Source organism: Pseudonocardia sp. ICBG601 (genome assembly GCF_020496245.1).
Map to the genome: position 1 here is coordinate 513642 of NZ_JAHLJA010000152.1, position 54436 is coordinate 568077.

Annotated in this window: 57 protein-coding genes and 1 riboswitch (2 of these 58 only partly in view); of the genes, 27 read left to right on the forward strand and 30 right to left on the reverse strand. The window is 75.5% G+C overall.

Annotated elements, in window-relative coordinates:
* Positions 1 to 90, reverse strand: the 5' portion of a protein-coding gene (locus KPL57_RS52755; RefSeq protein WP_226357929.1) for an IclR family transcriptional regulator. The gene continues 699 nt to the left of window position 1, outside the view; only the first 90 of its 789 coding nucleotides appear in the window; its start codon is at positions 88 to 90; the stop codon falls past the left edge of the window.
* Positions 91 to 248: 158 nt separating this feature from the next.
* Here KPL57_RS52755 and KPL57_RS52760 point away from each other — a divergent pair, with 158 nt between their 5' ends.
* A complete protein-coding gene (locus KPL57_RS52760; protein ID WP_226357930.1) occupies positions 249 to 2549 on the forward strand; it encodes a molybdopterin-dependent oxidoreductase in 2301 nt (766 codons plus the stop codon).
* A gap of 15 nt (positions 2550 to 2564) precedes the next feature.
* Here the strand turns inward: KPL57_RS52760 and KPL57_RS52765 are convergent, their stop codons facing one another.
* From KPL57_RS52765 to KPL57_RS68130, 12 genes are all read right to left on the reverse strand, one after another.
* Positions 2565 to 3653, reverse strand: a complete 1089-nt coding sequence (locus tag KPL57_RS52765) for an LLM class flavin-dependent oxidoreductase (protein WP_226357931.1) — start codon at positions 3651 to 3653, stop codon at positions 2565 to 2567.
* A complete protein-coding gene (locus KPL57_RS52770) occupies positions 3650 to 5311 on the reverse strand; it encodes an ABC transporter ATP-binding protein (protein ID WP_226357932.1) in 1662 nt (553 codons plus the stop codon). Before KPL57_RS52770 ends, KPL57_RS52765 begins: the two co-directional genes overlap by 4 nt.
* Complete coding sequence (locus KPL57_RS52775; protein WP_226357933.1) at positions 5290 to 6147, reverse strand: ABC transporter permease; 858 nt, start codon at positions 6145 to 6147, stop codon at positions 5290 to 5292. The genes KPL57_RS52770 and KPL57_RS52775 overlap by 22 nt, the downstream gene beginning before the upstream one ends.
* Complete coding sequence (locus KPL57_RS52780) at positions 6144 to 7109, reverse strand: ABC transporter permease (protein WP_226357934.1); 966 nt, start codon at positions 7107 to 7109, stop codon at positions 6144 to 6146. The genes KPL57_RS52775 and KPL57_RS52780 overlap by 4 nt, the downstream gene beginning before the upstream one ends.
* Before the next feature lie 7 nt (positions 7110 to 7116).
* A complete protein-coding gene (locus tag KPL57_RS52785) occupies positions 7117 to 8760 on the reverse strand; it encodes an ABC transporter substrate-binding protein (protein WP_226357935.1) in 1644 nt (547 codons plus the stop codon).
* Positions 8757 to 9959, reverse strand: a complete 1203-nt coding sequence (locus tag KPL57_RS52790; RefSeq protein WP_226357936.1) for an acyl-CoA dehydrogenase family protein — start codon at positions 9957 to 9959, stop codon at positions 8757 to 8759. Before KPL57_RS52790 ends, KPL57_RS52785 begins: the two co-directional genes overlap by 4 nt.
* Positions 9956 to 11185: an LLM class flavin-dependent oxidoreductase gene (locus tag KPL57_RS52795; protein WP_226357937.1), complete on the reverse strand. Its 1230-nt coding sequence runs from the start codon at positions 11183 to 11185 to the stop codon at positions 9956 to 9958. Before KPL57_RS52795 ends, KPL57_RS52790 begins: the two co-directional genes overlap by 4 nt.
* 135 nt (positions 11186 to 11320) lie before the next feature.
* Positions 11321 to 12688: an FAD-binding oxidoreductase gene (locus KPL57_RS52800; protein WP_226357938.1), complete on the reverse strand. Its 1368-nt coding sequence runs from the start codon at positions 12686 to 12688 to the stop codon at positions 11321 to 11323.
* 149 nt (positions 12689 to 12837) lie between these two features.
* Entirely contained in the window at positions 12838 to 12981 is a 144-nt protein-coding gene (locus tag KPL57_RS52805; RefSeq protein ID WP_226357939.1) for a hypothetical protein, read from the reverse strand.
* Positions 12982 to 13106: 125 nt separating this feature from the next.
* Positions 13107 to 14927 carry a rhodanese-like domain-containing protein gene (locus tag KPL57_RS70910; RefSeq protein WP_308016765.1) on the reverse strand — a complete coding sequence of 607 codons (1821 nt, stop codon included), beginning with the start codon at positions 14925 to 14927 and terminating at the stop codon, positions 13107 to 13109.
* Positions 14924 to 15688 carry an alpha/beta hydrolase gene (locus KPL57_RS52820; RefSeq protein ID WP_226357940.1) on the reverse strand — a complete coding sequence of 255 codons (765 nt, stop codon included), beginning with the start codon at positions 15686 to 15688 and terminating at the stop codon, positions 14924 to 14926. Before KPL57_RS52820 ends, KPL57_RS70910 begins: the two co-directional genes overlap by 4 nt.
* A 107-nt stretch (positions 15689 to 15795) precedes the next feature.
* Positions 15796 to 15927 (reverse strand): hypothetical protein, encoded by a 132-nt coding sequence (locus KPL57_RS68130; protein WP_255655962.1) that lies wholly within the window; start codon positions 15925 to 15927, stop codon positions 15796 to 15798.
* A gap of 96 nt (positions 15928 to 16023) precedes the next feature.
* Here KPL57_RS68130 and KPL57_RS52825 point away from each other — a divergent pair, with 96 nt between their 5' ends.
* Entirely contained in the window at positions 16024 to 16899 is an 876-nt protein-coding gene (locus KPL57_RS52825) for a LysR substrate-binding domain-containing protein (RefSeq protein ID WP_226357941.1), read from the forward strand.
* Between the two features lie 11 nt (positions 16900 to 16910).
* Here the strand turns inward: KPL57_RS52825 and KPL57_RS52830 are convergent, their stop codons facing one another.
* The 4 genes from KPL57_RS52830 to KPL57_RS52845 form a co-directional block, all read right to left on the reverse strand.
* Positions 16911 to 17384, reverse strand: a complete 474-nt coding sequence (locus KPL57_RS52830; RefSeq protein WP_226357942.1) for a GNAT family N-acetyltransferase — start codon at positions 17382 to 17384, stop codon at positions 16911 to 16913.
* A 211-nt stretch (positions 17385 to 17595) separates the two neighbouring features.
* A riboswitch (SAM riboswitch) is annotated at positions 17596 to 17703 on the reverse strand.
* Positions 17704 to 17814: 111 nt separating this feature from the next.
* Entirely contained in the window at positions 17815 to 18636 is an 822-nt protein-coding gene (locus KPL57_RS52835; protein WP_226357943.1) for an ABC transporter ATP-binding protein, read from the reverse strand.
* A complete protein-coding gene (locus tag KPL57_RS52840; protein ID WP_226357944.1) occupies positions 18617 to 19657 on the reverse strand; it encodes an ABC transporter substrate-binding protein in 1041 nt (346 codons plus the stop codon). Before KPL57_RS52840 ends, KPL57_RS52835 begins: the two co-directional genes overlap by 20 nt.
* Positions 19654 to 20505: an ABC transporter permease gene (locus KPL57_RS52845; protein ID WP_226357945.1), complete on the reverse strand. Its 852-nt coding sequence runs from the start codon at positions 20503 to 20505 to the stop codon at positions 19654 to 19656. Before KPL57_RS52845 ends, KPL57_RS52840 begins: the two co-directional genes overlap by 4 nt.
* 705 nt (positions 20506 to 21210) lie before the next feature.
* Between KPL57_RS52845 and KPL57_RS52850 the strand changes: the two genes are divergently transcribed.
* A complete protein-coding gene (locus KPL57_RS52850; protein WP_226357946.1) occupies positions 21211 to 21696 on the forward strand; it encodes an OsmC family protein in 486 nt (161 codons plus the stop codon).
* A gap of 56 nt (positions 21697 to 21752) precedes the next feature.
* Here KPL57_RS52850 and KPL57_RS52855 read toward each other — a convergent pair whose 3' ends face one another.
* Positions 21753 to 22853 carry an LLM class flavin-dependent oxidoreductase gene (locus tag KPL57_RS52855; RefSeq protein ID WP_226357947.1) on the reverse strand — a complete coding sequence of 367 codons (1101 nt, stop codon included), beginning with the start codon at positions 22851 to 22853 and terminating at the stop codon, positions 21753 to 21755.
* 382 nt (positions 22854 to 23235) lie between these two features.
* Between KPL57_RS52855 and KPL57_RS52860 the strand changes: the two genes are divergently transcribed.
* The 10 genes from KPL57_RS52860 (at position 23236) to KPL57_RS52900 (ending at position 32767) form a co-directional block, all read left to right on the forward strand.
* Positions 23236 to 24333: an LLM class flavin-dependent oxidoreductase gene (locus KPL57_RS52860; protein ID WP_226357948.1), complete on the forward strand. Its 1098-nt coding sequence runs from the start codon at positions 23236 to 23238 to the stop codon at positions 24331 to 24333.
* A 100-nt stretch (positions 24334 to 24433) separates the two neighbouring features.
* Entirely contained in the window at positions 24434 to 24547 is a 114-nt protein-coding gene (locus KPL57_RS73015) for a putative leader peptide (protein WP_368858475.1), read from the forward strand.
* 102 nt (positions 24548 to 24649) lie between these two features.
* A complete protein-coding gene (locus KPL57_RS52865) occupies positions 24650 to 25513 on the forward strand; it encodes an ABC transporter permease (RefSeq protein ID WP_374203912.1) in 864 nt (287 codons plus the stop codon).
* A complete protein-coding gene (locus KPL57_RS52870) occupies positions 25510 to 26223 on the forward strand; it encodes an ABC transporter ATP-binding protein (RefSeq protein ID WP_226357949.1) in 714 nt (237 codons plus the stop codon). Before KPL57_RS52865 ends, KPL57_RS52870 begins: the two co-directional genes overlap by 4 nt.
* Complete coding sequence (locus tag KPL57_RS52875; protein ID WP_226357950.1) at positions 26213 to 27340, forward strand: ABC transporter substrate-binding protein; 1128 nt, start codon at positions 26213 to 26215, stop codon at positions 27338 to 27340. The genes KPL57_RS52870 and KPL57_RS52875 overlap by 11 nt, the downstream gene beginning before the upstream one ends.
* The gene (locus KPL57_RS52880) at positions 27337 to 28440 is read left to right on the forward strand and encodes an LLM class flavin-dependent oxidoreductase (RefSeq protein ID WP_226357951.1); all 1104 of its coding nucleotides are present in this window, start codon (positions 27337 to 27339) and stop codon (positions 28438 to 28440) included. Before KPL57_RS52875 ends, KPL57_RS52880 begins: the two co-directional genes overlap by 4 nt.
* A gap of 365 nt (positions 28441 to 28805) precedes the next feature.
* The gene (locus tag KPL57_RS52885) at positions 28806 to 29699 is read left to right on the forward strand and encodes a MetQ/NlpA family ABC transporter substrate-binding protein (protein ID WP_226357952.1); all 894 of its coding nucleotides are present in this window, start codon (positions 28806 to 28808) and stop codon (positions 29697 to 29699) included.
* On the forward strand, positions 29699 to 30742 hold the full coding sequence (locus KPL57_RS52890) for a methionine ABC transporter ATP-binding protein (protein WP_226357953.1): 1044 nt from the start codon (positions 29699 to 29701) through the stop codon (positions 30740 to 30742). The genes KPL57_RS52885 and KPL57_RS52890 overlap by 1 nt, the downstream gene beginning before the upstream one ends.
* Positions 30739 to 31401 (forward strand): methionine ABC transporter permease, encoded by a 663-nt coding sequence (locus tag KPL57_RS52895; protein WP_226357954.1) that lies wholly within the window; start codon positions 30739 to 30741, stop codon positions 31399 to 31401. The genes KPL57_RS52890 and KPL57_RS52895 overlap by 4 nt, the downstream gene beginning before the upstream one ends.
* Positions 31402 to 31423: 22 nt before the next feature.
* Positions 31424 to 32767: an NtaA/DmoA family FMN-dependent monooxygenase gene (locus tag KPL57_RS52900; RefSeq protein ID WP_226357955.1), complete on the forward strand. Its 1344-nt coding sequence runs from the start codon at positions 31424 to 31426 to the stop codon at positions 32765 to 32767.
* Between the two features lie 9 nt (positions 32768 to 32776).
* Here KPL57_RS52900 and KPL57_RS52905 read toward each other — a convergent pair whose 3' ends face one another.
* Positions 32777 to 33175, reverse strand: a complete 399-nt coding sequence (locus KPL57_RS52905) for a DUF3040 domain-containing protein (protein WP_226357956.1) — start codon at positions 33173 to 33175, stop codon at positions 32777 to 32779.
* A 141-nt stretch (positions 33176 to 33316) separates the two neighbouring features.
* On the opposite strand from KPL57_RS52905, the gene mgtE reads away from it, so the two are divergent.
* Positions 33317 to 34642, forward strand: coding sequence for a magnesium transporter (gene mgtE / locus KPL57_RS52910; protein WP_226357957.1), 1326 nt, complete (start codon positions 33317 to 33319; stop codon positions 34640 to 34642).
* Here mgtE and KPL57_RS52915 read toward each other — a convergent pair.
* The 3 genes from KPL57_RS52915 to KPL57_RS52925 form a co-directional block, all read right to left on the reverse strand.
* The gene (locus KPL57_RS52915; RefSeq protein WP_226357958.1) at positions 34606 to 35703 is read right to left on the reverse strand and encodes a TerC family protein; all 1098 of its coding nucleotides are present in this window, start codon (positions 35701 to 35703) and stop codon (positions 34606 to 34608) included. The genes mgtE and KPL57_RS52915 overlap by 37 nt on opposite strands.
* A 201-nt stretch (positions 35704 to 35904) precedes the next feature.
* Positions 35905 to 37005 carry a TIGR03617 family F420-dependent LLM class oxidoreductase gene (locus KPL57_RS52920; RefSeq protein WP_226357959.1) on the reverse strand — a complete coding sequence of 367 codons (1101 nt, stop codon included), beginning with the start codon at positions 37003 to 37005 and terminating at the stop codon, positions 35905 to 35907.
* A gap of 49 nt (positions 37006 to 37054) precedes the next feature.
* Positions 37055 to 38188 (reverse strand): SDR family oxidoreductase, encoded by a 1134-nt coding sequence (locus KPL57_RS52925; RefSeq protein WP_226357960.1) that lies wholly within the window; start codon positions 38186 to 38188, stop codon positions 37055 to 37057.
* A gap of 125 nt (positions 38189 to 38313) precedes the next feature.
* Between KPL57_RS52925 and KPL57_RS52930 the strand changes: the two genes are divergently transcribed.
* Positions 38314 to 38715, forward strand: coding sequence for a MerR family transcriptional regulator (locus tag KPL57_RS52930; protein ID WP_062396303.1), 402 nt, complete (start codon positions 38314 to 38316; stop codon positions 38713 to 38715).
* Here KPL57_RS52930 and KPL57_RS52935 read toward each other — a convergent pair.
* The gene (locus tag KPL57_RS52935; protein WP_226357961.1) at positions 38712 to 38984 is read right to left on the reverse strand and encodes a hypothetical protein; all 273 of its coding nucleotides are present in this window, start codon (positions 38982 to 38984) and stop codon (positions 38712 to 38714) included. The two genes, KPL57_RS52930 and KPL57_RS52935, sit on opposite strands and share 4 nt — an antisense overlap.
* A 206-nt stretch (positions 38985 to 39190) precedes the next feature.
* Between KPL57_RS52935 and KPL57_RS70915 the strand changes: the two genes are divergently transcribed.
* From KPL57_RS70915 to KPL57_RS52950, 3 genes are all read left to right on the forward strand, one after another.
* The gene (locus tag KPL57_RS70915; protein ID WP_178374004.1) at positions 39191 to 39373 is read left to right on the forward strand and encodes a DUF1508 domain-containing protein; all 183 of its coding nucleotides are present in this window, start codon (positions 39191 to 39193) and stop codon (positions 39371 to 39373) included.
* A gap of 99 nt (positions 39374 to 39472) precedes the next feature.
* On the forward strand, positions 39473 to 39937 hold the full coding sequence (locus tag KPL57_RS52945; protein WP_226357962.1) for a nuclear transport factor 2 family protein: 465 nt from the start codon (positions 39473 to 39475) through the stop codon (positions 39935 to 39937).
* 178 nt (positions 39938 to 40115) lie between these two features.
* Positions 40116 to 40931, forward strand: a complete 816-nt coding sequence (locus KPL57_RS52950; RefSeq protein ID WP_226357963.1) for a sigma-70 family RNA polymerase sigma factor — start codon at positions 40116 to 40118, stop codon at positions 40929 to 40931.
* A 59-nt stretch (positions 40932 to 40990) separates the two neighbouring features.
* Here KPL57_RS52950 and KPL57_RS52955 read toward each other — a convergent pair whose 3' ends face one another.
* On the reverse strand, positions 40991 to 41788 hold the full coding sequence (locus KPL57_RS52955) for an SDR family oxidoreductase (protein ID WP_226358040.1): 798 nt from the start codon (positions 41786 to 41788) through the stop codon (positions 40991 to 40993).
* A 278-nt stretch (positions 41789 to 42066) separates the two neighbouring features.
* Here KPL57_RS52955 and KPL57_RS52960 point away from each other — a divergent pair, with 278 nt between their 5' ends.
* Positions 42067 to 42426, forward strand: a complete 360-nt coding sequence (locus KPL57_RS52960) for a TraR/DksA C4-type zinc finger protein (protein ID WP_208824327.1) — start codon at positions 42067 to 42069, stop codon at positions 42424 to 42426.
* 63 nt (positions 42427 to 42489) lie between these two features.
* Here the strand turns inward: KPL57_RS52960 and KPL57_RS52965 are convergent, their stop codons facing one another.
* Positions 42490 to 43068, reverse strand: a complete 579-nt coding sequence (locus tag KPL57_RS52965; protein ID WP_226357964.1) for a type 1 glutamine amidotransferase domain-containing protein — start codon at positions 43066 to 43068, stop codon at positions 42490 to 42492.
* A 159-nt stretch (positions 43069 to 43227) separates the two neighbouring features.
* On the opposite strand from KPL57_RS52965, the gene KPL57_RS52970 reads away from it, so the two are divergent.
* Together KPL57_RS52970 and KPL57_RS52975 are read left to right on the forward strand one after the other, a co-directional pair.
* Positions 43228 to 43710 (forward strand): helix-turn-helix domain-containing protein, encoded by a 483-nt coding sequence (locus tag KPL57_RS52970; RefSeq protein ID WP_226357965.1) that lies wholly within the window; start codon positions 43228 to 43230, stop codon positions 43708 to 43710.
* A complete protein-coding gene (locus KPL57_RS52975) occupies positions 43707 to 44234 on the forward strand; it encodes a PaaI family thioesterase (protein WP_226357966.1) in 528 nt (175 codons plus the stop codon). Before KPL57_RS52970 ends, KPL57_RS52975 begins: the two co-directional genes overlap by 4 nt.
* 58 nt (positions 44235 to 44292) lie before the next feature.
* Here the strand turns inward: KPL57_RS52975 and KPL57_RS52980 are convergent, their stop codons facing one another.
* From KPL57_RS52980 to KPL57_RS53000, 5 genes are all read right to left on the reverse strand, one after another.
* Complete coding sequence (locus tag KPL57_RS52980) at positions 44293 to 44853, reverse strand: hypothetical protein (RefSeq protein ID WP_226357967.1); 561 nt, start codon at positions 44851 to 44853, stop codon at positions 44293 to 44295.
* A gap of 184 nt (positions 44854 to 45037) precedes the next feature.
* Positions 45038 to 45391 carry a nitrile hydratase accessory protein gene (locus tag KPL57_RS52985; protein WP_226357968.1) on the reverse strand — a complete coding sequence of 118 codons (354 nt, stop codon included), beginning with the start codon at positions 45389 to 45391 and terminating at the stop codon, positions 45038 to 45040.
* Positions 45388 to 45975: a nitrile hydratase subunit alpha gene (nthA, locus tag KPL57_RS52990; RefSeq protein ID WP_226357969.1), complete on the reverse strand. Its 588-nt coding sequence runs from the start codon at positions 45973 to 45975 to the stop codon at positions 45388 to 45390. The genes KPL57_RS52985 and nthA overlap by 4 nt, the downstream gene beginning before the upstream one ends.
* A complete protein-coding gene (locus KPL57_RS52995) occupies positions 45972 to 46703 on the reverse strand; it encodes an SH3-like domain-containing protein (protein WP_226357970.1) in 732 nt (243 codons plus the stop codon). The genes nthA and KPL57_RS52995 overlap by 4 nt, the downstream gene beginning before the upstream one ends.
* Entirely contained in the window at positions 46704 to 48038 is a 1335-nt protein-coding gene (locus tag KPL57_RS53000; RefSeq protein ID WP_226357971.1) for an MSMEG_0569 family flavin-dependent oxidoreductase, read from the reverse strand.
* A gap of 294 nt (positions 48039 to 48332) precedes the next feature.
* Between KPL57_RS53000 and KPL57_RS53005 the strand changes: the two genes are divergently transcribed.
* From KPL57_RS53005 to KPL57_RS53030, 6 genes are all read left to right on the forward strand, one after another.
* Complete coding sequence (locus KPL57_RS53005) at positions 48333 to 48851, forward strand: MSMEG_0572/Sll0783 family nitrogen starvation response protein (RefSeq protein ID WP_226357972.1); 519 nt, start codon at positions 48333 to 48335, stop codon at positions 48849 to 48851.
* Positions 48852 to 48995: 144 nt separating this feature from the next.
* Positions 48996 to 50150 carry an MSMEG_0568 family radical SAM protein gene (locus tag KPL57_RS53010; protein ID WP_226357973.1) on the forward strand — a complete coding sequence of 385 codons (1155 nt, stop codon included), beginning with the start codon at positions 48996 to 48998 and terminating at the stop codon, positions 50148 to 50150.
* Positions 50151 to 50152: 2 nt separating this feature from the next.
* Positions 50153 to 51679 (forward strand): MSMEG_0567/sll0787 family protein, encoded by a 1527-nt coding sequence (locus KPL57_RS53015; RefSeq protein ID WP_226357974.1) that lies wholly within the window; start codon positions 50153 to 50155, stop codon positions 51677 to 51679.
* The gene (locus tag KPL57_RS53020) at positions 51676 to 52542 is read left to right on the forward strand and encodes a carbon-nitrogen hydrolase family protein (RefSeq protein ID WP_226357975.1); all 867 of its coding nucleotides are present in this window, start codon (positions 51676 to 51678) and stop codon (positions 52540 to 52542) included. The genes KPL57_RS53015 and KPL57_RS53020 overlap by 4 nt, the downstream gene beginning before the upstream one ends.
* A 1-nt stretch (position 52543) precedes the next feature.
* The gene (locus KPL57_RS53025) at positions 52544 to 53386 is read left to right on the forward strand and encodes a carbon-nitrogen hydrolase family protein (protein ID WP_226357976.1); all 843 of its coding nucleotides are present in this window, start codon (positions 52544 to 52546) and stop codon (positions 53384 to 53386) included.
* Between the two features lie 3 nt (positions 53387 to 53389).
* Positions 53390 to 54436: the 5' portion of an MSMEG_0565 family glycosyltransferase gene (locus KPL57_RS53030; RefSeq protein WP_226357977.1), read on the forward strand. It continues 69 nt past the right edge of the window; 1047 of the gene's 1116 nt are visible here — the first part of the coding sequence; its start codon is at positions 53390 to 53392; its stop codon lies beyond the right edge, outside the window.

Below are 54436 nucleotides of genomic sequence, written 5' to 3' on the forward strand. Positions count from 1 at the left end.
GTCGACGACGATGCCGAGCACCGAGGCCGCCCGGGCCACGGACTGGATCTCGCCGCCACGGGAGGCGCCACCGGGTGCACGTCCGGTCATCGGGAGGTCCTCGGGTCCGGTCTCGACACCGGCCCACCCTAGTGCCCCGACGGCGGGCGGCCCCCGCACCGCGACCGGGACCGATCACGGGAGACGATCGACGCCGATGGCGGATCGTCGTTGGACACCGCCGCCCCCGGACGCCTTGACTCGCGAACGTGGCCGCCCCCGCTCCCCCGCCCTCCGCCCGCCACCACAGCTCGCACTGGGGGTCGTTCCGGGCGGTGCCGTCGGGGACGGGGCTCGCCGTGTTCCCCCGGCCCGGCGACCCCGACCCGTCGCCGTTGCTCGGCAACGTCGCCTCCGCCGTCGACCACCCGGCGCGGGTGCGGCGGCCTGCGGTGCGGCTCGGGTGGTGGACCGACGGCCCCGGCCCGGACGCGCGGCGCGGCGCCGACCGCTGGGTCGAGGTCGGCTGGGACGAGGTGCTCGACCGGCTCGCCGCCGAGCTGGTCAGGGTCCGTGACACGCACGGCCCGCAGGCCGTCTACGGCGGCAGCTACGGCTGGGCCAGCGCGGGCCGTTTCCACCACGCGCAGAGCCAGGTGCACCGCTTCCTCGACGTGGCGCTCGGCGGGTACGTGCGCTCGGTCGGCACCTACAGCGCGGCCGCCGCGGAGACGGTGCTGCGCCACGTGCTGGGACCCACCGACGTCGTCTCCAAGGGCCCGGTGACCTGGGACCAGGTGGCCACGCACACCGACACGGTGCTCGCCTTCGGCGGGATGAACCTGAAGAACTCCACGGTCGGGGCGGGCGGGATCAGCGCGCACGTGGAGCGCGACGCGCTGGCCGCGGCGGCCGCGCGCGGCGCGCACCTGGTGAACATCGGGCCGCTGCGCTCGGACCTGCCGCCCGAGGCGCGACCGCGGTGGCTGTCGCTGCCACCGGGCACCGACACCGCGCTGATGCTCGGGCTCCTGCACACCCTGCTCGACGAGGACCGGCACGACCGGGCGTTCCTGGACCGGTACTGCGTCGGCTGGGACCGGGTCGCCGGATACCTGCTCGGCCGCGACGACGGCGTCGTCAAGAGCGCGGTGTGGGCGTCGGGGATCACCGGGGTGGCGGCCGGGGAGATCCGCGACCTCGCGCGGCGCGCGGCGGCCGGACGGACGCTGGTCACCGTCGCGCAGTCGCTGCAGCGCGCCGAGTTCGGCGAGCAGCCGGTGTGGGCGGGCGTCGTGCTCGCCGCGGCACTGGGTCGGATCGGGCTGCCGGGCGCCGGGTTCTGCTACGGGCTGGGCTCGATCGGGCACTACGGCAGGCCGCGGGTCGACGTCGCGGTCGGGGCGCTGCCCCAGGGCGTGAACGGCGTCGACGCGGCGATCCCGGTCGCCCGGGTCGCGGACATGCTGCTGCATCCGGGCGAGCTCTACGACCACGACGGCCGCCGCGCCCGTTACCCGCACGTCCGGCTCGCGTACTGGGCGGGCGGCAACCCGTTCCACCACCACCAGGACCTCGGGCGGCTGCGTCGCGCCCTCGCCCGGCTCGACACCTTCGTCGTGCACGAACCGGCGTGGACCGCGACCGCCCGGCACGCCGACGTCGTGCTCCCCACGACCTGGACGATCGAGCGCGACGACATCGGCGCGAGCCGCCACGACCCGGTGATGACCGCGATGCACCGGCTCGCCGACCCGCCCGGCGAGGCCCGCGACGACCACGCGATCCTCTCGGCGCTCGCGGACCGGCTCGGAGCGGGCGCGGCGTTCACCGGTGGCCGCGACGTCGACGGCTGGCTCGCCCACCTCTACGAGGTGACCCGCGCCGACCTGGCGGCCCGCGGTCTGCCCGCACCGTCCTACGCCGGATTCCGCGCCGCCGGGGAGCTCACGCTGCCGACCCGCCCCGACGACGGCGGCGTGCTCGCCGCGTTCCGCGCCGACCCCGACCGGCATCCGCTGCCGACACCGTCGGGCCGGATCGAGCTGCACTCCGCGACCGTCGCCGCGTTCGGCTACGCCGACGCCCCTGGCCACCCGGTGTGGCGGGCGCCGACCGACGCGCCGACCGCGCGGCACCCGCTGTGGCTGGTGGCGAACCAGCCGGCGACCCGACTGCACTCCCAGCTCGACTTCGGCGCGCACAGCGCCGCCCACAAGGTCGACGGCCGGGAGGTCGCGGCGGTGCACCCGGACGACGCCGCGGCCCGCGGCATCGCCGACGGCGACCTGGTCCGGCTGCACAACGACCGCGGCGCCTGCCTGGCGGCGGCCCGGGTCACCGACGACGTCCGGGCCGGGGTGGTGCAGCTGCCGACCGGGGCCTGGTTCGACCCGCTGGACCCGACGGCGGAGCGGCCGCTCTGCGTGCACGGCAACCCGAACGTGCTGACCCGCGACGTCGGCACCTCACCGCTGGCCCAGGGCTGCACCGGCCAGCACACGGCCGTCGAGCTGACCCGCCACGACGGGCCGGTGCGCCCGGTGGGGGTGCACCGGCCCCCGGTGTGAGCCGGCCGCGCAGGGTCAGGCGGGTGACCAGCCCCAGGCCGGCGCGACGGCGGCGAGGTCGGTGAGCAGCCGGACGTTCGCCTCCGGCCCGAAGCCCGGCGGCAGGAACAGCACGACCTCGTCGGCGGCGGCGATCCCCGGGTCGGCGAGCACCGAGGCGGCGACCTCGTCGGGGGTGCCGTGGTGCACCGGGCTGATCCGCTGCCCGGCCGGGAGCCGCGGGCCGACCACCGGTTCCAGGGCGCCGTGCGGGCGCGAGGCCGCCATCCCCTCGGTGCGGCGCTGGTGGTCGTAGGCGGCGTAGGTCGCGCGCAGCGCCGCGGTGGTGCCGGGCAGGATCGACGCGGCGACGGCCACCGGCGGCGGGGGGCTGCCGTGCACGTCATGCCAGGTGTCGCGGTAGGCCGCGACCACCCGGGCCTGGTACTGCGCGAAGGTCTCCCCGTCGGCGAGCCCGTGCAGCACGGTCCCGGTGATCAGACCGAGCCCGAGGCGGGCGGCCCGCCGTGCGGAGTCGGTGCTCGCCGCGCCGATCCGCAGCCGGGCGCGCAGTCCGAGGCTGTGCGGGGTGACCCGGATCGGGGTACCGACCGGGGCGCCCTGCCCCGGCCCGTCGACGACGTGCAGCGGCTCGCCGGACACCCCGGCGAGGAACCGGTCCAGCCGGCGCAGCGCCTCGGTACGCGGGTCGGTGTCGACGCCGCCGAACACCGCGTCCCACGGCGCCTGCGCCCCGGTCGCGAGCGCCAGCTCCAGGCGGCCGCCGACGAGCAGGTCGGTGGTCGCCGCGGCCTCGGCGAGCAGCACCGGGTCCTGGTAGCGCATCGGGAGCACCGCGGAGCCGAGGCGGATCCGCGCGGTGTGCTGCCCGACGGCGGCGAAGAACGGCAGCGGCGAGGACAGGTAGTGGTCGAAGTGGCGCTGGTAGGCCCATCCGGTGTCGTAGCCGAGGTCCTCGGCGGCCTGGTAGAGGGCGACGCCGTCGGCGAGCCCGGCGGCCGGACCGCGGTCGTCGGACCAGGAGACCCGGGTGTTGAAGCCGAGCGCGGTGACCGGGCGGGGCCCGCCGGCCGGAGCGGTGGACGCCGTGGCCGGGGCGCTCACGCGGCGGCCCTCGTGGAGCCGGGCAGCGAGGCGAGCAGCGTACGGGTGTACTCCTCGCGCGGGCAGTCGAAGATCGACGCGACCGGCCCGGACTCCACGACCCGCCCGGCCCGCAGCACGGACACGGTGTGCGCGAGCTGGCGGACCAGGGAGAGGTCGTGCGAGACGAACACGTAGGTCAGCCCCAGCTCCGCCTGCAGCCGCAGCAGGGTCTCCACGATGCCGGCCTGCACCGTCACGTCGAGCGCCGAGGTCGGCTCGTCGAGCACGATCACGTCCGGTCGCAGCACCAGTGCGCGGGCGAGCGCGACCCGCTGGCGCTGGCCGCCCGACAGCGCCGCCGGGCGTCGGTCGAGGAGCTCCTCGGCCAGCCCGACCGAGGCGACGGCGGCCCGTACCAGTGCGGCCCGCTCGCCGCGGTCGCCGACCCGGAACCGGTCCAGCGGCTCACGGACCAGCCGTCCGACCTTCCAGCGCGGGTCCAGCGAGGTGAACGGGTTCTGGTAGACGAGCTGCAGGTGGCGGCGGATGTCGCGCAGCTCGGCACGCGACCGGCCACGCAGCTCCCGGCCGGCGACGACGATCCGTCCGGCGTCGGGGCGCTCCAGACCGAGCAGCATCCGGACCGCGGTCGTCTTGCCCGACCCGGACTCGCCGACCAGCGCGTGCGTGGTGCCCGACGGCACGCGGAACGACACGTCGTCGGCGGCGACGACACCACCGGAGAAGGTCTTCGCGACGCCGTCGAGCTCGATCCGCGCCTCCGCGCCGGACCGCGCCTGCCCGACGGCGCGCAGCGCGGCCCAGCGGTCCGGGTTCAGCGCGGGCACGTCGGCGTGCAGCCTGCGCGCGTACTCCGACGCCGGGTGCTGCGACACCTGCCGGGTCGGTCCGGTCTCCTGGACGGTGCCGTCCCGGAGCACGAGCAGGTCGTCGGCCCGCTCCGCGGCGACGGCCAGGTCGTGGGTGATCAGCAGCAGCCCGATGCCGAGCTCGGTGCGCAGCCCGGTCAGCAGGTCCAGGATCCGGCGCTGCACGGTCACGTCGAGCGCCGAGGTCGGCTCGTCGGCGACCAGCAGCGACGGCCGTGGCAGCACCGCGAGCCCGATCAGGACGCGTTGCAGCATCCCGCCGGAGAGCTGGTGCGGGTAGGCACCGTAGACCCGGACCGGGTCGGGCAGCCCGACCCGCTCCAGGGTGTCGAGGACCAGGGCGCGCCGGTCCACCGCGTCGACGCCCGCGACGAGCGAGGCCGCCTCCAGCGCCTGCGACCCGATGGTGCGGACCGGGTTCAACGAGCTGGAAGGGTCCTGCGGGACGAACCCGAGGGTGCGTCCGCGCAGCGGCCGGAACGCGCGCTCGGACAGACCCAGCACCTCGCGGCCGTCGACCTCCACCCGGCCCGTGGCCCGCCCACCTCTGGGCAGCAGCCGCAGCAGTGAGCGGGCGATCGTGGACTTGCCCGACCCGGACTCGCCGATCACCGCGAGCGCACCGCCCGCGGCCAGGGACAGGTCCACACCGGACACGACGCGGCGGTGGCCGTAGTGCACGGTCAGGTCCGACACGCGCAGCAGCGGCGCGACGGGCCGGCCCGCGGGCTCCGCGGCGATGGCGGGGTCGAGGACGGTGCCGGTCAGTCGGTCGTGCGGAGCCATCGGCTGATCCTGTTCACGGAGAGGACGGTGACGATCGTGACGAGTGCCGGCGCCCAGACGAGCCAGGGCGCCAGCGGGTAGTCCTTGCCGGTCGCGACGAGCAGCCCCCAGTCCGAGGCGGGCGGCGGGTCGCCGTAGCCGAGGAACGCGAGGCTGGCGATGACCAGCACGGACAGCCCGAACTGCAGGACGGCGAGCTGCAGCACCGAGCGCGAGGCATTGGGCAGGACGTGGCGCAACAGCACGTGCCACCGGGATCCGCCGAGCAGCAGCGCGGCCTCGACGTAGACGGCCGAGCGGGTCTTGAGCACCTCCGAGCGCATCACCCTGGCGAACACCGCGACCGCGGAGATGCCGGTGGCGACGGCGGCGTTGATGGTCTGGAAGCCGAGCGCGCTGACGATCACCACCGCCAGCAGGAAGCCGGGGATGGCGAGCAGGACGTCGACGAGACGGGCGAGCACGACGTCGACGACGCCGCCGAGGAACCCGGCGAGCAGCCCGATCGTGCCGCCCACCAGGACGCCGATCGCGACCGCGACGAGCGCGCTGGTCACCGAGGACGCGGTGCCGTGCACGATCCGGGCGAACACGTCGCGCCCCAGCTGGTCGGTGCCGAGCAGGTGCCCGGCGCCGGGCGGGCGGAACAGCTCCGACGGGATCCCGTCGACCGGGTCCTGGCCGGTGAACAGCCCCGGCGCGACCGCCCAGGCCAGCACCAGCGCGACGACGACGAACGAGACCAGCACCGTCGGCGGCGGCCGGCGGCGGGTTCCTCCGGCGCGGGCGCCCGGGTCGGGCGTCCCGCCGGCGCGGGTGACGGCGGAGACGGTCATGCGGCCACTCCTGTTTCCTGCCGGGTCACCGGACGCACCCGCGGGTCGAGCAGCGGGTACACCAGGTCGGCCACGAGGTTGACGACGACGAACACGACGGCGGCGAGGGTGACCACCGCCTGTAGCACGGGCAGGTCCTGCATCGCGACCGAGCGTTCGACCAGGCTGCCGAGCCCGGTCCGCCCGAAGACCGCCTCGACGATCACGGCGCCGCCGAGGACCTCCCCGACCATCAGCGCGAACACCGTCACCACCGGCAGCGACGAAGGCCGGAGCAGGTGCCGCAGCAGCAGCCGGCCCCGGGTGAGCCCCCGCGAGCGGGCCACCGCGACGTACTCCTGGTCGGCCTCGTGGTCGAGGTTGGCGATGAGCACCTCGGCGATCTGGGCGGACACCCAGATCCCCAGGGTGAGCGCCGCGAAGAAGGTCGCGACGGCGGAGTCGGCGTCGATCGCCCGGAACCAGCCGAGCCGGAAGGAGAACAGCTGGATCAGCAGCAGCCCGGCCAGGAAGGTCGGCGCCGACAGCGACAGCGCGGGCACCGACCGCAGGATCGAGCTGTACGGGGCGGGCAGCCGGTGCACGCCGAACGCGACGCCGAAGGCGATCACGACCGCGATCGTCAGCGCCGACGCGGCGAGCGCGAGGGTGGAGGGCAGCGCCTCGGCCACCATCCCGGACACCGGGAGGTTCGACCGGAGCGACAGGCCGAGGTCGCCGACCACGAACCGGGACGCCGCCTCCCACAGCTGGACGGGGATCGGACGGTCGAGGCCGTAGTAGGCCACGATCCGCGCGATCTCCTCCTCGGTGAACCCGTTCTCGGGGTTGCGCAGCGTCGTCGTGACCGGGTCGCCCGGCAGGACGCTGATCACGACGAAGGTGAACACGTAGGCGAGGGCCACCACGACGAGCGACTGCCCGGCGCGGCGCAGCGCGTAGGTGACGTAGTCCCGGTTCATCGCGCGGTCAGTCCTGCAGCCAGGCGGTGTAGTAGTTGGCGTAGGCGACGCCGTTGTAGGTCACGCCCTGCACCCGCGGGGACTGCGCGTAGATGCGCTGCACGATCTGGGTGACCGGTACGAAGTAGCCCTGGTCGAGGACGTGGGCCTGCAGCTCGTCGAGGAGCTTGTCGCGCGCGGCGGGGTCCTTCGCCCCGGCGATGCCGTCGGCGAGCCGGTCGAGCTCCTGGTCGCTGCGGCCGAGGCCGAACCAGTTCTCGCCCTTGTTCGCGTCGGTGAGCACGCCGGAGACGGTGCCGGCGTCGATGAAGCTGCGGGTGACCTCGTAGGCGGGCACCGTGGGACTCCCGACGACGACCTTCTGGGTGTAGTTGACGACGTCGAGCGCCTGGATCGGTGCCTCGATCCCGACCTTGCGCAGCTGCTGGGCGATCAGCTCGTCGATCGCCCGGGAGGTGGCGAGGTAGGGGTTCGGGTGCAGGGTGACCGAGAGCCGCTTCCCGTCCTTGACGCGGATCCCGTCGGGACCGGCGACCCAGCTGGCCTGGTCGAGCAGCGTGGCGGCCTTCGCCGCGTCGAAGGCGAACGACGACGAGTGGTCGGTGGCGCCGGGGACGTTGCTCTGGATGAACGACTCGGCCTTCTGCCAGTCCGGGGTGTAGACGGTCGCGATGATCTCGTCGCGGTCGATGGCGTGCTGCACGGCCTGCCGGACGCGGACGTCGTCGAACGGGGCCACCGTCGTGTTCAGCGCGAAGCCGTTGACGAAACCGAGGTAGCGCGGGGTGGCGGTGGTCAGTCCCTGCGCCTTGAGGGTCTCCAGCTCCTTGGGCGAGGGGTTGTAGGCGACGTCGGCCTGTCCGGACTGCACCGAGGAGGTGCGGACCTGCTGCTCGGAGACGACCTTGTAGGTCAGCGAGTCGATCCGGGCCGGGCCCTGGTGGTCCAGCGCGGCGGGCGCCCAGTCGTAGTCGGGGCGCTTGCGGAGCACGACGTTGTCGTCGTCCTTCCAGGACTCGACGACGTAGGGGCCGGAGCCGACGTCCCGGGACAGGTCGGCCTGCTGCGCGGCAGGCAGTGCGAGCGTCTTCGGCGAGATCAGGATCGAGCCGTGGTAGCCCAGGGTCGGGATGAAGCCCAGGGTCGGCGAGCGGAAGGTGACCTGCACCGTCGTGGGGTCGACCGCGCGGGCCGCCTGGTAGGTCTTCGGGAACAGCCCGATCGGCTTGATGCCGTCGTCGGGGCGGCCCTTGGCCCAGATGTCGAGGTTCGCGACGACCGCGGCGGCGTCGACCGGGGACCCGTCGGAGAAGGTGACGCCGGGGCGCAGCTTCAGGGTGAACCGGGTGGCGTCGGCGTTCTGCTGCCAGCTCTGCGCGACCCAGGGCGACACGGCGCCCTTCTCGTCGACGTAGACGAGCTTGTCGGTGACATGGCCCCAGACGTGCCCCTGGAAGCTGGAGATCGAGCTGTTGTTCGGGATCCAGGTGTCGCCGAGGGAGTCGATGAGGAAGGTCAGGTCGCCGCCGTCGGTGGGGGCGCCGGCGGCGGTGTTCTGCACCGCTCCGGTGCCGCAGGCCGATGCGAGGACGGCGGCGGCGAGGACACCGGCGGCGGCACGGAGCACGGACCGGCGGGAGGGGGTGGTCATCGGGGGTTCTCTTCCTGCGGGGTGGGGCGGGACAGGAGGCGGCGGCCGGCGTCGAGGAACGCGGCGTCCGCCTGCGGCGGGTGGACCCGCACGCAGAGCACGTCCCGCAGGTGCCGTTCGAACGGCAGGTGTCGGGTGAGCGCGGGGTTGCCCAGCGCGGCGACGGCGGTCTCGACCGCTGTGATCGCCGAGCGGGCGATCTGCACCTTCAGCAGCGACAGCTGCGGCAGGTGAGAGGTGTCTCCGGCATCGACGCGGAGCAGGGCGCCGAACAGCAGCGTCTCGGCCTGCGCGACGTGGGCGTCGATCTCACCGGCGACGGTGCGGATGCGGTCGGTCTCGGCGATCGGGCGCCCGAGTGCCGTGGGGACCCGTTCGCGGGCGTAGCGGACGAACGCGGCCCGGGCGGCGCGGGCGACACCGACGTAGAGCGCGGGATGGCCGAGGCTCGCCGGGCCGGCGACGGCGGCCGGGTCGCGGTACACGCCGTCGTCGCCACGCGGGATCTCGACGAACGCGTCGGGCGGGAGCGCGACGTCGTCGTAGACCACGTCGTGGGTGTTGGAGGCGCGCAGCCCCAGGTGGTCCCAGGTGTCGACCCAGCTGATGCCGGGTGCGTCGGCGGGCACGAGCAGGTGCCCGACGCGGGGCTCCTCGTCGTCGGTGACCGCCCACACCACGTGGTGGGCCAGTGCGGTGCCGCCGGTGGCGTAGGCCTTGCGGCCGGACAGCGACCAGCCGTCGCCGGTGCGGCGGGCGACGGTGGCGGGCAGTCCGCCGCGGGCGGGGGCGCCCAGCTCGGGCTCGGCGCGTACCGCGTTGAGCAGGGTCGGCTCGTGCACCGAGCGGCGCAGGATCCGCGCGTAGGTGGCCTCCGGCCAGGTCGCCGCGGCGGCCTGGCCCTGGTGCACGTTCAGGGTGTTGGCGGTGATCAGGGCGACCGACGGGTCGCCCTCGCCGAGGGCGACGAGGATGCGGGCGGCGTCGAGCAGCGAGGCCCCGGGGCCGCCGTAGCGGGTCGCGACGGTGGCGGTGAGCAGCCCGGCCCGGTGCACGGCGGCGATCCCGGCCTCGGGGACCGCGCCGCTGCGGTCGTAGGTCCCGGCGGTGGCGGCGAGCTCGGCGGTCACCGCGGCGAGCGCGGCGTCGGACAGGTCCGGGACCGGGAGCGCCACGGTCCGCTCGTCGAGCGCGGTCACCGGGCACCGGCCAGCGCGTCGGCGTCGAAGCCGGGGGCGAACGCGCCCGGGTGGTCGGCCTGCAGGGTGCCGCGGCGCCCGGTGGCCTCCCGGTGCGCGAGCTCCTGGCGGACGAGGGGCAGCACCCGGCGGCCGTAGTCGGCGGCGTCGGCGAGGGTGTCGTAGCCGCGGATGGACACCAGGTCGGCGCCCAGGTCGATGTAGTCGACGATCGCCGCGGCGACGGTCTCCGGGGTGCCGACCAGCGCGGTCGAGGCGCCGCCCGCGTTGGTGACGGCGGCGGTGCGCGTCCACAGAGCGCGGTCGTAGACCTCGGCGCGCGCGGCGAACTCCAGTGCCCGCTGCGAGCCGACGTTCTGCGGGGTGCCGGTGGAGCGGTGCTTGGTGGCGCCGCGGCGGAAGCTCGCGCCGATCGTGTCGGCGTAGGTGTAGGCCTTGCGCCAGGCCAGCTCGTCGGTGCGGTCGACGATCGGGCGGAACGTCACCCAGATCCGGGGACGCGGCCTGCCGGCGGCGTCGGCGATGGCGTGCACCCGGGCGATCTGGGCGCGGATGTCGGCGAGCGGCTCGCCCCAGAAGCTGAACACGTCGGCCTGCCGGCCGCCGATCTCGAACGCCTCGTCGGACTGGCCGCCGATGGAGATCGGGATGGTGTCGCCGTGGGGCGCGAAGCCGGGGCCGAAGTCGTCGAAGCGGTAGAACTCGCCGTCGTGGCCGAACGCCCCGGTCTCGGTCCAGGCGCGGCGCAGCAGCGTGATGAACTCGCTGGTGCGGGCGTAGCGGCGGTCCTTGGGCAGGTAGTCGCCCTGGCGGGCCTGCTCGGCGTCGTTGCCGCCGGAGATGAGGTGGACGACGGCGCGGCCCTCGGTCAGCTGGTCGAGCGTCGCGAGTTGCTGGGCCACCACCAGCGGGAACGCGGTGTTCGGCCGGACCGCGACGATGGGGCGCAGCCGCTCGGTGAGCTGCCCGACCGCGGAGGCCACGACGAAGGAGTCCGCGGTGTTCGAGCCGTAGGGCAGCAGCGTGTAGTCGTAGCCGGACTCCTCCAGGGTGCGCACGTAGCGCCGGAAGTAGGGCAGGTCGATGCCGCGGGTGGGCAGCGGGGCCAGCTCGGTGGAGGGGTTCAGGTGCGACAGCGAGATGAACTCGACGCGGCGTGCGGCCGTCACGGGAACGGTGTCGGAGGGGGCGGCATCGGTCGGGGCGGTCGCGGGCGTGTCGGGCACGGGTGTCTCCTCGGTGCGGGTACGGGCGGGCGGCCGGGCGCGGCGGTGCGGCACGTCCGGTACGGGTGGTGCGGTAGGGGCGGCGCAGTGAGGGTGGCGCGGTGGGCCGGCGCGGAGCGCGCGGCGGCCTGCCGGTCAGAGGGCCTTGCCGGGGTTGAGCACACCGCGGGGGTCGAACACCGACCGCAGCTGCTGTTGCAGGTCGAGGAGGTCGTCGCCGAGCTCGTCGCGCAGCCAGCGGCGCTTGAGCAGGCCGACGCCGTGCTCGCCGGTGAGGGTGCCCCCGAGGCGCAGCGCGGTCGTGAACACCTCCCCGGCGACGTCCCACACCTGCTCGTCGAGGCCGCGGCCCGGCTCGAGCACGAGGATCGGGTGCAGGTTGCCGTCGGCGGCGTGCGCCATCGTCGCGATCCGGATCCCGCTGCGGGCCGAGATCGCGGCGACCGCGGTGACCGCCTCGGCGAGCCGGGACCGCGGCACGGCGACGTCCTCGACCAGGACCCGGCCCAGCCGTTCCAGGGCGGGCAGCGCGGCGCGCCGGGTGGCGAGCAGGGTCCGCGCCCCGACGTCGTCGGTGGCGATGTCGACCCGCGACGCGAGCGGCTCGACCACGGCGCGCACCGCGTCGATCTCGACCGAGGCGCCGAACCCGTCGGTCTGGACCAGCAGGAACGCCGTGCCGTGCGACGCGGCACCGCCGGCCGCGGCGACCGCGTCCAGGCAGGCCGTGTCGAGCAGCTCGGCGACGGCGGGCTGCAGCCGGGCCGCGGTGATCGCCGCGGCCGCGGCGGCGGCGCCGGCCACGTCGTCGAACCAGGCGGCCAGGGTCGCGGTCGCGACCGGGACCGGTCGCAGCCGGACGGTCGCGCCGACGACCACCCCGAGGGTTCCCTCGGACCCGACGAACAGCCCGGTCAGGTCGTAGCCGGCGACGCCCTTGACGGTGCGCCGCCCGGTCGCGACCCGGCGGCCGTCGGCGAGGACGACGTCCAGGCCGAGCACGGCCTCGCGGGTGACGCCGTACTTGGCACAGCGCAGCCCGCCCGCGTTGGTGGCGATGTTCCCGCCGATCGTGGAGATCGCCGCGCTCGCCGGGTCCGGGGCGTAGCGCAGGCCGTGCGCGGCGGCCGCGGCGTCCAGGTCGGCGGTGAGCACCCCGGCCTCGACGACGGCGAGCTCGTCGACCGGGGAGATCTCCAGGATGCGGTCGAGCCCGCTCACGTCGAGCACGACACTGCCGGCTCCGGCGACCGCTCCCCCGGACAGTCCCGTCCCGGCCCCGCGGACGACGACCGGGGTGCCGGTGGCGTGGGCGTGGGAGAGCAGCTCGGTGACGTCGTCGACCGAGCGGGCGACGACGACGGCGTCCGGGACCGAGCCGGGGTCGAACCCCGAGCGGTCGAGCCGGGCGGCGGCGCGGACGGCCGGGTCGGTGCTCCAGCCCGGCAGGGCGGACGGGTCGGTACGGGAACGGGTCACGGTGCTGGTCGCACGGCTGGGCACAGGAGGTCTGCTTCCGGTTCGGCACCCCGCCGTCGGGAGGGCGGCACGGCGGGGCGGACCCGCCGTGGGCGGCGGGCCGGGAGGGCTGCGTGCCCGGGGGCACGCGGGGACCGGAGGAGAGACCCGGGGGCGGCGCTGCGGGCCGGGTCTCAGCAGGCCCGACAGCCTGCGGAGAAGACGGTGCCGTGGTCGATCACGCGGCGCCGGGTGAACCCGGTCGGCGCGGGCACCGGGCACGACCGGGCCGGACGGCGGCGCGGCGCCGCGGGTCCGGTCGAGATCGTCGTGTCCACACCGAGGAGTGAATCCCGGACCAGCGGTCCGGGTCCAGCGACGATTCGGGATCGGTTCCGATCACGCAGCGCGATCGGTGAGGGCACGGACCCCCGTCCGGGGTCGGCGGGCGTACCGGTACCGGTCACGGCTCGGCCCCGGTGGCGACCGGGCGCGTCGGGTCGTTCGACCACGCCGACCAGGACCCGGGGTAGAGCGCGGCCGGCACCCCCGCGGCGGCGAGCGCGGCGACCTGGTGGGCCGCGGTCACCCCGGACCCGCAGTAGACACCCACCGGCCGGTCGAGGGCGCCGAGGGCGGCGAAGCGGGCACGCAGGGCCGCGGGGTCGCGGAAGCGGCCGTCGGTGTCGAGGTTGTCCGCGGTGGGGGCGTTCACCGCGCCCGGGACGTGCCCGGCACGAGGGTCGACCGGTTCGGTCTCGCCGCGGTAGCGCTCCCCCGCGCGGGCGTCGAGGAGCAGCCCGTCCCGGGCCAGTGCGGCAGCGGAGTCGGCGTCGAGGACCGGCAGCGCGCCGCCGGTGAGCACGACGTCACCCGGCTCGGGGTCGGGCACCTCGCCGGACTCGACGCGCTGCCCGGCTGCGGTCCAGGCGGCCAGGCCGCCGTCGAGCAGCCGGACGTCGTCGTGCCCGGCCCAGCGCAGCAGCCACCACGCGCGCCCGGCGGCGAGACCGCCGGTGGCGTCGTACACGACGACCGGGCGGTCGGCCCGCACGCCCCAGCGCCGGGCCGCGGCCTGCAGGGAGGCGACGTCGGGCAGCGGGTGGCGCCCGTCGCGCGGATCGTCGGAGTGGGCGGCGAGCTCGGTGTCGAGCGGCACGTGGACCGCGCCGGGCAGGTGTCCCGCACGATGGTGCTCGCGCCCGTGCGGGTCGCCGAGCGCCCAGCGGACGTCCAGCAGCACCGGCGGGGTGTCCCCCGCCAGCTCGGCGGCCAGCGAGCGGGCGTCGACCAGCACCGACACCGCGGGCAGGGTCGCTGTCAGGTCGGCGTCGTCGAGGTCGTGCACCCCGGACCCGTCGGCGACGGCGCGGCGCAGCCGGTCCGCGACCGCCGCGTTGCGCGGCGCCGTGGTCCCGTGCAACCCGGCGAGCAGCACGATCTCACCGTTGAGGAAGTCGGTCTCCGGGCTCGCCCCGCGGCGCAGGCTCTGCCAGGTGGACCGCCCGCCACCGGCGGCGACACCGGGGACGGGGTGCACGGCCGGCGAGCCCAGATCCAGGGTGGACTCGACCCGCGGGTCGGCCGGGTCGACCCCGGCCGCCCGGTACACCTCGTGGGCCTCGGCGCGCAGCGCGGCCGCGGCCCGCTCGCGCAGCGGCGACGGCGGGTACAGCGCGTCGAGGGCGTTGCCCAGCACCACCGGGAGCTTGCCCGCCTTCCAGCGGGGCACGTCGTCGACGACCTGGGTGGGGTGGCGGGCCGCGGTCAGGTCGGCGGCGATCTCCCCGGCGCGCGCGTCGCGGCCCGCGGGGAACCGACCGAGCCACACCAGCCCGGCCGCGGGTGCCCCGGGCGACACGACCTCGCCGGGGGTGACGTAGGTGGTCGGCGACCACACGACGGCGCCGTAGACGGTCGCGAAGCGGCGCAGCGCCGCCCGTTCGGTGTCCAGGCCGTTCTGCAGTACGACGACCGGCAGCGCCGCCGCGGCGGTGCGACCGGCCACCGGGCGCGCGGCCCAGGTGGCCAGAGCCGCGTCGGCATCCTGGGCCTTCGTCGCCAGCAGCAGCACGTCCTCGGGGCGCAGCGCCACCTCGTCCTGCGCGGCGGCAGGCACCGCGACCCGCTGCTCCCCCTCCGGACGCAGGTAGCGCAGGCCACCGCGGAGCGCGTCGAGGTGCGCACCGCGGGCGACGAGCACGACCTCCCGCCCGGCGAGGTGCAACTCGGCGGCGAGCGTGGCGCCGACCGCGCCGGCTCCGACGACGACGTAGCGGGTCACCGCGGCACCGCCGGGACCTCGACGCGGGCCAGCCGCGACCCGGCGCGCAGCCGCTCCAGGAACAGCACCGCGGTGGCGGCGGCGGTGCGGTGGGTGGCGTCGTTGAGGGCGTCGTGCGCCCCGCCGGCGACGCCGACCAGCTCCCCGGCCGGGAGGGCCGCGTAGAAGTCGCGGACCGTGGCGAGCGGGCTGACCGCGTCGTCGGCGCCGTGCAGGCCGAGCACCGGCACCCCGATCGCGGAGGGACGGGCCCGCTCGACCCAGCCGACGGGCAGCGGGCCGGTCAGTGTGCCGCGACGGACGGTGTCGTCGGCATCGAGGCGGCCGCGGTGGGTCGGGCAGGACGTGCGCAGTGCGAGCTCCTCGGCCCAGTCCGGTGCGCCGGGCGCGGCGCGCAGGGGGAGCCCGGCCAGCACCAGTCCGTCGATGCCCGCGCCGCCGTCGGCGACCAGCCCGGCCGCGAACAGCGCACCGGTGTCGGAGCCCACCAGCACTCGCGGTGGCGGCCCGGCCTCGCCCGGCTCCTCGGACGGGGTGCGGTCGAGTAGCGAACGGATCTGCCCGGCGGCGCGGGCGGCGTCGACGGTGGGGTCGCTGACGGCCCACACGCGGTAGCCGTCGGCGGCGATCCGCCTGCCGAACCGCTCGTAGACCGTGGCGTGCTCGCCGCGGCCCGGGACGACGACGACGGTGCCGCGCGGGCGGATGCCCTCGGGCTCGGTCCAGGAGGCGAGGACCGGGGTCGTGCCGACTGCAGTCATGGGGAACTCATCTCTTTCTCGGGGGACGCCGGGATGCGCCGCTCGGCGCGGGAACCGGCGGAGGGCGGACGGAGCCGCACGGGTACGGGCCGCGGTGGACCCGTGGTTCAGCGGGCCGGACAGGCCGCGGAGCAGACCGTGCCGTGGTCGACGACCCGGCGACGCGTGAGCCCGGCCGCCCGGCGCGCGACGGCGGCCGGCACGTGCCGGCCGGGGGTCACGGGGCGCGGGCGGGTCATGCCCACCATCAGAGACGGTCGCGGGCGCCCGGTCCAACGACGAAAGCGCATCACAACCGATCGCGATCCGCGATCGTTCTCGGTAGCCTCGGGCCCGTGCCCGCCGTCCTCGACATCACCGCGCTGCGGAGCATCGTCGCCGTCGCCGACCAGGGCGGGTTCCACCGCGCGGCGCAGGCCCTGATGCTGTCGCAGTCCGCGGTCAGCCAGCACGTGCGGCGCCTGGAGAAGGCCGTCGGCCGCCCGCTGGTCCGCAAGGACGGCCGGGTCAGCCGGTTCACCGCGGAGGGCGAGGCGCTGCTCGGCGAGGCCCGCCGGATCCTGGCCGCCCACGACGACGCGCTGCGCCGCCTCGGTGTCGGCGACACCCGTGAGTCGCTGGTGCTGGGCTCCACCGAGCACGCCGCGGACGAGCTGCTGCCCCGTGTCATGGAGCGGCTGCAGGACGTGTTCCCGGGGACCGCGGTGCGTTTCCGGCTGGACCGCTCCAGCCGGCTCAACGACGCCGTGGACCGCGGGACGCTGGACCTCGCGATGTACATCGGCGACGTGGTCGACGGGCCCGGTGTCGCCGCCGGGGCGATCCCGCTGACCTGGTACGCGGCGCCGGGCTGGCGGCGCCCCGCGGACGGCCCCGTCCCACTGGTCGTGATCGACTCGCCGTGCACCATCCGTCGCCGCGCCCTGCAGACGCTGTCGGCCGCCGGGATGGCCGCGACCGTCGTCGGGGAGGCCGCCTACCTGGCCGGCGTGCTCAACGCGGTGCGCGGCGGGCTCGGCGTCGCGCTCGTCGCCGGGCTCGGCGACGCACCCGAGGGGCTCGAGCCGTGCGCGGATCTGCCGGGAGCCCCGTCCGAGCCGCTGCACCTGCGGGCCCGGGCGGGCGCCGACCCCCGCCTGGTCGAGACCGCCGCGGCCGCGCTGGCCGCGGTGCTCTCGCCGGCCGGGGACCATCCGCCCCCGGCCGGCTGAGGACCGGTCGGTCACGCGAACCGGCCGTGCAGGTACTTCTCGAACGGGCGGCGCCGGACCCGGCCCGCGGGCAGCGCGCGGTCGTAGAGCGCCGTGTACCCGGCGGCCAGGCACAGGTCACCGACCTCGGGCCGGCGCGGCCCGGCCGTCAGGTAGACGCGGCGGTAGCCGCGGGCGGCGACGGCGTCCTCCAGCTCGACCAGCACCCGGCGGCCCAGGCCGCGGCGCCGGTGCGACGCGGCGGTCCAGATCCGGGTCAGCTCGGCGGTGTCGGAGTCCCGCCGGCGGAACGTGCCCCCGGCGACGGGGTCGCCGCCGTCGAGCAGCAGCACCACCGGCCCCGACGGGGCGGCGGGGGCCGCGCCGTCGCCGTCGGGGCGGGTGCCGGGCCCGGTGGGCAGCGGGCGGACGAGCGGGTCGGTGTGCTCGACCCACCGGACCTCCAGTGCGGAGGCGGTGGGCGGGACGAGATGCGGTGCGGTCACGGTCGGGACCTCTCGGGTGCGGGCGCTGCCCTCGGGCAGGCGGGGACCGGCCGTCCACGTCGGGGGGGGCGGTCCGGTGCGGGGCACGGGTGGAGAGGTCAGCGACAGAACGCGGCGCCGGTGCGGCACAGGTCGACGTGGCGGCGCCGGACCCAGCGCAGCCGGATCCGGGCCCGCTGCCCGGAGTCGGGCCGGGGCGTCGCGTGGCGGTGGGCCATCGGGGTCTCCCATCGGACCCGGCGGTAGCACCCTGCCCCGGTGACGGGGCGGGTTGCTGCGGCGTCGACGAGCCGGGACTCTCGACCGCTCTGGATGGACTGCGACAACTGGAACCGATGTACCGATCGGGTGTCAACCCCCACGGGCCGGGACGGGCCGTCCGCTCGTGGGGAGCGCGGGCGGACGGCCCGTCGACGACGTGCGGCCGGGATCAGGCGGCGGCCTCCTTCACCGCGGCCCCGACCCGGGCCCGCAGCTCGGCGAACTCCGGGGAGCCGCGCAGCGCCTCGGCGTCCACACCGGACCGCGGCAGGTCGATCCGCAGGTCCAGCGCGATCCGGCCGGGGCGGGCGGTGAGCACCACGACGCGGGAGCCGAGGAACACCGCCTCGTCGGCGGAGTGGGTGACGAACACGCTCGTCCGGCCGGTCTCGTGGCTGACCCGGCGCACGTCGTCCTGCAGGCGTTCGCGGGTGAGCGCGTCGAGCGCGCCGAACGGCTCGTCGAGCAGCAGCAGGTCCCGGTCGGCGGCGAGCGCCCGAGCGATGGCGACCCGCTGCTGCTGGCCGCCGGAGATCTCCCAGATCCGCCGGTCCGCGACGCCGGTGAGCCCGACCCGCTCCAGCAGCCCGTCGCGGGCGACGGCCCGGTCGGACGGCGCGACGCCGGCGTACTTCAGCGCGAGGTCGACGTTGCCGCCGACGGTGCGCCACGGGAACAGCCGCGGCTGCTGGAACACCACGCCCGCGCCGACGCCCGGCTCGGGCGCCCGCCCGGCGACGGCGAGGGTGCCGTCGGTGGGCCGCTCGAACCCGGCGACCAGCCGCAGCAGCGTCGACTTGCCACAGCCCGACGCCCCGACCAGCACCAGGAACTCGCCGGGCCGCACGGTCAGGTCGAGCGGGCCGAGTGCCTGCACCCGTTCCCGGCGGCCCGGGTAGGAGTGGCCGAGCCCGGCCGCCGCGATCGCGGGTGTCCCGGCGCCGGTCCGCGCACCGGTGTCGGTGTCGGTGTCAGCCTGCGGCGAGGACATTCGGGAGCCCCTTCGTGTAGATCGCCTTCTGGAAGGTCGCGAGGTCCGGCGCGGCGGGGATCTGCTTCTGCCCGGCGAGGAACTGCGCGGCGCTCTGCAGGTTCTGGGCGAGGTTGCCCGGGGCGCCGTCGGTGCCCAGCCACTCGGCAGAGGTCAGCTGCTGCGGGGACAGGAACACGCCCTGCTTCAGCTGGGCCGCGGCCTCCTCGGGGGTGGCGCCGATCTCGGCGGCGACGGCCTGCGCCGCGGCCCGCGGGTCGGTGCGCACGGTCTCCAGGGCGCGGGCCTCCACCTTGCGCCAGGCATCGACGACCTCGGGGTGCTGCTGCGCGAACGGCGTCGACACCACGCCCAGGTCGAGGGTCGGCTTGCCCGCGGTGGCCAGCTCGCGGCTGGTCACCAGCGTCCGACCGGTCTTGCGCAGCTCGTCGAGGGTCGGCAGCCAGGTGTAGACGGCGTCGACGTCGCCCCGCTCCCACGCGGCCAGCGCGGCCTGCGGCTGCAGGTCGACCAGCTGCACGTCGGCGGGCGCGAGGCCGGCCCGCTCCAGGGCGGCGAGCAGGCTGTAGTGCGAGGTCGAGGCGAACGCGGTGGCGATCCGCTTGCCGCGCAGCCCGGCCACGTCGGTCACGCCGGTGGCGTTGCGGGCGACGAGCGCCTCGTTGTCGCCGGCGACGTCGAGCACGAACGCGACCTGGTAGGGGATGTTCAGCGGGGCGGACAGGCCGCGGGCGACCGGGCTCGACCCGATCGCGCCGAAGTCGAGCTCACCGGCGACGAACGCGGTGTTGATGTCGGCGCCGGAGTCGAACTTCGTCCACTGCACGTTCCAGTCCGGCAGCGCGTCCTCCAGCCACCGGTTGTGCTTGGCGACCAGGTCACCGCTGGGGAAGCTCTGGTAGGCGATCCGGATCGTCGGCTTGCCGGAGTCCTGCCCGGCGGGACCGACGGCGCAGCCCGCGAGGACGGTCAGTGCCAGCAGGCCCACGAACAGCGAGGTCAGTCGGGTGCGGATGGTCATGCTCGTCCCCTCCACGGAACGGTGCGGCGCTCGACGGCGCGCAGCAGCGCGTCGATCACCAGGCCGGAGATGCCGATCGCGAAGATGCCCACGAGCACGACCGGGGTGTTGTTGTAGTTGCTGGCGTCCTTGACCATCCCGCCGATGCCGGGGATGCCGTTGAACAGCTCGGCCGCGACGACCGAGGAGTAGGCGATGCCGACGGCCAGCCGGATGCCGGTGAAGGTCTCCGGCAGCGCCGAGGGGACGATCACGTCCCGCACGACCTGGCCGCGGGTGGCGCCGAGCGCGCGGGCGGCCTCGACCAGCCCCAGCGGGGCGGCGGCGACCGCGGCGGTGGTGGCGACGGCGGCGGGCGGGAACGCGGCGAGCGCCAGCAGGGTGACCTTCGGGGCCTCGTCGATGCCCAACCAGATCACCAGCAGGAAGAAGTACGCCAGCGGCGGCAGCGCACGCAGGAACGTCAGCCACGGCTCGAGCACCCGGCGGACCCAGCCGACCGTGCCCATGAGCAGGCCGACCAGCACACCGGCGACCACACCGAGGACGACACCGGCCAGCACCCGGCGCAGGGTCATGTACAGGTGCTCCCACAGCAGGTAACCGCCGTAGCCGCGGGTGCCGTCGTGGGTGGTCGAGACCTCCACGAACGCGCGCCACACCGTCGAGGGGTACGGCACGAAGGTCTCGTTCCAGACCCCGCTCGCCGCGGCGACCTGCCAGACGGCGAGGAACACCAGCACCGACAGGAGTGGCAGAGCCGCCGTGCGGGGGTCGAACCGCAGGCGGCGTGAGGACGGGGGTGCGGCGCGGGCCGCCCCGGACGGGGTGTCGGTGGACGCGGACACGGTGGACCTCTCGGCGGGCACGGGGCGCGGACCGGCACCGGGGTGGTCGGGCCGGTGCGTCCGCGCGCGGACGGCGTGCCGGGCGGGCCGCGGGTGCGGCCGTCGGGCACGGGTGCGCGGACGAGGGCTCCGTCGTCGGAGGGCTCGCCGGTCACGAGTCGGATGCGGGTCGCCCCCGCCCGGGGCCCACGGGAGCGGGGGCCGGGCGTCCGGCACGGCCGGGCGGGGCGGGCACGGTCAGCGGCGGCCGACCGTGCACAGGGGACACCGGCCGGACGTCGTCCGCCCCGTCGCCCCCTGCTGCACGATGCAAGAGGTACCGGACGGACGGTGCCCGGACAAGGACGCACCCGCTGTCACGAACACCACCCACCGGCTCCGTAACACCGGGCGCCCGGACGCGCCCTCCCGACCGGTGGGACGGGGCCGCCGCTGTCCGGACCGTGGCCGGCGTGGGCCCACCAGCTGGACGGCGAGGCGGGCGTTCCTTGCCGCCACCGGCACCGGTCGGACACGATCGATCCCGTGACCGGAACCGCGCGCCTCGTCGCGCGCCTGCACGTGGACCTGGGGCGTACCCGGTCCGCGCTCTGTCGCTGACCCGTTCACCCCCTCGACCCGCGCCCCACCGTGCCCCGTCCCGCGGCGGTGCCGGTCGGCTGCGCGCCCGTTCCCACCGCACCGAACTCGTCCGGGAGGACACCCATGACCGCAGTCCGTCCGAAGCAGACCGTCGTTCCGTTCGTCGTGCACTCCGAGGGCACCGGGGTCTTCCAGACCCTGCGCCCCGAGGGCGACGCCGGGCACGTCTTCACCGCCGACGCCTACCCGGCCTTCGGCGGCGCCGACTCCGCGCCCAGCCCGCTGTTCTTCGCGCTCGGCGCCCTGACTTCGTGCAACCAGGTGACGGCGAGCCTGGTCGCGAAGGACCTGGGCGTCCGGCTGGGCCACTGGACGTTCGAGGTGCGCGGTGACCTCGACACCGCCGTGCTCGTCGGCGGCGCCGAGGGCAACGCGAACTTCGACCGGGTGCAGGTGCGGGCCACCGTCGAGACCGACGCGACGGCCGAGCAGTTCGAGCGGCTCGTCTCGGAGACCGCGCGGCGCTGCCCGGTCACCCAGCTGTTCGAGCGCAGCGGGCTGGAGTTCGTCAACGACTGGACCCCGGCCGCGCTGCCCGACGCCGGCTGAACCGGCGCGGCCCCGGCCCGGCCCCGGCCCGTACGACACCCGGGGCCGGGGCGGGGTCAGGCCGCGACGACGAACCCGGCCGCGCGGCCGGCGTCGGCGGGGCCCCACAGCGTAGTCGACACCTCGCGGCGCACCCGTGGCACCACCTCGGTCGCGAACCGGGTCAGCACCTCGTGCTGGCGCGCGTAGGGCAGCACCGGGTTGACCGACACCGACTGGACGTCGTGGCCGTAGGCGGCGTGGTAGTCCAGGATCTTCGCCGCGACCCGCTCCGGGCTCCCGACCAGCGCCGGGCCGTGCGCCACCGCCTCCTCGACGGTCGCGAACGAGGTGGCCTTGCCGGGGCGGTCGTCGCCGGCGTGCGCGGCGCGCATCTTCGCCGCGAACCCCTCGTAGACCGGGCGGTACTCGGCGATCGCCTCGGCGTCGGTGTCGGCGAGGAACAGCCCGCCCGAGCCGGAGCCGACGTAGCCCGACGCCGGGTCGTGGCCGTGCTCGGCGAGCTTCTCGCGGTAACGGTCGATGAGGACCTTGTAGTTCTCCCGGGGCTGCAGCGCGTTCGCGGAGAAGATCGGGTCGCCCCAGCGGGCGGCGAGGTCGACGGCGGTGGTCGAGGTCGCCGAGCCGTGCCAGATCCGGAACGGGCCCGCGAACGGCCGCGGGAACGTCGTCACCCCGGCCAGGTCGGCGTGGTGGGTGCCCGACCAGTCCACCCCCTCCTCACGCAGCAGGCGGCGCAGCAGCTCGTAGTTCTCGGCGAGGTACTCGTACTGGCGACCCAGCTCGAGCCCGAACATCGGGAAGTGCCGGTCCTCGTTGCCCTTGCCGATCACGATCTCCAGCCGGCCGCCGGAGAGCTGGTCGACCGTCGCGTAGTCCTCGGCGACGCGGACCGGGTCGAGCAGCGACAGCACCGTCACCCCGGTCGAGAGCAGGATCCGGGAGGTGGCCTGGGCGATCGCGCCGAGCAGCACGGTGGGCGACGACGAGACGAACTCGCCGGCGTGCCGCTCGCCGACGGCATAGGAGTCGAACCCCAGCCGCTCGGCGAGCACCGCGGTGTCCACCACCCGGCGCAGCCGCTCGTGGGTGTCGACGATCTCGCCGGTCACCGGGTGCGGGGCGTGCGGAACGATGTCGAGAACCTGGAACCTCATGGGAAGCACCGCCTCACGCGCGGGTGCACCGCACGCGTCGTCGCCGGAGGTGCCGGGTGGGGCCGGGCGCCGGCGGAGCGCGGGTGCGCCGGGGGCGTCGCGGCCGGACCGGGCCGCCGCGCGGGCCCGGTGACGGGCGGCGCGGCGGGGCGGCCGGCACGGGGACCGACGGTAGCAAGCCGTGCCGGGGTTGCGCCCCCGTCGTGGGCGGGGCGACGATCGGGGGGCGACCGGCGTCGCCCGGGCCGGACCTGCCCGCGGCGCACCGCCCGAGCCCGCACCCCGCTCCGCCCCGCGTCCCGCGCCGGGCCCGCCGGGGACGGACACCGTCGCCCGGCCCGGTCGTCGCCACCGCCCCGGGCACGTCCGGAGGTGTGCCGCCGTGCCCGTTCCCCTGTCCGTCCTCGACCTCTCCCCGGTACCGGCCGGCTCGACCGTCACCGACGCCCTGCGCGACACCCTCGACCTGGCCCGCTCCGCCGAACGGGCCGGCTACGCCCGGTTCTGGCTCGCCGAGCACCACCTCAACCCGGGCGTCGCGGGGGCCTCGCCCGCCGTGCTGATGGGCGCCGTCGCCGCCGCGACCTCGACGATCCGGGTCGGCTCCGGAGCCGTGCAGACCGGGCACCGGACCCCGCTGTCGGTGGTGGAGGACTTCGGGACCCTCGACGGTCTGCACCCGGGCCGGATCGACCTCGGCCTGGGCCGCTCCGGCGGGTCCCGGCTCCCGTCCCGCGAACCGGACGGGCGCGGCGACCGGGTCGTCGACGGTGTGCTGATCCCCGCCCCGGTGTCGCTCGCCGCGATCGCGTCCTCCCCCCGGTTCCGCGCCCAGGCGGCGGCGCTGCGCCAGCCCGGGGCCCAGGTGCCCCCGTACGAGGAGTTCCTCGACGCTGTCGACGGGCTGCTCACCGGCACCTGGACACCGGGCGGGGTGGAAGTCCGCGCCGTCCCCGGCGAAGGTGCCGCCCTGCAGACCTGGGTGCTCGGGTCCAGCGGCGGGGAGAGTGCCGTCCTCGCCGGGCGCCGCGGGCTGCCGTTCGCGGCGAACTACCACGTCAGCCCCGCGACCGTGCTCGACGCCGTGGCCGCCTACCGGCACGCGTTCCGGCCGTCGGAGCGGCTGGACCGCCCGCACGTGATGGTGTCGGCCGACGTCGTCGTGGGCCCCGACGACGCGCACGCCGCCAGGATCGCGGCGGGCTTCGGCCCGTGGGTGCACAGCATCCGCACCGGGGCGGGCGCCATCCCCTACCCCCGCCCCGAGGACGCCGACGGGTTCCCCGCCGACCCGGACCTGGTGACCGACCGGATCGCGACACGCCTGGTCGGCGGCCCGGCCACGGTCGCCGACGGCCTGGAGCGGCTGCGCGCCGTCACCGGGGCCGACGAGCTGCTGCTGACCACCATCACCCACCGGCACGCCGACCGGGTCGCGTCCCAGGAACTGCTGGCCGACGAATGGGCCCGCCGCGGCTGAGCTCCCACCCCGCGGGAGCCGGTCCGCACACCCCTGGTCACCCGTCCCGCAGGACGGACGTCGTTTGGTCACGGTACGGACGCCGTGGTCACCTGGACGCATGAGCACCGGTCGGCGCACCCCGTCACGCACGGTCGCCGTCGGTCCGGGCCGCGACCTCACCCGCCGCCGCCACGTGGATCTGCTCCGCCTCGCCGGCTGCACCTGTCGCTGACCGCGGCCGCCGCGCCGCCCCCGCCCGTGCCGCGGGCCGCCCGACCGGGGCCGCCGCGGCGTGCGCCCACCCCTGTCACGACCACGAGTCCCGGGAGCCCCCGTGTCCACGACTTGGACCTCCGCACCGGCCGACGCCGTCACGCCACCCGCCACCCCGTCACCACCCGGGCCCGCGGGCACCGCCCGCAGGCTCCGTCGCCGACCGGACCTGCGCCGCTGGATCTCCCCCGTCGCCCTGATCCTGCTGTGGCAGCTCGCGTCGTCGACCGGGCTGCTCGCCGAGGACGAGCTCGCCTCCCCGCTGCGGGTGGTGACCGCCGCCGTCGACCTCACCCGCAGCGGGGAGCTGCCCGAGGGGCTGTTGGTCTCGCTCGCCCGGGTCGCGACCGGACTGGTACTCGGCCTGGTCGTCGGGGTCGGTCTCGGCGTGGTCTCGGGGCTCTCGAACTGGGGCGGGCTGCTCGTGGACCCGCCGGTGCAGATGCTGCGCACGCTGCCGCACCTCGGCCTGGTGCCGCTGTTCATCCTGTGGTTCGGCATCGGGGAGCTGCCGAAGGTGCTGCTCGTCGCGCTCGGGGTGCTGTTCCCGATGTACCTCAACGTGCACGCCGGGGTCCGGGGCGTCGACCCGAAGCTGATCGAGGCGACCGCGGTGTCGGGGTTCACCCGGGCCGAACGACTGCGCCACGTCGTGCTGCCCGGCGCGATGCCGTCCACCCTCACCGGCCTGCGGCTGGCGCTGGGGATCGCCTGGCTGTCGATCATCGTCGCGGAGACGACCTCGGCCGACGCCGGCCTCGGCTACATGATCATGAATGCCCGGGAGTTCCTCCGTACCGACGTCATCGTCGTCGGGCTGGCGGTGTACGCGCTGCTCGGACTCGGCACCGACGCCCTGGTGCGCCGGCTGGAACGCCGCGTCCTGGCCTGGCGCCCGGCCGGCCCGGCGGGGGCCGACCGGTGAGCGCCCGCGTGCACGACCTGGTCCGCGAGTTCGACGGCCGCCGGGTCCTCGACCGGCTCGACCTCACCATCGGCGACGGCGAGTTCGTCGCCCTGCTCGGCCGCTCCGGGTCCGGCAAGTCGACGCTGCTGCGGCTGCTCGCCGGGCTCGACGACGCCTCCGACACCGGGGTCTCGGGCACGGTCGAGGTCCCCGGCTCGGTCGCGGTCGCGTTCCAGGAGCCGCGGCTGCTGCCCTGGCGCACGGTCCGCGACAACGTCGCGCTCGGCCTGCACCGCGATCTGGGCGGCGACACCCCCGCCGGGGTCGCCGACGCCGCGCTCGCCGAGGTCGGGCTGAGCGCCCGCTCCGACGCGTGGCCGCTGACCCTGTCCGGCGGCGAGGCCCAGCGGGCGTCGCTGGCCCGGGCCCTGGTCCGCGAGCCCGACCTGCTGCTGCTCGACGAGCCGTTCGGCGCGCTGGACGCGCTGACCCGCATCACCATGCACCGGCTCGTCCTCGACCTGTGGCGCCGGCACCGCCCCGGCGTGCTGCTCGTGACCCACGACGTCGACGAGGCGCTGCTGCTCGCCGACCGGGTGCTGGTGCTGGCCGACGGTCGGATCGGCGACGAGCACCGCCCCGGCGAGCGTCCCCGCGACCCGGAGCGGCTCGCGGCGCTGCGCCGCACCGTGCTCGACGAACTGGGGGTGGCATCGGATGCGGCGTGAGCGTCGCCGGCGCACCCCGCCCGCGGTCCCCGCGCCCTCCGCGGCGGGTGCGGCGCCCCCCTCCGGGGTGCGGCGCCGGGCCGCCGCGCTGGTCGTCGCGGTCGCGGCGCTGGTGCTCGCCGGTTGCTCGTCGGTGCCGGTGTCGCGGCCGCCGGTCCAGCCGCCGGTCGACCCGGCCGCGCTGGCCGGGGTGACCCTCGTCGTCGGGGACCAGAAGGGCGGGTCCCGGTCGCTGCTGCGCGCCGCCGAGCTCCTCGACGACGTGCCCTACCGCATCGAGTGGCGCACCTTCACCGCCGGTCCCCCGCTGATCGAGGCGGCCCGGGCCGGGGCGATCGACGTCGGCGGCACGGGCAACACCCCGGCGATCTTCGCGGCCGCCGCTCGGGCCCGGGTGCAGGTCGTGTCGGCCAACCGCGGCAACGTCACCAGCGACGCGATCCTGGTGCGCCGCGACTCCCCCGTCCGCACGGTCGCCGACCTGCGCGGGCTGCGCATCGCCGTCGGCAAGGGAACCTCGGCGCACGGGCAGCTGCTGTCCACGCTGCGCGCCGCCGGGATGTCCCTCGACGACGTCGACCTCACCTTCCTCGCCCCGGCCGATGCCTACGGCGCGTTCCGCCAGGGCGACGTCGATGCCTGGGCCGTCTGGGACCCCTACACCTCCCAGGCCGAGCTCGACGGCGGCGCCCGGATCGTCGCCGACGGCACCGGCACCGCGAACGGCTACGGCTTCCAGGTCGCGTCCAACGCCACCCTGGCCGACCCGGCGCGCAGCGCTGCGCTGGCCGACTTCCTGGCCCGGCTCGCGGCCGCGCAGGTCTACTCCGACATCCACCGCGAACAGCGCGCCCGGGTCTGGAGCGAGGAGACGACCATCCCGCTGCCGATCACCCGACGCGCCGTCGCGCGCGGCCCGGACCTGCCGATCCCGCTCGACGACACCGTCGTCGCCTCCCAGCAGACGCTCGCCGACGCGTTCTCCGAGGCCGGGGTCGTCCCGGGCCGGGCCGACATCGGCGCGTCCGTCGACCGCCGCTACGAGGCGACCACCCTGGCAGCCGCCCGGGACGGCATCCCGGGCACCCCCACCGACCGACGGACGGGAGCACGATGAGCATCGTCCCGCACTGGTTCCTGCCCACCTCCGGCGACGGCCGCACCATCGTCGCCCGCCGGCACGCCGACCGCGGCGAGGCCGGGACGACGGCCCGCGAGGCGGACATCGGCTACCTCGCCCAGATCGCTCGGGCCGCCGAGGCCCAGGGCTTCCACGGCGTCCTCACCCCGACCGGCACGTTCTGCGAGGACGCCTGGCTGACCACGGCCGCGCTGCTGCGCGAGACCCGCACGCTGCGCTACCTCGTCGCGTTCCGGCCGGGCGTGCTCTCCCCGACCCTCGCCGCCCAGATGGCCGCGACCTACCAGCGCGTCTCCGGCGGCCGGCTGATGCTCAACATCGTCACCGGCGGCGACGCCGTCGAGCAGCGCCGCTTCGGCGACCACGCCTCCCACGACGAACGCTACGCCCGCACCGACGAGTTCCTCACCGTGCTGCGCGGCGCCTGGGGCCCCGAACCGTTCGACTTCACCGGCGCCCACTACGACGTCGACGGCGCCACCACCCTCGCCCCGCCTGACCCGCTGCCGCCGGTCTACTTCGGGGGCTCCTCCGACGCCGCGCTACCGGTCGCCGCCCGGCACGCCGACGTCTACCTGACCTGGGGCGAGCCCCCCGCGGCCGTCGCCGAGAAGATCGGGCGGGTCCACAAGCTCGCCGACGATCTCGGCCGCACCCCACGCTTCGGCATCCGGCTGCACGTGATCACCCGCGACACCGCCGACGAGGCGTGGGCCGAGGCCGCCCGGCTGCTCGACGCGCTCGACCCGGCCGAGATCGAGCGGGCCCAGGCGACGCTGCGGTCCAGCCAGTCGGTCGGGCAGCAGCGGATGCTCGCGCTGCACGGGGGCTCAGCCGACGCGCTGACGATCGCGCCGAACCTGTGGGCCGGGGTGGGTCTGGTCCGCGGCGGCGCGGGGACCGCGCTGGTCGGGTCGCACACCGAGGTGGCCGACCGGATCGCCGAGTACCACGAGCTGGGGATCGACGAGTTCGTCCTGTCGGGCTACCCGCACCTGGAGGAGGCCTACCGGGTCGGCGAGGGCGTGCTCCCCGAGCTGCGCCGCCGCGGCCTGCTGGCCGAGCCACCGCGCTGACCTGCCGTACCGGTCCCGTGGCGCCCGGTCCGCCGGCGTCGGGCGCGGCACGCCCCGTCGGTTATTCCTGTTCGTGAGCTTCGTCGCGGATGATCCGTCCGGACGGTTCGTCCCCGGTAGGTTCGTCGGTCGTGCCGACCGCCCCGTCGCGGCCGGTCGCACCCACCCGGTGCGGCCCGGTCCGGCGGCCCGGTCTCCCGCGGCCACGTCCCCGGAGCCCCCGCTCCCGCCCGGCGTCGCCGACGGCGCCGTCCCGCGGCGTCGCCCCGGGGCGCCGTACCCGGTGCCCGGCACGCCCCCGACGCACCGCCGCGCCGGCACCCGGACGCGACCCGTCCCGGGGGTCGGAGCCGAGAGGAACCCCGATGCGCCTGACCCGCGCACTGTCCCTGCTGGTCCCCGCCCTCGCGCTCGCCGTGCTCGCGTCCGGCTGCGCCGCGCCCGGCGAGTCGTCCGGCGGCGGTGAGGGCGGGTCCCGCACCGTCCGCATCGGCGTCTCCGACGGCGCCGAGCCCTACTGGAACGTCTTCCGGGACAAGGCCGCCGCCGAGGGCATCACGGTCGAGCTGGTCAACTTCACCGACTACAACCAGCCCAACCCCGCGCTCGCCCAGGGCCAGCTGGACCTCAACCAGTTCCAGCACCTGCAGTACCTGGCCAACTACAACGTGCAGAACGACGACACGCTGGTCCCGATCGGCGCGACCGCGGTCTACCCGCTGCCGCTGTACTCCACGAAGCACGCCGACCTCGCCCAGATCCCGCAGGGTGGGCAGGTCGTCATCCCGAACGACGCCGTGAACCAGGCCCGCGCGCTGAACGTCCTGCAGTCCGCCGGGCTGCTGCGGCTCACCGACGGCGGAACGACGACCTCCACCCCGGCCGACATCGACGCGGCCGCGTCGAAGGTCCGGGTCACCCCGGTCGACGCGGCGCAGACAGCGGCGAACCTGACGAGCGCCGACGCCGCGATCGTCAACAACAACTACGCGCAGTCGGCGAACCTGACCCAGGACCAGGTCGTCTACTCCGAGGACCCGGACTCGGAGAAGGCCAAGCCCTACATCAACCTGTTCGTCGCCCGGGCCGAGGACAGGGACGACCCGGCCTACGCGACGCTCGTCCGGATCTACCACGACCAGCAGGTCCTCGACGCCGCCCGCCGGGACCTCGGCGACGGCGGCGTGTTCCGGGACAACTCCCCGGCCGACCTGCAGCAGACCCTGGCCGGCATCGAGCAGCAGCTGCGGTCCCGCTGATGGCGGCGCCGGTGATCTCGTTCTCGGGCGCGACCCGCACCTTCGCCGCCCGGCGGGGCCCGGGCGTCACCGCCGTCGACGACGTCGACCTCGACATCGCCGAGGGCGGGATCACCGGGGTCATCGGCTGGTCCGGCGCGGGCAAGTCGACGCTCGTCCGGATGATCAACGCCCTGGAGCTGCCGACCGCGGGCACCGTGACGGTGCGCGGGCGGGTCACCTCGGAGCTGTCCGAGCGCGGCCTGGCCGAGCTGCGCGGCGAGGTCGGCATGATCTTCCAGCAGTTCGCGCTGATGAACTCCCGCACCGTCGCCGGCAACGTCGGCTACCCGCTCGCCGTCGCGGGCCGCTCCCGCGAGCAGCGCCGGGCCCGGGTCGCGGAGCTGCTGGAGTTCGTCGGCCTCTCCGAGCTCGCCGGCCGCTACCCGGCCCGGCTGTCGGGCGGGCAGAAGCAGCGGGTCGGGATCGCCCGGGCGCTCGCGACGTCGCCGTCGATCCTGCTCGCCGACGAGGCGACCAGCGCGCTGGACCCGGAGACGACCAGGGAGGTGCTCGCCCTGCTGCGCCGGGTCAACCGCGAGCTGGGCACCACCGTCGTCGTGATCACCCACGAGATGGAGGTCGTCGCCGAGATCTGCGACCGGGTCGTGGTCATGGAACGGGGGAAGGTGATCGAGGACGGCGACGTGTACGACGTGTTCGCCGCCCCGTCGCACCCGGCGACCCGGCGGTTCGTGCACGGCGTGCTGCAGGACGTCCCGTCCGAGGAGACCCTCGACCGGCTGCGGGCGCGCCACCCCGGCCGGCTGGTGACCGTCGCGGTCGGCGGGCCCGGCTCCGGGGCCGCCGACGCCCAGGACGCGATCGCCCGGGTACCCGCCGCCCACGGGGTCCGCGCCACGGTGGTGCACGGCGGCATCCGGGAGCTCTCCGAGCGCCCGGTCGGCAGCCTGACCCTGGAACTGACCGGTGCCGACGCGGCCGTGCAGGCCTGCGTCGACGAGCTGTCCCGGGCGACCCGGGTGACGGAGCGGACCGCATGACGAACGACTGGGCGACCCTGCAGCCGGTGCTGTGGCTGTCGGTGCTCCAGACCGCCTACATGGTGTTCTGGACGATGCTGCTGGCGGGCGCGCTCGGGCTGCTGCTCGGCCTCGCGCTGCACACCACCCGACCCGGCGGCCTGTACGCGCACCGCGTCGTGTTCGGCGTGCTGAACGTGCTGGTCAACATCGTGCGGCCGATCCCGTTCATCATCTTCATCACCGCGGTCGGCCCGCTGACGCTGATCGTGATGGGCACGACCATCGGCACCCGGTCGGTGCTGTTCCCGATGGTCGCGATGGCGACGTTCTTCATCGGGCGCATCGTCGAGCAGAACCTGGTGTCGGTGGACCCGGCCGTCGTCGAGGCGGCCAGGGCGATGGGCGCGAGCCGGTTCCGGATCGTGTGGAGCGTGCTGGTGCCCGAGGCGCTGGCGCCGCTGGTGCTCGGCTACACCTTCGTCTTCGTCGCGGTGGTCGACATGTCGGCGATGGCCGGCTACGTCGGCGGCGGCGGCCTGGGCGACTTCGCGATCTCCTACGGCTACCAGCAGTTCGACTGGCCGGTGACGCTGCTGACCGTCGCGATCATCGTGGTCGTCGTGCAGTGCGCGCAGCTGCTCGGGAACACCCTGGCCCGGAGGGTGTTGCACCGGTAGGAGCCACGTCGGGAGGACACGCATGCCACGCAAGCAGATCCACCTCGCCGCCCATTTCCCGGGCGTCAACAACACGACGGTGTGGAGTGACCCGGCGTCCGGCAGCCACATCGACTTCTCCTCGTTCGCGCACTTCGCGCGGACCGCGGAGCGGGCGAGGTTCGACTTCCTGTTCCTCGCCGAGGGGCTGCGCCTGCGCGAGCACCGCGGCGAGATCTACGACCTGGACGTGATGGGCCGCCCGGACACCTTCACGGTCCTGAACGCGCTGGCCGCGGTCACCGACCGGCTCGGCCTGGCCGGGACGATCAACTCCACCTTCACCGAGCCCTACGACGTCGCCCGCCAGTTCGCCTCGCTCGACCACCTGTCCGGCGGCCGGGCGGCCTGGAACGTGGTGACCTCGTGGGACGCGTTCACCGGCGAGAACTTCCGCCGCGGTGGCTTCCTCCCGAAGGAGAAGCGCTACTCCCGGGCCAAGGAGCAGCTGGCCGCGACCGCCGCGATCTGGGACTCGCGCACCGGCCCCGACGACCGCGGGGAGTTCGCGTACACCTCCGACCAGTTCGACGTGCACGGCCGGTTCTCGCTGCCGCGCAGCCCGCAGGGCCGCCCGGTGATCCTACAGGCGGGTGACTCCGAGGAGGGGCGCGAGTTCGCCGCCGCGTCGGCCGACGCGATCTTCTCCCGGCACGCCGAACCGGAGGCCGGACGCGCGTTCCTCGCCGACGTGAAGGGCCGCCTCGCCCGCTACGGCCGGGCGTGGGACGACCTGAAGATCCTGCCCGCCGCGACGTACGTGCTGGGCGACACCGACGCCGAGGCCGCCGAGCTCGCCGAGGTGATCCGCTCCCAGCAGGTCAGCCCGCAGACCGCGATCGTGTTCGCCGAGCAGCTGTGGAACACCGACCTGTCCGGGCGCGACCCGGACGGCCCGCTGCCGGAGTTCGACCCCGTCGAGGGCGAGCTCGTGTCGAAGGGCCGCGCCAGCGTGCGCCAGTACCGGGACCCGAAGGCCGTCGCCGACCAGTGGCGCGCCCTCGCCGCGGAGAAGAACCTGTCGCTGCGCGAGACGGTGATCGAGGTGACCGGGCGGCACACCTTCGTCGGGAGCCCGCGGACGGTCGCCGACGCGATCGACGACGCCGTGCAGTCCGACGCCGCGGACGGCTACGTGCTGGTCCCGCACGTCACCCCGGGCGGGCTCGACGAGTTCGCCGACCGGGTCGTGCCGCTGCTGCAGGAGCGCGGGTCGTTCCGCACCGAGTACGCCGGGACGACGCTGCGCGAGCACCTCGGGCTCCCGGCCGTCCGCTCGACGACCGACCCGACCGAGGCGGCGACGGCGGCACCGTCCGCGACCTGACCGCGCGGGTCAGGCGCGCTCGTCGTCGCGGCCCTCGGCCTGCTCCCGGGCGGCGTTCTCCCGGTGCGCACGGACGGCGATCCAGGCCATCGCGGCCGGGATGCCGAGCAGCAGCCCGAACGACAGCAGCCCGGCGACCCAGTCGCCCGGCACGATCACCAGCACGATCACGGTGATCGCGACGGCCTGCAGGATCCGGTCCGCGCGACCGCCCGCGGCGCGCGTGGGCCGGTGCGGTGCGGTCAGCTCGGTGTCCAGCTCCGGGTCGGAGCGGCGCAGCTCCTGTTCGAGACCGGAGAGCCGGAGCTCCTCGTCGCGGTCCAGGGGGCGCGCCACCGGGCGTGGGTCGGGGTCGCCGGTCCCGCCGCCGGGCGACGGCGGCGGCAGGGGCGGGGGTGTGACGGACATCGTGACCTCCTCGGTGCCACCGACCGGGTTCCCGCTCCCGGGGGCAGTCATCCGGGATGTGCGGTAGACGTCACCGATCCTACCGAAACGGACATACTCCCGCCGCTGCACGCGGTAGGCCCCGGCGGCAGGATCACCCGCATGGAACGCTGGACCGATCTCGTCGAACGCCACGACCCCGCCGGAGTCCTCGACCGGCTCGACGGACGGCCCGCCCACGAGATCGCCGACGCGCTGGCCCGGATGGAACCGGTCGACGCGGGCTGGGTGTTCCGGCTGCTCGGCAAGGACCGCGCGCTCGACGTGTTCGAGGAGCTCGACCCGGTCGACCAGCAGGAGCTGCTGGCGGGGCTGCGCGACGACGCGGTGACCGCCCTGGTCGAGGACATGGACCCCGACGACCGCGCCCGGATGCTCGGCGAGGCGCCGGCCAAGGTCGCGAACCGGGTGCTGGCCGGGCTGTCGGCCGGGGAACGGTCGATGACCGCGGCACTGCTCGGCTACCCCGACGGCTCGGTCGGGCGGGTGATGACGCCCGAGACCGTTGCCGTGCCGCTGCACAGCACCGTGACCGAGGCGCTGGCCGTCGTGCGGCGCAAGGGCGCGCAGGCCGAGACCGTGTACACCCTCGCCGTCACCGACGCCGGACGCCGGGTGACCGGCACCGTCTCGCTGCGCGACCTGGTGCTGGCCCGGCCGGACGTCGCCGTCGCCGAGCTCGTCGACGACGGGGCCCCGCGGGTGCGGGCCACCGACGCCGCCGAGGACGCCGCCCGCCTGATGGGCGAGGCGAACCTGCTCGACCTGCTGGTCGTCGACTCCGAGGACCGGCTGCTGGGCCTGCTCACCATCGACGACGCCGTCGAGATCCTGGAACGCGCCGACACCGAGGACGCCGCCCGCCAGTCCGGTGCGGCGCCGTGGTCGGGCCACTACATGTACGTGCGGGTCACGAAGCTGGCGCGCACCCGCGCGGTGTGGCTGGCGGTGCTGCTGCTCGCCGCGGTGCTGACGGTCAACGTGCTGCAGATCTTCGAGGACGCACTCGAGCAGGTCACCGCGCTGGCGCTGTTCATCCCGCTGCTCGTGGGCACCGGCGGCAACGCGGGTGCCCAGTCCGCGTCGGCGGCGGTCCGGGCGATCGCCGTCGGGGAGGTGCGCCTGGCCGACCTGCCCGCCGTGGTGTGGCGGGAGCTGCGGGTCGGGCTGCTGCTGGGCACCCTGCTCGGTGCGCTCGGACTGGCCGTCGCGTCGCTGCTGGTCGGGGTCCAGGTCGCCGTCGTGGTGGCGGTGACGCTGGTGGCGATCTGCGGCTGGGCGGCGACGGTCGGCGCGACGATGCCGTTGCTGGCCCGCCGGGTCGGGATCGACCCGGCGGTGGTGTCCGCTCCCCTGGTCACGACGCTCGTCGACGCGACCGGGCTGCTGATCTACTTCTCGGTCGCCCGGGTGGTGCTGGGGATCTGACCCGCGTCCACGGTCGCGTCGTCCGCGCCGTCGGTGTCGGGTCCGGCGACCTCCGGGGAGTCCGCACCGTCCCCGGCGGCCGCGGCGCGGCGCCGGGAGACGACCAGGCTCGCGACGGCGGCGACGGCGATCGTCCCGGTGATGACCAGCAGCGACAGCCAGATCGGCACCTCGGGCACCGGCACCGGCTGCCCGTCGTTGATGAACGGCACGTTGTTCTCGTGCAGCGCGTGCAGGGTCAGCTTCACGCCGATGAACGCCAGGATCACCGCGAGGCCGTGCGCCAGGTAGATCAGGCGCTCCAGCAGGCCGCCGATGAGGAAGTACAGCTGGCGCAGGCCGAGCAGGGCGAAGGCGTTCGCGGTGAACACCAGGAACGGCTCCTGGGTGAGGCCGAAGATCGCCGGGATCGAGTCGAACGCGAACAGCAGGTCGGTCAGCCCGATCGCGACGATGACCAGCGCCATCGGGGTGAGGAGCCGCTTGCCGTCGACGCGGGTGACGAGCTTCGCGCCGTCGTACTCGGTGGAGGTCGGCAGCACCTTGCGGACCAGGCGGATCAGCTTCGAGTCACCGGCGTCGGCCTGCTCGTGGTCGTCCGACGACATCGCCTCGCGGATCTGGGACCAGGCGAGCCAGAACAGGATGACCGCGAACAGGTAGAAGACCGCGACGAACTGCTCGATGATCACGGCGCCGACCGCGATGAACGCACCGCGCATGACGATCGCGATCGCGATGCCGATCAGCAGCACCTTCTGCTGGTGCACCTTCGGCACCGCGAAGCTGGTCATGATCAGCAGGAAGACGAACAGGTTGTCGACCGACAGGGCCTTCTCGGTCAGCCAGCCGGCCATGTACTCGCCGCCGTACTGCCAGCCCGAGAAGACACCGACGCCGACGCCGAACAGCAGGGCGATCGCGATGTAGCCGGCCGACCAGATCGCCGACTCGCGCAGCGTGGGCTCGTGCGGGTCGCGGGCGTGCCCGACGAAGTCGAACACGAGCATGACGACGACGACGGCGAGCGTCGCCAGCCACACCCAGAGGGGAACGTTCATGGCGGGGTCCTCCAGCGCAGGTAGGGGCGCTGAAGGTCTCCTCCGCCCGCCGCGGTGACCGCGGTGGACCGGCGCAACCGGGACCGGCTCGGGCCGGTGCCGTGATGACGGCGACGCCGTGTTCGGGAGTACTCCCCTTCGACTGTGCAGAACGCTAGGGCATGACCCCGGGTTCCGACAGTGGGGGGTACGCGAGCCTCGTCACATCTGTCCGTTTCCGCCGATGATCTCCCGGCGGGCGGCGCCGTCGCCGTGGGCCCGCAGGGTGGCCGCGAGACCGGCGAGCGTGGCGCGGTCGGTGTCGTCGTGCACGGCGATCGAGAACTCGCAGTCGGTGACCAGGTCGCCGAAGCGGTCGAGCAGCCGCGCGCCGATCTCGTCGTGGGTGCCGATGACGGCGAAGCGGTCCAGCACGTCGTCGTCGACCAGGGCGGGCAGCTCCTCCCAGCGCTGCTGCTTCGACAGCTGCTGGGCGTGCGCGGCGAGGTCGTCGAGGCCGAGGTGGGAGAACGCCCGGACGTAGCCGGGGGTGGAGGCGTAGAAGGCGATCCGGGCCCGGGCGTCACGGATCCGGGTCTCCAGCTCCGCGTCGGTACGGGCGGTCGCGACCAAGGGTTTCATCGCGACCCGGAAGTCGGCCAGCGACCGGTCCCCCGCGCCGCGGCGGACCGCGGGGAGCATGACCTCGCGGATGTAGGACGGCGTGCACACCGGGTGCGGCCGGACGCCGTCGGCGACCTCGCCCGCGACCCGGCACAGGTAGGGGTTGACCGCGGCCAGGTGCACCGGGATCGCGGGGTGCGCGATGGGACCGGGGTCGAACAGCGGCACCATCAGCGACAGGTCGTAGTGCTCGCCGTGGAACTCCAGCGGGGTGCCGTGCTGCCAGCAGTCCCAGACCGCGCGGACGGCGCCGACGTACTCGCGCATCCACGGTCCCGGCGGGTGCCACTGCATGCCGTAGCGGCGGCGCACGTGCCCGCGGACCTGGGTGCCCAGGCCGAGGGTGAACCGGCCACCGGACAGCTTCTGGATGGTCCAGGCCGACAGCGCGGTGACCGTGGGGCTGCGCGGGAACGCGATCGCCACCGCCGTCCCCAGGCGCAGCCGGGTGGTCGCCTGCGCGGCCAGCGCCATCACGACGAACGGGTCGTCCTTGGTCTCCTCGACGACGAGCCCGCCGTAGCCGACCTCCTCCAGGAGCGCGGCGTCCGTGGCGACGGAGGCCAGGTCGAGGGTCCGTTCGGGGGCCCGCAGGCCCGGGTCCACCTTGCCCAGCGGCAGCAGCGTCTCCAGGTGCACGGACCCTCCCGGTGGCCGACGACGACGTCCCGGGGCCGACCCTAGATCGTCAGCCCGCGGCGAGCCGGACGGTCGCGGCGTCGCGGGCCTGCTGCACCGGACGCGGGGCGGCGGGCAGCCTGCGGACGGCGGCGCGGGCCGTCGCGGAGGCGGCCGCCCGCGCGGCGGCCGGGCGGACCGGCGCGGCCCCGGTCCCGGCCGGACGGGTCACGACGGGCAGCGGGCCGGTGCCCGACACGCGCGGCGCCGGGAAGGTCGCGGCGGCGACGTGCGCGGGCCGCGCCGGCTCCTCGGGCAGGACCGGCGGCACCGGCGTCGCCGGGCCCACCGCGTGCACCGCGACGGCCGGCAGCGGCCGGGCCGGGGCGGGCGCGTCACGGAACGGCGTCGGGACCGGCGACGGCCGGGTGTGCCCGCTCCCCCGCTCCAGGCGCTCGCAGCGCTCCCGGCCCCGGCCCGCCACCCGCGCGGCCAGCCGCAGCGCGGTGCGCGGCGCCTCCAGGTAGCCGACCAGCGCCCGGTACACCCAGCCCGGCGCGGACAGCGTGCGGCCGCGGGCGAGGTCGTCGAGCGAGCGGCGCACGACGTCGCGGGGGTCGAGCCACAGCGGGCCCTGCGGGTCGTCGTCGGTCCGGATCCGGCCCGCGGCGACCGCGGTGACGGTGACGCCGGTGCCGTGCAGCGACGCCGCGACGGTGTCGCTGAACGCCAGCACCCAGGACTTCGACGCGCCGTAGGCGTTGCCGCCCGAGGCCAGGTACCCGGCGAAGCTCGCGATGTTGAGGACGCCGCCGCGGCCGCGGGCGGTCATCGCCGGGACCGCGGCGCGGGTGAGGCGCATCAGGGCCGTCACGTTGAGGTCGATCTCGCCGGTCAGCGCCTCGACCGGCGCCTCGGCGAAGACCGCGTCGGTCTCGACGCCCGCGTTGTTGACCAGCAGCTCGATCGGCAGGTCCCGGTCGGTGATCCGGCGCTCGACGGCGGCCAGCCCGGCCGGGTCGGTGAGGTCGGCGGGCAGGATCTCGACGATGGCGCCGGTGGCGCGGCCGACCCGCTCGGCGACGTCGGCCAGGCGGGCGGCGTCGCGCGCCACGAGGACGACGGACCATCCGCGCTCGGCGAGCTCGTGGGCGTAGACGGCGCCGAGCCCGCGGCTCGCTCCGGTGACCAGTGCAGTCGGCATGTCGACGACGCTAGGGACGGTTCGCTGTGGCGCCCCTGAGAACGCCCGCCCCGCTGAGAGCCCGCTGAGACCGTCCCGGGCCCGGCGGTACGGTCGGGGCCGCACGGTCGAGGGGAGGTGGTGTCGTGCAGCAGATCGGTGAGGTGGCCACGCGTGTCGGGCTGTCGCTGCGCACCATCCGGCACTGGGACGAGCTGGGGCTGGTCACGCCGTCGGCCCGCAGCACCGGCGGCTTCCGTCTCTACACCGAGGACGACGTCGAGCGCCTGCGGTTCGTCAAGACGCTCAAGCCGCTCGACCTCGGCCTGGACCAGATCCGCGCGCTGATGGCGGTGATCGACGGCGCCCGCGCCGACCTCGACGCGGGCCGCCCGGTCGGCGACGACGCCCGGGACCGGCTGGCGCTCTACCGCACCGCCGCCGAGTCGCGGATCGAGGCGCTGCACGCCCGGATCCACGGGCTGGAGCTGCTCTCCCGCGAGCTGCGGGCGCTGTCCGAGCCGCGGACCGGCGACGCGGACGACTAGCGCGGGGATGGCAGCCCGCGCACCGCGCCGAGGTCCTCGGGCACGTCGACGTGGCGCCACAGGTCGTCCAGCCCGGTCAGCGGGCGGTCCGGCAGGGCGGCATCGAGCACCTCGTGCAGGCGGGCCCTGGCGTCCTCGGCGCGGGCCGCGGCCAGCAGCGCCGCACGCGGCACCGGACCGTGACCGAACAGCTCACCCACGAAGTCCAGCACCTCGACCCGGGTGACCGGTACCCGATCGGGGTCGGCGGGACGGTCGTCCTGACCCACGGCACCCTCCTCTCGCCGCCGGGACGGCCCGGCAAGTGCACCGGCCGGGCCGCCGGAGGACCGGACTCTACCCTCACACACGGGGAGGGTTGCCCGGCCCGCCCCGACGAGGGGCACACTCCGTTGCCCGTCGCAACGCCATCTGGGCTAACGTGCGCGGCCATCCGCACCAACCAGCGGTGGTCGATCAAGCCGAGGAGGCCCCTGTGGCAGGCAAGTTCGAGGTGTACGAGGACCGGGGCGGGAAGTTCCGGTTCCGGCTGAAGGCGAGCAACGGGCAGGTCGTCGCCGTCGGCGAGGCCTACGAGAGCAAGTCGGCCGCCCACAAGGGCTGCGAGGCGGTCCAGCGCGCCGCCGAGGGCGCCACCGTCGTCGAGACCGACGCCTGAGCGGACCTGCCGGGGCCGGTGTCGCGGCCCCACCGGCAGCCCGCCGGACGCGTCCGCTCCGAGACGGGTCGGAACGCCTCCGGCGGGTAGTCGCGCACCATGCAGCGACACACCGCACCGCACGACTCCGGCCGCGACCACTCCGGCCCCCAGGACACGGGGCTCACCGACCGGCAGGTCCGCGCCTTCGCCGACGCACTGCAGGCGTTCGAGCGGGACGGCGGGGCGGAGGACCTGCTCGCCCGCTTCCGCGACGGTGCGACGGCCGAGCGCCTCGACGGCCGCGGGGCCCGCACCGATCTCGGAGCGTTCTGGCAGGAGTACCGCTCTCCGTTCGACCACGTCGCGACGACCTTCCGCCACGCCGTGCAGACCGAGGACTCGGTCGCACTGGAATGGCACAGCGACGCCGTACTCGCCGGGGGTGGCCCGGTGACCGTGCGCGGTGTCACCGTCCTCGATCTCACCGACGCCACCGACGAGGACGGCCTCGGCACGGTCACCGCCCTGCGCACCTACTACGACACCGCGGTGTTCGTGACGCCGCCGCACGCCCGGGCCTGAGCCGCACCGCGGTCCCCCGCCCCGCATTGTGGACCGCCCGGGCCGGGGTTACGGTCGGGCTGCCGGAACCGGGCACGCAGGACACCGCCGACGCGGGTCCGCCCGCCCACCGGTCCACACGAGATCCGTTCAACCGTGCAGCGGACCCCGCACCTGCCATCGGCGATTGCGAGGGACCATGCGAAGTCCCACTCTGCCCACCCGGCCCGCGACGACCTCCCGCGACGGCCGACGGGGCTACGACGACCTCATCCCCGATCTCGACCAGCTGGCCGGGACCCCGCCGGGCACGCCGGGCCGCGATGCGTTGCGCGAGTACGTGATCCGCGAGTTCCGTCCACTCGTGCGCAACCTGTCCCGCCGCTTCGCCGCCCCCGGCCGGGGCGTCGAGGACATCGAGCAGGCCGGCATGCTCGGCCTGGTCAAGGCGGTCGACCGCTACGATCCGTCGTCGGCGACCGGCGGCCCGCTCGGCTACCTGGTCCCCAGCATCCGCGGCGAGATGAAGCGCCACCTGCGGGACTACTCCTGGGCGGTGCGGGTCCCGCGTGACCTGAAGGAGCTCGCCGTCACCGTCGGCCGGGTCGCCGACGAGATGGGGCAGCGCCTCGGCCGCCCGCCCCGCCCCTCGGAGATCGCGGCCGAGGTCGGCGTGCCAATCGGCGAGGTCGTCGATGCGCTCGGCGCGCTGGAGTCGCACCACGCCAAGTCCCTGGACGCGCCGGTCGGCGACGACGGTTCCGGTGAGGGCCTGTCGCTCGCCGAGCGGATGGGCTCCGACGACCCGGCCCTGGACCTCGCGGCGCACGGCCCCGGGATGCGGGCGGCGCTCAACGAGCTGCCCGAACGGGAGCGTCGGATGCTGGTCCTGCGCTTCTACGGCGACCGGACCCAGTCCCAGATCGCCACCGAGCTGGGCATCTCGCAGATGCACGTCTCGCGACTGCTGTCACGGACCCTCGCGCGGCTGCGCGAGCGGCTGGCCGACGACTAGAGCTGGCCGACGACTAGAGGAGCCCCGCCGGGCCGCAGGCCGCGGCGGGGCCCGGACGCTCAGCCCGGCAGGGTCTCCCCGCCGACCGGTGCGAGCACCTCGCCGGTGTAGTACGACGACAGCCGCGGCGCCGCGAAGAACACGAAGGACGGCGCGATCTCGTCCGCGGACGCGGGACGACCCATCGGGGTCTGCTCGCCGAACCCGTCGACCGTGTCGGGCGGCATCGTCGCCGGGATCAACGGCGTCCACACCGGACCCGGGGCGACGCAGTTGACCCGGATGCCGCGGGGGGTCAGCGACTGCGCGAGCGAGTAGGTCAGCGACTGCACCGCGCCCTTGGTGGCCGAGTAGTCGATGAGGCTCCTGTTCCCGCGCAGGCCGTTGATCGATCCGGTGTTCACGATCGCGCCGCCGTCGGGCAGGTGCTCCAGGGCCGCCTTCGTGACCCGGAAGTAGCTGTGGATGTTGACCTCGAAGGTCCGCAGCCAGGCGTCGTCCTCGATGTCGGTGAGCGCGTCGACCGGTTCCTGGGTGGCGACGTTGTTCACGACGGTGTCGAGCGCACCCAGCTCCTCGACGGTGCGCCGCACGATGTCGGCGCAGTGCGCGGCGTCTCCGAGGTCCCCGGGAAGGGTCAGGCAGCGCCTCCCCTCGGCGCGGACGAGCCCGGCGGTGTGTTCGGCGTCGTCGTGCTCCTCCAGGTAGGCCAGGGCGACGTCGGCGCCCTCCTTGGCGAACGCGACGCACACCGCGCGCCCGATGCCGGAGTCACCACCGGTGACCAGGGCGACGGTGCCGGCGAGCAGGTCGCGGCCCTGGTAGCCGCGCATCTCGTCGCGGGGCCGGGGGTCCATCGCACCGGTGTCACCGGGCGGGCTCTGCTGCTGGGCGGGCGGACTGTCGGACACGGGGCTCCCTCTCGATCGGTCCGTGACCGGCTACGGGACGAACCCGTCGACGGGCCGGGACGGTGCGCCGGCGGTGCGACCGGGGAGGACCACGGCCGCACCCGTCGGCCACGCCGCGCCTACCCGCGTCGCCCGGGGGGAAACGGCGTGCGTGTGCGCGCCCGCCGGTGGGGTAGTCCGGTTCCCGTGCGGCCGTCCGGTCGCGCGGCACGAGAGGAGACCCGATGGACGCGCAGCGGGCACGCACCCTGCTGACCGAGGAGCTGGACCAGCTGGAGGACAGCTCGGCGGTGACCGAGCGGCCGGCGCCGGGTGACGACCGCGTCGGCGAGGGTCTCGACTTCGGCGACGAAGGCTCGCGGGCCTACGAGACCATGGCCCACGACCTCGACGAGAACACCCGCCGGGCCCGCACCGCGCGGGTCCGGGCGGCGCTGACCCGTCTGGACAAGGGCGAGTACGGACGCTGCGACGTGTGCGGCGAGCAGATCGACGACGAGCGGCTGGAGGCACGCCCCGACACCGACCGGTGCCGCGACCACCCCGAGGACGCCGCACAGATGGCCGGCCCCGTCGAGGGCTGACCCGGACGCGGACGGGCCCGGCCCCCGCTCGGGGTGCCGGGCCCGTCGCGTCGTGCGGGCGGGTCAGGCGGTCGCACCCTCCGGGTGCACCGGGTGCTTCCCCTCGGCGAACTCCTCGATCAGCTTCGCGCAGAACGCGTCGAGGTCGTCGGGGTTGCGGCTGGTGACCAGCCCCTCGTCGTTCACGACCTGCTCGTCGACGACGGTCGCGCCGGCGTTGCGCAGGTCGGTCCGGATGCTCGGGAACGACGTGAGGGTGCGGCCCTTCACCACGTCGGCCTCGACCAGCGTCCACGGGCCGTGGCAGATCGCGCCGACCGGCTTGCCCGCCGTGAAGAAGGCCTTCACGAACGCCACCGCGGTGGCGTCGGCCCGGAGGTTGTCCGGGTTCACGGTGCCGCCGGGCAGCACCAGGGCGTCGTAGTCGTCGGCGGACACGTCCGCGACGGCCCGGTCGACGTCGAGCTTCTCGTCCGGGTTGATGTCGGCCGACATCGACTGGATCGGGTCCGTGGACAGCGAGACCACCTCGACCCGGGCGCCGGCCTTCTGCAGCTCCTCGCGGGGCTGGACCAGCTCGACCTTCTCCACGCCGTCCGCGGCCAGGATCGCGACGGTCCGGCCCTGCAGTTCGTTCGCCACCGTGGGTTCCTCCTCGGTCTCGTGCTCGTACGTTGTCCCCACCCGGCTTCCCGCTGTGCGCACGATCAATCGCGCACGACGGGACCGGGCCCTGTCGCCGTCCGCCGCGCCGGGCTACGCTCCCCATCTGAGTAGCGCATCGATACCCAGGAGGCGGGAATGGACGCACGGACGGCGGCGGCGTCCCAGGTGTGCTCGGTGGCCCGCACCGCGGCGCTGCTGGCCGACCCGTGGACGGTGCTGCTCGTGCGCGACCTCGGCCGCGGGGTCGCCCGCTTCGACGAGCTGGCCCGCGGCCTGGGCGTCGCGCGCACCGTCCTGAGTCGGCGGCTGTCCGAGCTGGTCGGCGACGGCGTCGTCGAACGGGTGGACTACCGCGAGCCCGGCGCCCGGACCCGCGCCGAGTACCGCCTGACCCGCCGCGGCCGCGACCTGGGCGTGGTCCTGGCCGCGCTCATGGACTTCGGCGACCGGCACCTCGCCGGCGACGCCGGCCCGCCCGTGGTCCGCGTGCACACCGGCTGTGCTGCCCCGGTGCGCCTGGTGAGCGTGTGCGCCGCCGGACACCGCCTGGGCCGCGCCGACGACGTCCACCTCGAACCGGGCCCCGGAGCCCCCGTCCCCGAGCAGGAGCCACGATGACCTCCGCAGCAGAACCCACGACCGGCCCGGCCACCGCCACGCGCCGCCGCGAGCACGAGTGGACCGACCCGATGGTGCTCGCCGCCGCCGCGTCCGGTCTGGACGGACTGGAGTACCTGCGCCGGATCGTCGACGGCCGCCTCCCCGGGGCGCCCATCGCGAGCCTCGTCGGGTTCCGTGCCGTCTCCGCCGAGCACGGGCGCGTCGCGTTCGCCTTCGAACCCGGCGAGCACCAGTACAACCCGATCGGCTCGGTGCACGGCGGGGTGTACGCCACGCTGCTCGACTCCGCCTGCGGGTGCGCGGTGCACTCCACGCTCCCCGCCGGGACCGGCTACACCAGCCTGGACCTGTCGGTGCGCTTCCTGCGCCGGATCACCGTCGACACCGGCACCGTGACGTGCACCGGCCACGTCGTGCAGGCCGGGCGCCGCACCGCACTGGCCCGGGGCGAGCTGACCGACGCCGAGGGCCGCCTCCTGGGGGAGGCCACGTCGAGCTGTCTGATCCTGCCCGGCGGCTGAGCCCGCCTCAGCACGGCGCGACCGGGCCCCGGGTCGGCGCGACCCCGGAACGGTCGGCTCAGCGCGGCGCGACCGGGCCCTGGGTCGGCGCGGTGCCGGAGCGGTCGGCGCGCTGCGCGGCCTCCACACAGGTCACGGCGCGGACCGCGCCGGCCGCGTCCGGGCCGGTGGCGTAGAGCGACGGCCCGGGGAGCTCGGGGGTGAGGGCGCGCGCGTCGTCGGTGACGGCGGCGAAGCCCTGCCGCCCCCACACCCACACGGCGCGGTCCCCGGCGCCGCGCAGCGTGCCGGTGATCGGCGCCGAGACGAACGTGAGGTCCCCGTCGGTCGCGGTGAACCGGTCGGCGCCGGGCACCGCACCGAGCGGGAGCGCCCCGGACAGCGCGTCGACGAGGGTCCCGCGGGCGGGGGTGCACGAGCGCAGCGCGGCGGCCGGGTCGTCGACGGCGAGCCGGGCGAACTCGGTGGCCGGGTCGATCTCGCGGGACGCGCGCGCCTCCCCCGGTGCGACGAGCGCGCCGAACCCGACGACGACGGCGGCCAGCACACCGGCACCCACCAGCAGAACCCCGGCACACCAGGCGACGGTCCGCAGGACCACCGACCCGGATCCGCTCATGGCACCAATCTATCCGCGAAGGGGCCCATCGGCCCCGCGGAAACATGATCGGTTACCGAGCGGTGACACCGGCCGGGTCGCGCACGACCCCGATCGGGTCGGCACGGTTCCGTTCCACATTCGTGTGGGGTAATGCGCGGAATGCGATCACCGGACCATTCCGTCACCACCGGTATGCATTCTCCTACCGAACGTGACCGTGGCCGTGACCGGCGTGGTCGTGGTTGTGGTCGTGACCGGCCGGGCGGGCGGCGAGGCCCGCGGCGCGGGTGGACACGTCGTCCCCGTCCAGCCGGCCCGCGGCGACGAGCGCGTCCTCGCAGGCGGCGAGCCAGCAGCCGTAGTAGGGGGCGGTGGGGTCGGCGGCGATCCGCGCGACCAGCCGGTCGCGGAAGCCGTCCCAGGTGAACACCCCCGCCTCGGCGAGCGCGACGGCCAGCCCGAACGCGCGTCCCTCCCAGGGCGCGGCGAACACCAGCTCGCCGTTGGCGCGCGGCGGGGCGGCGGGGCCCGCGACGTCGAGCAGCGGAGCGCTCACGACGGCGCCACCGCCTCGGCGACCCCGACCATCGCGTCCCGCCCGACCAGCCCGGCGAGATGCTCGGCGGTGAGCCCGTCGGTGCCCGCGGGGCGGCGCGGCAGCACCAGGTAGCGGACCTCGGCCGAGGAGTCCCACACCTCGATCCGCCGCTCCGGGGGCACGTCGAGCCCCATCTCGGCGAGCACGGTCCGCGGCTCCCGCACGACCCGGGCGCGGTAGGCGGGGTCCTTGTACCAGCTCGGGGGCAGCCCGAGGACCGGCCACGGGTAGCAGGAGCACAGCGTGCAGACCACGACGTGGTGCACCTGCTCGGTCTGCTCCAGCACCACCATGTGCTCGCCCTGCGGTCCGGTGAACCCGAGCGAGGCGATGGCCGCGGTGCCGTCGCGCAGCAGCCACTCCCGGAACCGCGGGTCGGTCCAGGCGCGGGCGACGACCGTCGCGCCGTTGAGCGGGCCGACGTCGCGTTCGTAGGTGCGCACGAACCCGTCGACGACGGCCGGGTCCACCAGCCCCCGTTCGACCAGCAGCTCCTCCAGCGCCGCGGTGCGCAGCGCCGGACCGGGATCGTCGTCGGTCATCGTGGCTCCAGGTAGGACTCGAACAGGTCGGCGTGCACGGTGACGTGCGGGTCCGCGCCGGGGCCCCACAGGTCGGGCGCGGCGAACGCGACGGTGTACACGTGCTCGGGGTGCTCACCGGCGAACACCGCGTGGGTGTCGGGCAGCACGTGTGCGGGCCGCACCGCGGTCACGGCGCCGGGCGTCCCGCGCAGGTAGCGGGGCAGCTTGCACGGACCGCGGCCGACCGGGCCCGCCGACGGCGCGGGCGGGGCGACGTCCGGGGGCTCGCGGCGGGCGCGGACCGGGTCGCCGGGGGCGAAGCGCGGGGCGGCGTCGACGGTCCGCAGCGACCCGGGCGCGGTGGGCGCGTAGTCGGGCTTCGCGACCGGTGGGTCGGCCGGCTCGGGCACGTCCTCGCCGCGACCGCGCCGGGCCCGTGCCTCCACCGCGCCGGGCGCCAGGACGCCCGAGTCGACGAGCATCAGCTCGGCGGCGTGCAGCCAGCGGCCGTAGTAGCCGTCGTCGAGGTAACGGGTGCGGTCCAACCGGGACAGTGCGTGCCGGAACGCGTCCAGGTTGCGCCCGGAGATCCGGCCCATGGTCAGCGCGGTCATGGCGAACGCCCGCCCCTCCCAGGGCCGGGCGAAGGGAGGCTCGGGCTCGACGTCGGCCGGGGCGACGACCCGCCCCCAGCCCGTCGTCCCGCCCAGGTCGGCCGGGTCGGCCGGGTCGGCCGAACCGTCCACTCAGGACCCCAGGGCGAGGACGTTGCAGACGTCGCCGCGTCCGCCGGTCGAGGTCAGGCCGCGCTGGGAGCGGATCCGCTCGGCGAGGAACGCCGCGTCGGCGCCCACCCCGGAGAACCGCCCGGACCCCCAGGTCCACTGCCAGGGCAGGCCGAGGAAGAACAGCCCGGGGACGCCCGTCGCGCCGCGGCTGTGCACGGGCGAGCCGCGGCCGGTGAACACGCCCAGGTCGATCCACGAGAAGTCCTGCCGGAACCCGATGCACCAGACCACCGAGGTGATCCCGGTGCCGGCCAGTGCCAGCTCGGTGACCTCGCGCTCCGGGCGCCACACCGGGGTGTAGCGCTCCTCGACCGGGGCGTCGATCCCCTCGTCGGCGATCCAGCCGTCGATGGTGTCCTTGATGGACTCGCTGACCTCGTCGGCGTGGTCCAGTGAGGACTCCAGGTCGGGAGCGAAGGTGAGGCTCCCCCCGGTGTGGTCGGTGAGCGCGCCGTAGAGCCGCATGCCCTCGGCGGCGAAGCGGCGCAGGTCGATGTCGCGACCACCGTCGCGGCCGGTCACGTAGTGGTTGGCCTGGGCGCGCACGGCCTCGCGGCGCGGGTGCCGGGTCACCGGCATCCGGTAGTAGCCCATCTCGTCGAGCCAGTCGGTGACGTCACGGCCCCGGTAGAAGCGGGCCACCCGCGGCGCGTGCCCGACGACGAGGTGCACCCTGCGCCCCTCCAGGTGCAGGTCCTCGGCGATCTGGGCGCCGGACTGCCCCGACCCGACCACCAGCACCTCCCCCGGCGGCAGCCGGCCGGGGTTGCGGTAGTCCTGGGACCCGATCTGCGTGATGCCGGCCGGCAGCGGCTCGGACAGCGGCGGGGTGAGCGGCGTGTGGTACCCGCCGGTGGCGACGACGACCTGGTCGGCGGTGCACGTCCCGGCGGAGGTCTCCACGACGAAGGTCCCCCGCTCGTCGCGGTGCAGCCGGGTCACCGCGACGCCCTCGAGCAGCGGCGGGTCGACGAACGCCCGGTAGGCCTCCAGGTAGTCGACGATCTCGCCACGGACCATGAACCCGTGCGGGTCCGGCCCGGCGTAGGGGAAGTCCGGCAGGTCGCACTGCCAGTTCGGCGTGACCAGGCTGAACGTGTCCCAGCGGTGCCGCTTCCAGGAGGAGGCGACGACGTCGCGTTCGAGCACGAGGTGGTCGATGCCGCGCACGTCCAGGCAGCGGCTCATCGACAGCCCCGCCTGCCCGCCGCCGACGACGACCACCGTCCGGTGCTCGCCGTCCAGCCGGGCGGGCGGGGTGCGCCGGTCCTCGCGCCGGATCACCGCGGTCATGGGGCCTCCTCGTGGGGGGATCAGGGGAACGGCCCCACGGTCGACCCGTCGTATTACCGGATCGTGTCGTTCGGACGACGGGAGCATTGCCCCGTGTTACGCAACACAACGGTCACAAAGAGCGGATCCGGAATTGTCGTCGTAGTCCGCTCTCAACGTTCCGGCAACAGATCACTGGTGTCGTAGTGCTCGCCGGAAACGGTGGGACCCGATTCCATCGCATTCTCCCTCCCCCGGCGCTCCCACGCACCCGTATTCCCGGCGTGGATCCGTCACACCACGAGGAGCATCCCCATGACCAGCGCCGAGCTGTCCGACATCGAGAAGAAGAGCCTCGAGGAGATCCCGCACCCCTCGCTGCCCGAGGGTTCGAGCATCTACGGCGGGACGAAGGTCTTCCCGGACCTGCAGGCCGAGGACGGCGAGACCTACTTCACCCTGGTGCACGGCATCGCGCACGAGTCCTCGGTCAGCTTCGTGGCCGTGCTGCAGGCGACCCGTGCGCTGCGCAAGGGGTTCGAGTCGGCCATGTACTTCTACGGTCCGGGCTCGCTGAACTGCCTGGCCACCCGCGGTTTCCCGACGACCGGCACGTCCGCGTTCCCCGGCGAGCACAACATCAACGACCAGCTCAAGACGTTCATGAGCGAGGGCGGCAAGGTGTTCTGCTGCCGCTTCGGGCTGTCGCTGCACGGTGCCCGTGAGGAGGACCTGATCGAGGGCGTCATCCCGACGCACCCGCTCGACGTCCAGGACGCGCTCATCCACTACGCCCGCAAGGGCGCGATCATCAACTCGACCTACCAGCTCTGACGACGACGGGACGCCATCGCGTCCCGGATCCGTCCCGGGATGCAGCCCGGTGCCTCGGCCACGGGCTGCATCCCGGCGGGTCCGGGCGCGGGCGGTCCCGTCCCCGCCGTACCCGGCCCGTCGCATCCCCGGAGGTCCGCCCGCATGTCCGCACCGTCCCGTACCGAGCCCGGTCTGCGGGCCCGCGCCGAGCTCGCCGTCCGCGGCGTGGCGCTCGACCCCGACACCGGCACCGGGCCGGACCGGCCCTCCGGCGTGACCGACCTGGGCTCGGTCATCCCGCTGCGCCGCCCCGGCGGGGCGGGCCCGTCCGCCGACGGGCACGTCCTCGTCGACGGGCTGGCGACCACCGTCCCGATCGTCGCCGACTCCCCGTACCGGCTGCGGGACGGGCGGCTGCTGCGCCGCGAGCCCGGCGGCGGCGTGACCGACATGGGCGTCGCGGTCGACACCGTCGCCCGGCCGGCGTTCTACGACCTCACCACCGCCGACGGCGTGCCCTACGAGAAGATCGCCCGCCTGCACGGCGACGACGTGCTCGCCTCCACGGTGGTGCAGACCTGCGTGCGCTACGGCGAGGCCGACCGCTGCCGGTTCTGCGCGATCGAGCAGTCCCTGGCCTCCGGCGCGACGACGGCGGTGAAGACGCCCGACCAGCTCGCCGAGGTCGCCGAGGCCGCGGTCCGCCTGGACGGGGTGCGCCAGATGGTGCTGACCACCGGCACCTCCAACGGCCGGGACCGCGGCGCCCGGCACCTGCTGCGCTGCGTGCGCGCGATCCGCGAGCGCGTCCCCGCGCTGCCGGTCCAGGTCCAGTGCGAGCCGCCCGCCCCCGACGACCTCGGTGTGCTCGCCGAGCTGGCCGCCGCGGGTGCCGACGCGATCGGCATCCACGTCGAGTCCCTCGACGACGACGTCCGGCGCCGCTGGATGCCCGGCAAGGCCACCGTCCCGCTGTCCCAGTACCGGGCGGCCTGGGACGAGGCCGTGCGGGTGTTCGGCCCGAACGCCGTGTCGACCTACCTCATCGTCGGCCTCGGCGAGGACCCCGACGAGCTCGTCGCCGGCGCCGCGGAGCTGGTCGCGGCCGGGGTGTACCCGTTCGTCGTCCCCTACCGGCCGCTGCCCGGCACCCTCGCCTTCGCCGACGGGGTGCCCGCCCCCGACCCGGACCTGCTCGCCGACGTCACCGACCGGGTCGCCGCGGTGCTCCGCGCCGCCGGGATGCGCGGCGCCGACCAGGCCGCGGGCTGCGCGGCCTGCGGGGCGTGCAGCGCGCTGTCCGCGGCGGGGGGCTGAGCATGAGCACCACCGACCCACGCCCCCGCTTCGTGACCGGGGCGCCCCGCCACTTGACCCCCGCGCCGCGCTGGATCGCCGACGAGCTGCTCGGCGGCCGCCCGGCCCGCACCGGCGGAACCCCTGCGGTGACGGTCCGCGAGGCCCGCGCCGACGACGCGCGCGACCCCGGCGTCGCCGGGTACCGGGCGCTGCGCCGCGCGGTGTTCTGCGTCGAGCAGGGCCTGTTCCCCGACCGGCCCACCGCCGACCTCGACGACTACGACGCCGACCCGCGCGTCGTCGTCCTGCTCGCCCACGACGCCGACGGGACCCTGCTCGGCGGGGTGCGCCTCGGCCCGGCCCGGGCGGCCCACCCCGACATCGGGTGGTGGACCGGCAGCAGGCTGGTCGTCGCCCCCACCGCGCGACGCCGCACCGGGGTCCGCGTCGGGGCGACACTGGTCCGCGCCGCCTGCGCGCGCGCCGAGGCCGCCGGCGTCCTGCGTTTCGACGCCGACGTCCAGGCCGCGGGCGCGGTCCTGTTCGACCGGCTCGGCTGGACCCGGGTCCGCGACTGCGAGGTCGCCGGGGCCCCGCACGTCACGATGCGGTGGCCGGTGACCCGCGTCCAGGACCTCGTCGTCGCCACCAAGGCACCGCTGGGTGCGCTGGTCGGCGGCCTCGGCCCGGCCGGGTTCGTCGGCGACGACGGCGCCCCCGTCCCGGGCACCGACGTCGTGGCCTGCTGCGACGCGATCGTGCCGGCGATGGTCGAGCGCGACCCGGAGTGGGCGGGCTGGGCCGGGGTGCTGGTCAACGTCAACGACCTCGCGGCGATGGGTGCCGCCCCGGTCGGGCTGCTCGACGCCGTCGGCGCCCGGGACGCCTCCTTCGCCCACCGCGTGCTGAGCGGGGTACGTGCGGCGGCCGACGCCTACGGCGTCCCGCTGCTCGGCGGGCACACCCAGCTCGACGTGCCCGCGGCGCTGTCGCTGACCGCGCTCGGACGCACCGACCGCCCCGTCCCCGCCGGTGGCGGGCGGCCCGGGCACCGGGTGCGGCTCACCACCGATCTCGGCGGCGGCTGGCGTCCCGGCTACACCGGACGCCAGTGGGACTCGACGACCTCGCGCACCCGCGCCGAGCTGGCCGCGACCGTCGGCGCCATCGGTCCGGACGCGCCGCACCGCCCCGCCGCGGCGAAGGACGTGTCGATGGCCGGGCTCGCCGGAACCCTCGGCATGCTCGCCGAGGCCTCCGGCGTCGGCGCCGTCCTCGACGTCGCCGCCGTCCCCCGGCCGGACGGCGCCACCGCGGGCGACTGGTTCACCTGCTTCCCCGGGTTCGGCCTGCTCACCGCAGACGACCCCGGCGCACCCGCCCCCGACGCGGGCCCCGCGGTCTCCGCCGAGTGCGGCGAGCTCGTCGCCGGTGCCGGGGTCCGGCTGCGCTGGCCCGACGGCGAGCAGACCGAGGCCGTCACCGAGGGTGTCACCGGCATGGGCCGCGCCGGCGCCCCCGTCCCCCACCCCGAGGAGATCCGATGACGCCCACGACGTTCGGCGCCGCCGCGCAGGGCTTCGTCCGCGACCTCGACGAGGACTTCGCCCGCATCGCCGCCACGGTCGACCGGGCCCGCGCGGCCGGGGTGCAGGTGCTCGCGCTGCCCGAGGCGGCGATGGGGGGGTACCTGTCGTCGCTGCACGACGTGCCCGGCACCCCCGCCGACCGGCCCCCTCAGCTGGACCCGGACGGGCCGGAGGTCCGGCGGCTGGCCGCGCTGGCCGGGGACATGGTCGTCGCCGCCGGGTACTGCGAGACCGGGGACGCCGCATCCGGCGGGCGGCCCTACAACTCCTGTGTCGCCGTCACCGGGGACGGGGTGCTCGGGCGGCACCGCAAGGTGCACCAGCCGATCAACGAGAACTCCAGCTACGCCGCGGGCGACCGGTTCGCCGCGTTCGACACGCCGTACGGCCGCACCGGCATGATGATCTGCTACGACAAGGCGTTCCCGGAGGCGGCCCGCGCGCTGGCCGACGACGGCGCCCGGACCGTGCTGTGCCTGTCGGCGTGGCCGGCGTCGCGGACGAACCGGGCCCCGGTGCTCGCCGAGGACCGGTGGGCCCGCCGCTTCGACCTGCACGACCGCTCCCGCGCGTTGGAGAACCAGTTCGTCTGGGTCTCGGCGAACCAGGCCGGTAGGTTCGGCGACATGCAGCTGGTGGCGAACGCCAAGATCGTCGACCCGGGGGGCGAGGTGCTCGCGGCCACCGGCAGCGAGGCCGGGCTGGCCGTCGCCACCGTCGACGTCGACGCATCCGTGGACGCCGCCCGCCGCGTCATGGGGCACCTGCGCGACCGCCGCCCGGCGGCCTACGGGCCGGGTCCGGTCCGCGCGGGGGTGTGAGGTGCGCGTCGCCGCGGCGGCCGCGAACTTCACCCGGGACGTCGCGTTCGACCTGGAGCGGATCGGCGTGATCGTCGCGCACGCCCGGGAGCAGGGCGTGAGCGTGCTGGTGCTGCCCGACGGCGCCCTCGGCGGCTACGTGCACGACCTGCGCAGCCCCGACCCCGCCGACCCGGACGACGGCGCGGTCCTGCCGCCCGAGCTCGACCCGGACGGCCCCGAGGTGCGCGCGGTCGCCGCGCTCGCCCGGGAGATGGTGGTGTGCGTCGGGTTCTGCGAGGCCGGCCCCGAGCCGGGCGTGCGGTGGAACTCCGCGGTCTGCCTGACCGGGGACGGCGTGCTCGGCAGGCACCGCAAGGTGCACCAGCCCGCGGGTGTCGCCGGCCTGTTCGCCGCCGGGGACGGGTTCACCGCGTTCGACACCCCCGCCGGCCGGATGGGGATGCTCATCGACCACGACAAGACCTTCCCCGAGTCGGCCCGCTCGCTCGCGCTCGACGGCGCGCAGCTGCTGGCCTGCCTGTCGGCCTGGCCGACCTCGCTGACCAACCGGGCACCCCGGATGGCGCAGGACCGCCAGGCCCGGCTGTTCGACCTCTACGACCAGTCCCGCGCCGCCGAGAACCAGGTGCTGCTGCTGTCGGCGAACCAGAGCGGGCGCAACGGATCGCTGCACTTCCTGGGCCGGGCGAAGGTCGTCGGGCCGGGCGGGGACATCCTGGCCCGCACCTGGTCCAAGGGCGGGCTCGCCGTCGCCGACGTCGAGCCCGAGGAGATGATCGGCTCCGCCCGCGCGGTGCTGCACCACCTCAAGGAACGCCGACCCGACCTGTACCGGGGCTGAGCGGTGCGGATCCGGCTGTCCACCTACTCCACCAAGCCGCGCGGCGGGGTCGTGCACACCCTCGCGCTGGCCGAGGCGCTCGCCGCCGCCGGGCACGAGGTCGCGGTGTTCTCCCTGGCCCGGGGCGGGGACACCGGCTTCTTCCGGGCCGTCGACCCCCGCGTCGCGGTGCACCTGGTCCCGGTTCCGGAGATCGACGGCGAGACCGTCGGCGCCCGCATCCTCCGCTCGATCGACCTGCTGGCCGCCGGGCTGGCCGACGCCCCCGCGGTCGACGTGCGGCACGCCCAGGACTGCCTGTCCGCCAACGCCGAGGGCCGCGCGCACGGCTACGGCTCGCTGCTGCGCACCGTGCACCACCTCGACGACTTCAGCACCCCCGAGCTGGCCGCCTGCCACGAACGCGCGCTGGTCGGACCGGCGGCGCTGGTGTGCGTGTCCCGGGCCGTCGCCGCGGAGGTGCGCGCCGGCTGGGGCCGGGAGGCGACGGTGATCGGCAACGGCGTCGACGCCGCCCGGTTCGCCCGGGCCGCCGACACCGGCGCCGGTGCGCCGTGGCGGGCCCGGTTCGGCCGCTACGTGCTGTCGGTCGGCGGGATCGAGCCGCGCAAGGGCACCGCCGACCTGGTCGAGGCGATGGCGCTGCTCGGGCCGGGGACACGCCTGGTGATCGGCGGCGGCGAGACGCTGTTCGACTACCGCGACTACCGCGCCCGGGTGCTCACCCGGGCCGACGAGCTGGGCGTCGTCCCGGACATCCTCGGCCCCGTCGACGACGACGCGCTGCCCGGCCTGGTGGCGGGCGCGGCGGCGTTCGCGTTCCCGTCGGCCAAGGAGGGCTTCGGCCTGGCCGCGATGGAGGCACTGGCCGCCGGGGTCCCGCTGGTGACCCGGGACCTGCCGGTGCTGCGCGAGGTGTTCGGCGACGCGGCACGGTTCGCCCGCGACCCGGCCGGGTTCGCCGCCGCGCTCGCCGACGCGCTGGCCGTCCCCGACCCGCGGCGGGCGGCCGCCGGTCGCACGCTGGCCGCCGCCCACACCTGGACGGCG

Excerpts from the sequence above, each read along its gene's own strand:
- KPL57_RS52905 (WP_226357956.1), bottom strand. The coding sequence starts at position 33,175 with ATGTCCGTCACACCCCCGCCCCTGCCGCCGCCGTCGCCCGGCGGCGGG.
- KPL57_RS68130 (WP_255655962.1), bottom strand. The coding sequence starts at position 15,927 with ATGACCCGCCCGCGCCCCGTGACCCCCGGCCGGCACGTGCCGGCCGCC.
- KPL57_RS52925 (WP_226357960.1), bottom strand. The coding sequence starts at position 38,188 with ATGCCGACTGCACTGGTCACCGGAGCGAGCCGCGGGCTCGGCGCCGTC.
- KPL57_RS52775 (WP_226357933.1), bottom strand. The coding sequence starts at position 6,147 with ATGACCGTCTCCGCCGTCACCCGCGCCGGCGGGACGCCCGACCCGGGC.
- KPL57_RS52835 (WP_226357943.1), bottom strand. The coding sequence starts at position 18,636 with ATGTCCTCGCCGCAGGCTGACACCGACACCGACACCGGTGCGCGGACC.
- KPL57_RS52915 (WP_226357958.1), bottom strand. The coding sequence starts at position 35,703 with ATGAACGTTCCCCTCTGGGTGTGGCTGGCGACGCTCGCCGTCGTCGTC.
- KPL57_RS52970 (WP_226357965.1), top strand. The coding sequence starts at position 43,228 with ATGGACGCACGGACGGCGGCGGCGTCCCAGGTGTGCTCGGTGGCCCGC.
- KPL57_RS52980 (WP_226357967.1), bottom strand. The coding sequence starts at position 44,853 with ATGAGCGGATCCGGGTCGGTGGTCCTGCGGACCGTCGCCTGGTGTGCC.
- KPL57_RS52840 (WP_226357944.1), bottom strand. The coding sequence starts at position 19,657 with ATGACCATCCGCACCCGACTGACCTCGCTGTTCGTGGGCCTGCTGGCA.
- KPL57_RS52955 (WP_226358040.1), bottom strand. The coding sequence starts at position 41,788 with ATGGACCCCCGGCCCCGCGACGAGATGCGCGGCTACCAGGGCCGCGAC.
- KPL57_RS52885 (WP_226357952.1), top strand. The coding sequence starts at position 28,806 with ATGCGCCTGACCCGCGCACTGTCCCTGCTGGTCCCCGCCCTCGCGCTC.
- KPL57_RS52945 (WP_226357962.1), top strand. The coding sequence starts at position 39,473 with ATGCAGCGACACACCGCACCGCACGACTCCGGCCGCGACCACTCCGGC.
- KPL57_RS52785 (WP_226357935.1), bottom strand. The coding sequence starts at position 8,760 with ATGACCACCCCCTCCCGCCGGTCCGTGCTCCGTGCCGCCGCCGGTGTC.
- KPL57_RS53000 (WP_226357971.1), bottom strand. The coding sequence starts at position 48,038 with ATGACCGCGGTGATCCGGCGCGAGGACCGGCGCACCCCGCCCGCCCGG.
- KPL57_RS52855 (WP_226357947.1), bottom strand. The coding sequence starts at position 22,853 with ATGAGGTTCCAGGTTCTCGACATCGTTCCGCACGCCCCGCACCCGGTG.
- KPL57_RS52960 (WP_208824327.1), top strand. The coding sequence starts at position 42,067 with ATGGACGCGCAGCGGGCACGCACCCTGCTGACCGAGGAGCTGGACCAG.
- KPL57_RS52950 (WP_226357963.1), top strand. The coding sequence starts at position 40,116 with ATGCGAAGTCCCACTCTGCCCACCCGGCCCGCGACGACCTCCCGCGAC.
- KPL57_RS52880 (WP_226357951.1), top strand. The coding sequence starts at position 27,337 with ATGAGCATCGTCCCGCACTGGTTCCTGCCCACCTCCGGCGACGGCCGC.
- KPL57_RS53015 (WP_226357974.1), top strand. The coding sequence starts at position 50,153 with ATGAGCACCACCGACCCACGCCCCCGCTTCGTGACCGGGGCGCCCCGC.
- KPL57_RS52820 (WP_226357940.1), bottom strand. The coding sequence starts at position 15,688 with ATGACTGCAGTCGGCACGACCCCGGTCCTCGCCTCCTGGACCGAGCCC.
- nthA (WP_226357969.1), bottom strand. The coding sequence starts at position 45,975 with ATGACCGACGACGATCCCGGTCCGGCGCTGCGCACCGCGGCGCTGGAG.
- KPL57_RS52875 (WP_226357950.1), top strand. The coding sequence starts at position 26,213 with ATGCGGCGTGAGCGTCGCCGGCGCACCCCGCCCGCGGTCCCCGCGCCC.
- KPL57_RS52895 (WP_226357954.1), top strand. The coding sequence starts at position 30,739 with ATGACGAACGACTGGGCGACCCTGCAGCCGGTGCTGTGGCTGTCGGTG.
- KPL57_RS52780 (WP_226357934.1), bottom strand. The coding sequence starts at position 7,109 with ATGAACCGGGACTACGTCACCTACGCGCTGCGCCGCGCCGGGCAGTCG.
- KPL57_RS52850 (WP_226357946.1), top strand. The coding sequence starts at position 21,211 with ATGACCGCAGTCCGTCCGAAGCAGACCGTCGTTCCGTTCGTCGTGCAC.
- KPL57_RS53005 (WP_226357972.1), top strand. The coding sequence starts at position 48,333 with ATGACCAGCGCCGAGCTGTCCGACATCGAGAAGAAGAGCCTCGAGGAG.
- KPL57_RS52975 (WP_226357966.1), top strand. The coding sequence starts at position 43,707 with ATGACCTCCGCAGCAGAACCCACGACCGGCCCGGCCACCGCCACGCGC.
- KPL57_RS53010 (WP_226357973.1), top strand. The coding sequence starts at position 48,996 with ATGTCCGCACCGTCCCGTACCGAGCCCGGTCTGCGGGCCCGCGCCGAG.
- KPL57_RS73015 (WP_368858475.1), top strand. The coding sequence starts at position 24,434 with ATGAGCACCGGTCGGCGCACCCCGTCACGCACGGTCGCCGTCGGTCCG.
- KPL57_RS52890 (WP_226357953.1), top strand. The coding sequence starts at position 29,699 with ATGGCGGCGCCGGTGATCTCGTTCTCGGGCGCGACCCGCACCTTCGCC.
- KPL57_RS53020 (WP_226357975.1), top strand. The coding sequence starts at position 51,676 with ATGACGCCCACGACGTTCGGCGCCGCCGCGCAGGGCTTCGTCCGCGAC.
- KPL57_RS52900 (WP_226357955.1), top strand. The coding sequence starts at position 31,424 with ATGCCACGCAAGCAGATCCACCTCGCCGCCCATTTCCCGGGCGTCAAC.
- mgtE (WP_226357957.1), top strand. The coding sequence starts at position 33,317 with ATGGAACGCTGGACCGATCTCGTCGAACGCCACGACCCCGCCGGAGTC.
- KPL57_RS52770 (WP_226357932.1), bottom strand. The coding sequence starts at position 5,311 with ATGGCTCCGCACGACCGACTGACCGGCACCGTCCTCGACCCCGCCATC.